Annotated in this window: 50 protein-coding genes, 3 tRNA genes and 2 pseudogenes (1 of these 55 running past the window's edge); 42 read left to right on the top strand and 13 right to left on the bottom strand. The window is 61.9% G+C overall.

Annotation, left to right across the window (positions count from 1 at the left end; all coding sequences use genetic code 11):
• From nosZ to ACTV8E_RS02495, 10 genes and pseudogenes are all read left to right on the top strand, one after another.
• Positions 1-1,036 carry the 3' portion of a TAT-dependent nitrous-oxide reductase gene (gene nosZ, locus ACTV8E_RS02540; protein ID WP_443198366.1) on the top strand. Its footprint begins 863 nt before the window's first position, so the window shows 1,036 of its 1,899 coding nt (coding positions 864-1,899); its start codon lies off the left edge, out of view; it ends in the stop codon at positions 1,034-1,036.
• Between the two features lie 125 nt (positions 1,037-1,161).
• Positions 1,162-2,466 carry a nitrous oxide reductase family maturation protein NosD gene (locus tag ACTV8E_RS02535; protein ID WP_443198365.1) on the top strand — a complete coding sequence of 435 codons (1,305 nt, stop codon included), beginning with the start codon at positions 1,162-1,164 and terminating at the stop codon, positions 2,464-2,466.
• Complete coding sequence (locus tag ACTV8E_RS02530; RefSeq protein ID WP_443198364.1) at positions 2,463-3,386, top strand: ABC transporter ATP-binding protein; 924 nt, start codon at positions 2,463-2,465, stop codon at positions 3,384-3,386. The genes ACTV8E_RS02535 and ACTV8E_RS02530 overlap by 4 nt, the downstream gene beginning before the upstream one ends.
• Complete coding sequence (locus ACTV8E_RS02525; protein ID WP_273535505.1) at positions 3,383-4,213, top strand: ABC transporter permease; 831 nt, start codon at positions 3,383-3,385, stop codon at positions 4,211-4,213. The genes ACTV8E_RS02530 and ACTV8E_RS02525 overlap by 4 nt, the downstream gene beginning before the upstream one ends.
• Before the next feature lie 22 nt (positions 4,214-4,235).
• Positions 4,236-4,799: a nitrous oxide reductase accessory protein NosL gene (locus tag ACTV8E_RS02520; RefSeq protein WP_273535503.1), complete on the top strand. Its 564-nt coding sequence runs from the start codon at positions 4,236-4,238 to the stop codon at positions 4,797-4,799.
• 46 nt (positions 4,800-4,845) lie between these two features.
• Positions 4,846-5,037, top strand: coding sequence for a twin-arginine translocase TatA/TatE family subunit (gene tatA / locus ACTV8E_RS02515; protein ID WP_443198363.1), 192 nt, complete (start codon positions 4,846-4,848; stop codon positions 5,035-5,037).
• Between the two features lie 584 nt (positions 5,038-5,621).
• On the top strand, positions 5,622-6,812 hold the full coding sequence (locus tag ACTV8E_RS02510) for an NnrS family protein (protein WP_443198362.1): 1,191 nt from the start codon (positions 5,622-5,624) through the stop codon (positions 6,810-6,812).
• 118 nt (positions 6,813-6,930) lie between these two features.
• On the top strand, positions 6,931-7,674 hold the full coding sequence (locus tag ACTV8E_RS02505) for an SDR family NAD(P)-dependent oxidoreductase (RefSeq protein ID WP_443198361.1): 744 nt from the start codon (positions 6,931-6,933) through the stop codon (positions 7,672-7,674).
• Positions 7,675-7,691: 17 nt separating this feature from the next.
• Positions 7,692-8,324: pseudogene (locus ACTV8E_RS02500) on the top strand (methyl-accepting chemotaxis protein); the annotation flags it as partial.
• Between the two features lie 51 nt (positions 8,325-8,375).
• Positions 8,376-8,813, top strand: coding sequence for a CZB domain-containing protein (locus tag ACTV8E_RS02495; RefSeq protein WP_443198656.1), 438 nt, complete (start codon positions 8,376-8,378; stop codon positions 8,811-8,813).
• Positions 8,814-8,927: 114 nt separating this feature from the next.
• Here ACTV8E_RS02495 and sodC read toward each other — a convergent pair whose 3' ends face one another.
• The 5 genes from sodC to ACTV8E_RS02470 form a co-directional block, all read right to left on the bottom strand.
• A complete protein-coding gene (gene sodC / locus ACTV8E_RS02490; protein ID WP_443198360.1) occupies positions 8,928-9,446 on the bottom strand; it encodes a superoxide dismutase [Cu-Zn] SodC in 519 nt (172 codons plus the stop codon).
• A gap of 221 nt (positions 9,447-9,667) precedes the next feature.
• The gene (locus tag ACTV8E_RS02485; protein WP_443198359.1) at positions 9,668-11,194 is read right to left on the bottom strand and encodes a cytochrome D1 domain-containing protein; all 1,527 of its coding nucleotides are present in this window, start codon (positions 11,192-11,194) and stop codon (positions 9,668-9,670) included.
• Complete coding sequence (gene cobA / locus ACTV8E_RS02480) at positions 11,185-12,018, bottom strand: uroporphyrinogen-III C-methyltransferase (protein ID WP_443198358.1); 834 nt, start codon at positions 12,016-12,018, stop codon at positions 11,185-11,187. The genes ACTV8E_RS02485 and cobA overlap by 10 nt, the downstream gene beginning before the upstream one ends.
• 119 nt (positions 12,019-12,137) lie before the next feature.
• Positions 12,138-13,325, bottom strand: a complete 1,188-nt coding sequence (gene nirJ, locus ACTV8E_RS02475; RefSeq protein ID WP_443198357.1) for a heme d1 biosynthesis radical SAM protein NirJ — start codon at positions 13,323-13,325, stop codon at positions 12,138-12,140.
• A 222-nt stretch (positions 13,326-13,547) separates the two neighbouring features.
• On the bottom strand, positions 13,548-14,225 hold the full coding sequence (locus tag ACTV8E_RS02470; RefSeq protein ID WP_443198356.1) for a lysoplasmalogenase: 678 nt from the start codon (positions 14,223-14,225) through the stop codon (positions 13,548-13,550).
• A 117-nt stretch (positions 14,226-14,342) separates the two neighbouring features.
• Between ACTV8E_RS02470 and ACTV8E_RS02465 the strand changes: the two genes are divergently transcribed.
• Positions 14,343-14,531 carry an OprD family outer membrane porin gene (locus ACTV8E_RS02465; protein ID WP_443198355.1) on the top strand — a complete coding sequence of 63 codons (189 nt, stop codon included), beginning with the start codon at positions 14,343-14,345 and terminating at the stop codon, positions 14,529-14,531.
• Between the two features lie 100 nt (positions 14,532-14,631).
• Positions 14,632-14,778: pseudogene (locus ACTV8E_RS02460) on the top strand (OprD family outer membrane porin); the annotation flags it as partial.
• Between the two features lie 141 nt (positions 14,779-14,919).
• On the opposite strand, the gene ACTV8E_RS02455 reads toward ACTV8E_RS02460, so the two are convergent.
• From ACTV8E_RS02455 to ACTV8E_RS02445, 3 genes are all read right to left on the bottom strand, one after another.
• Positions 14,920-17,517, bottom strand: coding sequence for a TRAP transporter permease (locus ACTV8E_RS02455; protein ID WP_443198354.1), 2,598 nt, complete (start codon positions 17,515-17,517; stop codon positions 14,920-14,922).
• A 108-nt stretch (positions 17,518-17,625) separates the two neighbouring features.
• A complete protein-coding gene (locus ACTV8E_RS02450; RefSeq protein WP_443198353.1) occupies positions 17,626-18,591 on the bottom strand; it encodes a TAXI family TRAP transporter solute-binding subunit in 966 nt (321 codons plus the stop codon).
• A gap of 200 nt (positions 18,592-18,791) precedes the next feature.
• A complete protein-coding gene (locus ACTV8E_RS02445; protein WP_251837276.1) occupies positions 18,792-19,703 on the bottom strand; it encodes a LysR family transcriptional regulator in 912 nt (303 codons plus the stop codon).
• A 273-nt stretch (positions 19,704-19,976) separates the two neighbouring features.
• Between ACTV8E_RS02445 and ACTV8E_RS02440 the strand changes: the two genes are divergently transcribed.
• The 7 genes from ACTV8E_RS02440 to ACTV8E_RS02410 all read left to right on the top strand — a co-directional run bounded on the left by ACTV8E_RS02440 (position 19,977) and on the right by ACTV8E_RS02410 (position 27,349).
• A complete protein-coding gene (locus ACTV8E_RS02440; protein ID WP_443198352.1) occupies positions 19,977-20,804 on the top strand; it encodes an FAS1-like dehydratase domain-containing protein in 828 nt (275 codons plus the stop codon).
• Positions 20,805-20,934: 130 nt separating this feature from the next.
• Complete coding sequence (locus ACTV8E_RS02435; RefSeq protein ID WP_443198351.1) at positions 20,935-22,098, top strand: acyl-CoA dehydrogenase family protein; 1,164 nt, start codon at positions 20,935-20,937, stop codon at positions 22,096-22,098.
• Positions 22,099-22,235: 137 nt separating this feature from the next.
• The gene (locus ACTV8E_RS02430) at positions 22,236-22,628 is read left to right on the top strand and encodes a VOC family protein (protein ID WP_251837279.1); all 393 of its coding nucleotides are present in this window, start codon (positions 22,236-22,238) and stop codon (positions 22,626-22,628) included.
• A complete protein-coding gene (locus tag ACTV8E_RS02425) occupies positions 22,625-23,977 on the top strand; it encodes an MmgE/PrpD family protein (RefSeq protein ID WP_443198350.1) in 1,353 nt (450 codons plus the stop codon). Before ACTV8E_RS02430 ends, ACTV8E_RS02425 begins: the two co-directional genes overlap by 4 nt.
• Before the next feature lie 77 nt (positions 23,978-24,054).
• Positions 24,055-25,260 carry a CaiB/BaiF CoA transferase family protein gene (locus ACTV8E_RS02420; RefSeq protein WP_443198349.1) on the top strand — a complete coding sequence of 402 codons (1,206 nt, stop codon included), beginning with the start codon at positions 24,055-24,057 and terminating at the stop codon, positions 25,258-25,260.
• Between the two features lie 98 nt (positions 25,261-25,358).
• A complete protein-coding gene (locus ACTV8E_RS02415) occupies positions 25,359-26,180 on the top strand; it encodes an HpcH/HpaI aldolase/citrate lyase family protein (protein ID WP_251837282.1) in 822 nt (273 codons plus the stop codon).
• A 152-nt stretch (positions 26,181-26,332) separates the two neighbouring features.
• Positions 26,333-27,349 carry a TRAP transporter substrate-binding protein gene (locus tag ACTV8E_RS02410; protein ID WP_443198348.1) on the top strand — a complete coding sequence of 339 codons (1,017 nt, stop codon included), beginning with the start codon at positions 26,333-26,335 and terminating at the stop codon, positions 27,347-27,349.
• 172 nt (positions 27,350-27,521) lie between these two features.
• Here the strand turns inward: ACTV8E_RS02410 and ada are convergent, their stop codons facing one another.
• On the bottom strand, positions 27,522-28,604 hold the full coding sequence (gene ada / locus ACTV8E_RS02405; protein WP_443198347.1) for a bifunctional DNA-binding transcriptional regulator/O6-methylguanine-DNA methyltransferase Ada: 1,083 nt from the start codon (positions 28,602-28,604) through the stop codon (positions 27,522-27,524).
• A 281-nt stretch (positions 28,605-28,885) separates the two neighbouring features.
• Between ada and ACTV8E_RS02400 the strand changes: the two genes are divergently transcribed.
• The 8 genes from ACTV8E_RS02400 to ACTV8E_RS02365 all read left to right on the top strand — a co-directional run bounded on the left by ACTV8E_RS02400 (position 28,886) and on the right by ACTV8E_RS02365 (position 36,946).
• Positions 28,886-30,208 (top strand): ABC transporter substrate-binding protein, encoded by a 1,323-nt coding sequence (locus ACTV8E_RS02400; RefSeq protein ID WP_443198346.1) that lies wholly within the window; start codon positions 28,886-28,888, stop codon positions 30,206-30,208.
• A complete protein-coding gene (locus tag ACTV8E_RS02395; protein WP_443198345.1) occupies positions 30,208-31,104 on the top strand; it encodes a branched-chain amino acid ABC transporter permease in 897 nt (298 codons plus the stop codon). Before ACTV8E_RS02400 ends, ACTV8E_RS02395 begins: the two co-directional genes overlap by 1 nt.
• On the top strand, positions 31,104-32,048 hold the full coding sequence (locus tag ACTV8E_RS02390) for a branched-chain amino acid ABC transporter permease (protein WP_251837287.1): 945 nt from the start codon (positions 31,104-31,106) through the stop codon (positions 32,046-32,048). Before ACTV8E_RS02395 ends, ACTV8E_RS02390 begins: the two co-directional genes overlap by 1 nt.
• Positions 32,045-32,785: an ABC transporter ATP-binding protein gene (locus ACTV8E_RS02385; protein ID WP_251837288.1), complete on the top strand. Its 741-nt coding sequence runs from the start codon at positions 32,045-32,047 to the stop codon at positions 32,783-32,785. The genes ACTV8E_RS02390 and ACTV8E_RS02385 overlap by 4 nt, the downstream gene beginning before the upstream one ends.
• Before the next feature lie 14 nt (positions 32,786-32,799).
• A complete protein-coding gene (locus tag ACTV8E_RS02380) occupies positions 32,800-33,504 on the top strand; it encodes an ABC transporter ATP-binding protein (RefSeq protein WP_443198344.1) in 705 nt (234 codons plus the stop codon).
• The gene (locus tag ACTV8E_RS02375) at positions 33,501-34,934 is read left to right on the top strand and encodes an aldehyde dehydrogenase family protein (protein WP_443198343.1); all 1,434 of its coding nucleotides are present in this window, start codon (positions 33,501-33,503) and stop codon (positions 34,932-34,934) included. The genes ACTV8E_RS02380 and ACTV8E_RS02375 overlap by 4 nt, the downstream gene beginning before the upstream one ends.
• 87 nt (positions 34,935-35,021) lie before the next feature.
• Positions 35,022-36,146 carry a zinc-dependent alcohol dehydrogenase family protein gene (locus tag ACTV8E_RS02370; protein WP_273535465.1) on the top strand — a complete coding sequence of 375 codons (1,125 nt, stop codon included), beginning with the start codon at positions 35,022-35,024 and terminating at the stop codon, positions 36,144-36,146.
• 47 nt (positions 36,147-36,193) lie between these two features.
• The gene (locus ACTV8E_RS02365; protein WP_443198342.1) at positions 36,194-36,946 is read left to right on the top strand and encodes an SDR family oxidoreductase; all 753 of its coding nucleotides are present in this window, start codon (positions 36,194-36,196) and stop codon (positions 36,944-36,946) included.
• Between the two features lie 131 nt (positions 36,947-37,077).
• Here the strand turns inward: ACTV8E_RS02365 and ACTV8E_RS02360 are convergent, their stop codons facing one another.
• From ACTV8E_RS02360 to ACTV8E_RS02345, 4 genes are all read right to left on the bottom strand, one after another.
• Positions 37,078-37,209 (bottom strand): putative transporter small subunit, encoded by a 132-nt coding sequence (locus tag ACTV8E_RS02360; RefSeq protein ID WP_443198341.1) that lies wholly within the window; start codon positions 37,207-37,209, stop codon positions 37,078-37,080.
• Complete coding sequence (locus ACTV8E_RS02355; RefSeq protein ID WP_443198340.1) at positions 37,191-38,864, bottom strand: sodium:solute symporter family transporter; 1,674 nt, start codon at positions 38,862-38,864, stop codon at positions 37,191-37,193. The genes ACTV8E_RS02360 and ACTV8E_RS02355 overlap by 19 nt, the downstream gene beginning before the upstream one ends.
• A gap of 545 nt (positions 38,865-39,409) precedes the next feature.
• Entirely contained in the window at positions 39,410-40,342 is a 933-nt protein-coding gene (locus ACTV8E_RS02350; RefSeq protein ID WP_443198339.1) for a hydroxymethylglutaryl-CoA lyase, read from the bottom strand.
• Entirely contained in the window at positions 40,342-41,544 is a 1,203-nt protein-coding gene (locus tag ACTV8E_RS02345) for a CaiB/BaiF CoA transferase family protein (protein ID WP_443198338.1), read from the bottom strand. Before ACTV8E_RS02345 ends, ACTV8E_RS02350 begins: the two co-directional genes overlap by 1 nt.
• A 177-nt stretch (positions 41,545-41,721) precedes the next feature.
• Here ACTV8E_RS02345 and ACTV8E_RS02340 point away from each other — a divergent pair, with 177 nt between their 5' ends.
• The 15 genes from ACTV8E_RS02340 (at position 41,722) to ACTV8E_RS02270 (ending at position 57,430) form a co-directional block, all read left to right on the top strand.
• On the top strand, positions 41,722-42,621 hold the full coding sequence (locus ACTV8E_RS02340) for a LysR family transcriptional regulator (RefSeq protein ID WP_443198337.1): 900 nt from the start codon (positions 41,722-41,724) through the stop codon (positions 42,619-42,621).
• 145 nt (positions 42,622-42,766) lie between these two features.
• A complete protein-coding gene (locus tag ACTV8E_RS02335) occupies positions 42,767-43,765 on the top strand; it encodes a DctP family TRAP transporter solute-binding subunit (protein WP_251837799.1) in 999 nt (332 codons plus the stop codon).
• 252 nt (positions 43,766-44,017) lie between these two features.
• Positions 44,018-45,973, top strand: a complete 1,956-nt coding sequence (acs, locus tag ACTV8E_RS02330) for an acetate--CoA ligase (protein ID WP_443198336.1) — start codon at positions 44,018-44,020, stop codon at positions 45,971-45,973.
• Positions 45,974-46,277: 304 nt separating this feature from the next.
• A complete protein-coding gene (locus ACTV8E_RS02325) occupies positions 46,278-47,270 on the top strand; it encodes a GlxA family transcriptional regulator (RefSeq protein WP_251837801.1) in 993 nt (330 codons plus the stop codon).
• 174 nt (positions 47,271-47,444) lie between these two features.
• Positions 47,445-48,668, top strand: coding sequence for an aspartate aminotransferase family protein (locus ACTV8E_RS02320; protein ID WP_443198335.1), 1,224 nt, complete (start codon positions 47,445-47,447; stop codon positions 48,666-48,668).
• A gap of 37 nt (positions 48,669-48,705) precedes the next feature.
• On the top strand, positions 48,706-49,725 hold the full coding sequence (aruF, locus tag ACTV8E_RS02315) for an arginine/ornithine succinyltransferase subunit alpha (RefSeq protein ID WP_443198334.1): 1,020 nt from the start codon (positions 48,706-48,708) through the stop codon (positions 49,723-49,725).
• Between the two features lie 94 nt (positions 49,726-49,819).
• Positions 49,820-50,842 (top strand): arginine N-succinyltransferase, encoded by a 1,023-nt coding sequence (gene astA / locus ACTV8E_RS02310; protein ID WP_443198333.1) that lies wholly within the window; start codon positions 49,820-49,822, stop codon positions 50,840-50,842.
• A gap of 211 nt (positions 50,843-51,053) precedes the next feature.
• Positions 51,054-51,347 (top strand): topoisomerase II, encoded by a 294-nt coding sequence (locus tag ACTV8E_RS02305; protein WP_251837805.1) that lies wholly within the window; start codon positions 51,054-51,056, stop codon positions 51,345-51,347.
• Between the two features lie 174 nt (positions 51,348-51,521).
• Positions 51,522-52,532, top strand: a complete 1,011-nt coding sequence (gene ltaE, locus ACTV8E_RS02300; RefSeq protein WP_443198332.1) for a low-specificity L-threonine aldolase — start codon at positions 51,522-51,524, stop codon at positions 52,530-52,532.
• Positions 52,533-52,654: 122 nt separating this feature from the next.
• Entirely contained in the window at positions 52,655-55,279 is a 2,625-nt protein-coding gene (alaS, locus tag ACTV8E_RS02295; protein WP_443198331.1) for an alanine--tRNA ligase, read from the top strand.
• Positions 55,280-55,378: 99 nt separating this feature from the next.
• Positions 55,379-56,620 (top strand): aspartate kinase, encoded by a 1,242-nt coding sequence (locus ACTV8E_RS02290; protein ID WP_251837808.1) that lies wholly within the window; start codon positions 55,379-55,381, stop codon positions 56,618-56,620.
• Positions 56,621-56,802: 182 nt separating this feature from the next.
• On the top strand, positions 56,803-56,988 hold the full coding sequence (gene csrA, locus ACTV8E_RS02285) for a carbon storage regulator CsrA (protein WP_084339110.1): 186 nt from the start codon (positions 56,803-56,805) through the stop codon (positions 56,986-56,988).
• 72 nt (positions 56,989-57,060) lie between these two features.
• Positions 57,061-57,151, top strand: a tRNA-Ser gene (locus ACTV8E_RS02280).
• A 54-nt stretch (positions 57,152-57,205) separates the two neighbouring features.
• Positions 57,206-57,282: transfer RNA gene (locus tag ACTV8E_RS02275), tRNA-Arg, on the top strand.
• A 74-nt stretch (positions 57,283-57,356) separates the two neighbouring features.
• Positions 57,357-57,430 (top strand) — tRNA-Arg (locus ACTV8E_RS02270).
• Position 57,431 lies beyond the last annotated feature (1 nt).

Genomic DNA, 57,431 nt, shown 5'->3' with positions numbered 1-57,431 from the left:
CGTCATGATGGACGGCGTGCCGGTGGTCGACGGCCGTAAGAAAGACGGCAAGAACAGCCCCTTTACCCGCTACATCCCGGTGCCGAAGAACCCGCACGGTTGCAACACCTCGCCGGACGGCAAGTACTTCATCGCCAACGGCAAGCTGTCGCCAACCTGTACCGTAATCGCCATCGCCAAGCTGCCCGACCTGTTCGCCGGCAAGCTGAAGGACGAACGTGACACCGTGGTCGCCGAGCCGGAACTGGGCCTCGGTCCGCTGCACACCACCTTCGACGGCCGTGGCAACGCTTACACCACGCTGTTCATCGACAGCCAACTGGTCAAGTGGAACATTGACGAGGCGATCCGCGCCTACAAGGGCGAGAAGGTCAATTACATCAAGCAGAAGCTGGACGTGCACTACCAGCCAGGCCATAACCATGCGTCGCTGACCGAAACCAGCGAAGCCGATGGCAAGTGGGTGGTGGTGTTGTCCAAGTTCTCCAAGGACCGTTTCCTGCCCACCGGTCCGCTGCACCCGGAGAACGACCAGTTGATCGACATCTCCGGCGACGTGATGAAGCTGGTGCACGACGGCCCCACCTTCGCCGAACCGCACGACTGCATCATGGCCCGTCGCGACCAGATCAAGACCAAGAAGATCTGGGACCGCAACGACCCCTTCTTCGCAGGCACTGTGGCAATGGCCAAGAAGGACGGGATCAACCTGGAGACCGACAACAAGGTCATCCGCGACGGCAAGAAGGTCCGGGTGTACATGACCTCCATGGCCCCGGCCTTCGGCATCACCGATTTCACCGTCAAACAAGGCGATGAAGTCACCGTGACCATCACTAACATCGACCAGATCGAAGACGTGTCCCACGGCTTCGTGATGGTCAACCACGGTGTGAGCATGGAAATCAGCCCGCAGCAGACCTCGTCCATCACCTTCACGGCCGATAAGCCCGGGGTGTTCTGGTACTACTGCAGCTGGTTCTGCCATGCCCTGCACATGGAGATGATGGGCCGCATGATGGTTGAAAAGGCCTAACGGCTGAGTAGCGAGTGCGTGCGGAACGGATCTCTCCGAACCGCTCGGCTCGCACCGTGTACGCAACTGGCGATCCCCGATGATCGCCGGTTGTATCAACCGCCTGGCCCTGAAGAGGTAGTGTTTTGCTCAGATCTCAGGCTGTTAACGGGGTGTTGTCTGCACTCCTGTTTTGCGCGGGTACCGCCCTTGCGGACCTGCGACCCATTACCGACCTGCCCTTGATAGCGGCGGGCGATTCTCACTGGACCTTGCCGGCGGGTGAATACATCGGCAACTTCCGCATTGACCAGAGCCTACGGTTGCAGTGCGCACCGGGCGCCGTGCTGAGCTCGGCGGGAAGGGGCAATGTGCTGTCCATCAGCGCCAACGATGTGGTGGTCGAAAACTGCGACCTGCGTGACTGGGGCCAGGACCTCACCGAGATGAACTCGGCGATCTTCATCGGGCGCGGCGCCGATGGCGTGATCGTACGCAACAACCGGCTGCGTGGCGCGGGCTTCGGCGTCTGGGCCGACCGCACCGAGAACGTGCAGATTATCGGCAACCAGGTTCAGGGCGACCCGACGGTGCGCTCCCAGGACCGTGGCAACGGTATTCACCTGTTCAACGCCCGTGGCGCCTTGGTCGCCGGCAACCATATCCGTGAAACCCGCGACGGCGTCTACATCGACACTTCCAACGGCAACCGCATTGAGCACAACCTCATCGAGGATCTGCGCTACGGCATCCACTACATGTTCGCCAACGACAACCAGGTGATTGGCAACATCACGCGCCGCACCCGCACGGGTTACGCGCTGATGCAGAGTCGCAAGCTGACCGTAATCGGCAACCGCTCCGAGCATGATCGCAACTACGGCATCTTGATGAACTACATCACCTATTCGACGCTCAAGGACAACTTCGTCACCGACGTGCAGGCCGGCGACACTGGCGGCGATAGCATGATCCAGGGCGGCGAAGGCAAGGCGGTGTTCATTTACAACTCGCTGTTCAACGACATCGCCCACAACCATTTCGAGCACAGCAATCTAGGCATCCATCTCACTGCCGGCTCGGAAAACAACCGCATCGTCGACAACGCCTTCGTTGCCAACGAGCAGCAAGTCAAATACGTGGCGGTGCGCACCCAGGAATGGTCCGAGAACGGCCGGGGCAACTACTGGAGCGATTACCTGGGGTGGGACCGCAATGACGACGGTCTGGGCGACGTGCCTTACGAGCCCAACGATAATGTCGACCGCCTTCTATGGATGTACCCGCAGGTGCGCCTACTGATGAACAGCCCGAGCATCGAACTGCTGCGCTGGGTACAGCGCGCGTTCCCAGTAATGAAGTCTCCGGGCGTGCAGGACAGCTATCCGCTGATGCAACTGCCCACCGAAACCATGTTGAAGAAAGAGCCCGCACAGGAGCCGCTGTCATGAAGGCCGTTGATATCCAGGGCGTCAGCCAGCGCTACGGCAACATGACCGTTCTGCACGAACTGTCCCTGCAGCTCGCCGAGGGTGAGGTGCTGGGCTTGTTCGGCCATAACGGCGCCGGCAAGACCACCACTATGAAGCTTATTCTGGGTCTGCTGCAGGCCAGCGAAGGTCGCGTGAGCGTGCTCGGCCGCAACCCCAACGATCCGGAAGTCCGCCGCCAGCTGGGTTACCTGCCGGAGAACGTGACCTTCTACCCGCAGCTCAGCGGCCGCGAAACCTTGCGGCACTTCGCGCGCCTCAAGGGCACGCCGCAGCATCAGGTGGACGAACTGTTGGAGCAGGTCGGCCTTGGGCACGCCGCCGACCGACGGGTGAAAACCTATTCCAAGGGCATGCGCCAGCGCCTCGGTCTAGCCCAGGCTGTGCTCGGCGAGCCGCGCTTGTTGCTGCTCGACGAGCCCACCGTGGGTCTGGACCCGATTGCCACCCAGGATCTCTACCTGCTGATCGACCGCCTGCGCCAGAGCGGCACCAGCGTGATTCTTTGCTCCCACGTGCTGCCCGGCGTCGAGGCGCACATCAACCGTGCAGCGATTCTTGCCAAGGGCCGTTTGCAGGCCGTCGGCAGCCTGGCCAGCTTGCGCGAGGAAGCCGGCCTGCCGGCGCGCATCCGTGCCAGTGGCCTGACCCACAGCACGCAATTACTGCAGCACTGGGGCGACGCCGGTCACCAGGCACGCGCCCTGGGGCATGACAGCATCGAGGTGGTGGCGGTCAACGGCCACAAGCTCAGCCTATTGCGCGACGTGCTCGGCCAGCACCAGGTAGGGGATGTGGAGATTCAGCAACCTTCCCTGGAAGACCTGTACCGCTACTACATGAACCGCGCCGAAGCCGGTAACCAAGGGGTGCACCCATGAACCAGATCTGGAATATCGCCCGCAAGGAGCTCAGCGATGGCTTGCGCAACCGCTGGTTGCTGGCCATCAGCCTGCTGTTCGCCGCCTTGGCCGTGGGCATTGCCTGGCTCGGCGCAGCGGCGTCTGGGCAGGTGGGCTTCACCTCGATCCCGGCGACCATCGCCAGCCTGGCCAGCCTGGCCACGTTTCTGATGCCGCTGATTGCCTTGTTGTTGGCCTATGACGCCATCGTCGGCGAGGACGAAGGCGGCACCTTGATGCTGCTGATGACCTACCCGTTGGGCCGTGGGCAGATTCTGCTGGGCAAGTTCGTCGGCCACGGGCTGATCCTTGCCCTGGCGGTGCTGATCGGTTTCGGCTGTGCGGCCCTGGCCATCGCCGTGCTGGTGGAGGACATCGAACTGGGCACGCTGCTCTGGGCGTTCGGCCGTTTCATGGTCTCCTCGACGCTGCTGGGCTGGGTGTTCTTGGCCATGGCCTATGTGCTGAGCAGCAAGGTCAGCGAGAAGTCCAGCGCCGCCGGCCTGGCCTTGGGCGTGTGGTTCCTGTTCGTGCTGGTCTTCGATCTGGTGTTGCTGGCGCTGCTGGTGATGAGTCAGGGCAAGTTCAGCCCGGACCTGCTGCCCTGGCTGCTGCTGCTCAACCCAACTGACATCTACCGGCTGATCAACCTCTCCGGCTTCGAAGGTGGCGGCAATGCCATGGGCGTGTTGTCGCTGGGCACTGACCTGCCTGTTGCAGGCTCGTTGCTCTGGCTGTGCCTGCTGCTCTGGGCGGGCGCCATGCTGGCGCTGGCCTTTTGGGTTTTCCGTCGCCGTCTGGCGTGATTTGACTAAGGAAGTAAACGAGATGATTACCTTCTCCACCCGCGCAGTACGCGCGCTCTCCATCACGCTGCTGTGCCTGGGCCTGGCGGCCTGCGGCGAAACCGAAAAAGAAGTCGTGACGCTGGACCCGGTGGCCTTTCACGACGGGGACGAATGCCACGTCTGCGGCATGATCATCACTGAATTTCCCGGTCCGAAGGGACAGGCAGTGGAAAAGAACGGCGTGCGCAAGTTCTGCTCCACGGCGGAAATGTTCGGCTGGTGGCTGCAACCGGAAAACCTGCACCTAGATGCCACGCTGTACGTTCACGATATGTCCGATACCGATTGGAATCACCCCGACGACGCCAAACTGATCGATGCACGCACGGCCTGGTACGTTTCTGGCATCGACGTGCCGGTCGCCATGGGCGGCGTGCTTGCCACCTTCGCTGACGAACAGGCGGCACATGCACTGGCCCGCGAAAAACAGGGTCGCGTGCTGCGCTTTGAAGACATCAGCCAGGCACTGCTACAGGACATCGCCAGCAGCGGCATGCGGCACGACATGCCTGACATGCACAGCCATGGGCACAGCCATCACTGATGGCCGCGGCCTGCCCCTAACGATTCACACCTGAGAGGACATACGCATGATGGGTATCAGTATCTGGCAGCTGCTGATCATATTGCTGATCGTGGTCATGCTGTTCGGCACCAAACGCCTGAAAACCCTGGGGTCCGACCTCGGCGGGGCGATTGGCGGCTTCCGTAAAGCCGTAAGCGATGAGAGCACCACCGCGCAGCCCGAAACCGTCAAGGCAGAGGCCCGCGAGAGCCGCTGAATACGTGGGTTGCGATACGCGCGGTGACGGGAACGCTACTTGGCGTCGGGCAACCTCCCGAGCCTACGACAAGCAGCCCGCCGCATTTGTAATGGCGTTTGCACAACGCTCCGTACATGCCCCGTGGCGGGCTGCCCAGGATGCACCGTGCTTCCCTTCCAACACCGTGCAACGGGCGAGGCCACCCTACGGGTTTGCACGGTGACGGGGACGCTACTCGAGTAGGGCGGCCTCGCGAGCCTACGGCGAGCATCCCGCCGCTTTTGTGATGGCGTTTGCCACGACGCTCCGTGCATGCGCCGTGGCGGGCTGCCCGGGATGCACCGTGCTTCCATCCCAACACCGTGCAACGGGCGAGGCCGCCCTACGGACGTGTGTGAGCACCGCGATGATGCCGTGTTCAAAAGGCGAAATTCCTCTGCGCTTTTTTGCCGCATCGGCAAAAGCTGATTGCAATCAAGTCGCCGACACCTCCAGACCCTGTAGAAAGAGCACTACGCCTCCCGTATGGTCGAGGGCGTTGGTTCCGCTGTCCCGTTTCATCGCAGTCGCGGGCGTAATGGCAAGTTTTTTGGAGGCCTGCTGTGAACATTATCGATAAACGCAAAGCCTTGAGCATTCCTCCGGTCTGGCGTCTGGCCTTCCGGCCGTTCTTCCTGGCCGGCAGCCTGTATGCGCTGGTGGCGGTGCCGTTGTGGCTGCTGGCGTTCTTCGGCGCGTTGCCGGACTGGCAGCCCACCGGTGGCTGGCTGGCCTGGCACCGTCATGAAATGCTCTTCGGCTTTGCTGTGGCCATCGTCGCCGGCTTCCTGCTTACCGCAGTGCAGACCTGGACCGGTCAACCAAGCCTGTCCGGTACGCCGCTGCTGGTCCTGGCGGTGATCTGGCTGGCTGCCCGCATCGGCTGGCTGGTCAACCTGCCGCTGCCGGTGCTGATTCCGCTGGAGCTGTTGTTTCTCATCGTCCTGGCTGCACAGATGGCGCGGCTGCTGTGGGCAGTGAAACAAACGCGCAACTACCCCATCGTGGCGGTGTTGGGCCTGCTGGTAATTGTCGATGCCGTGGTGCTGGCCGGTCTCACCCAGGGCAACGACGCGCTGCAACGCCAAGGCATTCTGGCTGGCCTGTGGTTGGTGGCGGCGCTGATGTCGCTTATCGGCGGTCGGGTGATCCCCTTCTTCACCCAGCGCGGCGTGGGCCGCGTGGAGCAGGTTAAAGCCTGGCCCTGGTTGGAATGGTCGTTGCTGGTGGGCAGTGCGCTGATTGCCATCCTGCATGCCATCGGTCTGGCCCAGGTTCCGAATATGTTGATTGGCGCGCTGTTCCTGGCCCTCGGCGCCGGGCATCTGCTACGTCTGGCGCGCTGGTACGACGCGGGTATCTGGGGCGTGCCGCTGCTGTGGTCGCTGCACCTGGCGATGCTGTGGTTGGTGGTGGCCTGTCTCGGTCTGGCGTTCTGGCACTTCGGCCTGCTGGCCGCATCCAGTCCCTGGCTGCATGCCCTGACGGTGGGGGCCATGAGCGGGTTGATCCTGGCGATGATCGCCCGCGTCACCCTTGGCCATACCGGTCGCGCCTTGCAGTTGCCGGCGGGCATGGCGTGGGGGCTGGCGCTGTTCAACCTCGGCAGCGTGGCCCGGGTGTTTCTCAGCGGGGTCTGGCCGCTGCACAGTCTGTGGCTGGCAGCGTTCTGCTGGGCGTTAGCCCTGGCTATTTACGTCTGGCGTTACGCGCCGATGTTGGTGCAAGCCCGCGTGGATGGGCATCCGGGTTAAGCCATTCATACGGCTCACTGGTCCGGGTGAGCCGCGTTCCGCGCCATTGATTTCAGACGCTGCCCGATTCGTAAGCGAGGCAGCAGGTGCCCGGCCGATGCCGAGCCTGGAGGTTGTGATGAAAAACGAATTCGCAAACCGTCTGGCGGTGATCACCGGGGCCAGTTCCGGGATCGGTCTGGCCCTGTGTGCCGCATTGCTGCAGCGGGGCTGCAGGGTCGTGGCGCTGTCGCGCACTCAGGGCGAGCTGGCGGGCTTGCAGAAAACCTACCCCACCCTCCTGCACTGGCATGCCGGTGATGTGACCTCAAGGGACGACCTGCAGCGACTGGCGGAGCGGGTCGTGGAGCTGGGGCCGATCAACTACCTGGTACCCAATGCGGGGATCGCCGAGCTGTCCGACAGCCTGGATCTGGCGGCGTTCGACCGGCAATGGGGGGTTAACGGCGCCGGTGCGCTGAACACCTTGGCGGCGCTGCGCGGCCAATTGGCGACGCCGGCCTCCGTGGTGTTCATCGGCAGCTTCCTAATTCGTTCAAGCTTCCCGGGACTGGCCGGTTACATCGCCAGCAAGGCGGCCCTGGCCGCCCAGGTGCGTACCCTGGCACAGGAATTTGCCCCCCTGGAGGTGCGCATCAACATGGTGTCACCCGGGCCGACCGCGACACCGATTTGGGACAAGCTGGGCTTGAGCGACGACCAGTTCGAGCAGGTGGCTGACCTGGTCACCCGGCGTTTGCTGCCGGGGCGTTTTCTTGATGCCGCCGCAGTGGCCGAGGTCATTGTTTTCCAGCTCTCCCAAGGTGCTCGCGGCGTGTATGGCCAAGACTGGGTTGCTGATAACGGCTACACACTGAACTGAAAGGCGGAAGAACGCAGATGGGCTTCGAGTGGGGAAACAGCGCACGGTTGTTGCGTGAAGAATGTGCAGCCTTGCGACTGGCCAATGAGCAGCAGGCCGCGCGGATCGTCGCCCTGGAGCGCGAGCTCGCCGAAGCGCGTTGTGACACGCAGGCCAGTCAGCGTCAACTCGATTATTACCGGGGCGTGGCGGGTAATCTGGTTCGCTTCAGCGCATCGGTCAATCATCTGGGCGACTCCTTCGAGCACTTGACCGGTCAGCTGGGCCAGAATCGCGGCCATGCCGAACAGGTGGCCAGCGCGGCGCTGGGTAATCAGAAGAAATTCGGCGAACTGCGCGATAAGGCCAGTCACATGGAAAACGGCCTGGCCGAGGCGTCCCACAAGGTGGAAATCCTCGCGAGTCACTCTAAGGAAATCAATGGCATTGTCGATCTCATCAGTGGCATCGCCAGCCAGACCAACCTGCTAGCGCTGAATGCGGCCATCGAGGCCGCCCGTGCTGGCGATGCCGGGCGCGGTTTTGCGGTGGTGGCGGGTGAGATTCGCCAACTGGCGGAAAAAACCGCGCTAGCCACTGCCGATATCGTCAGCAAGATCAACGAAGTGCAGAGCGAAACCCATGACGTGCATGACTACATCCAGACGCAAAGCACCCAGGCCCATGATTTCAGCCGCACCACCGAAGAGGCGGTGAAGGCGATGGGCAACTTGCATCTGCTGGCCGGCACGATGCGCGAAGGCACCGAACAGTCGGCGTTTCGCGCCGGTCTTGAACTGGCCAACCTGGACGAGTTGTCGCTTAAATTCGTGGTCTATAACCATCTGCTCGGCAGTCCCAAAAGCTCCAAGCCGCAATTGCCCAGCGAGCAGGAATGCCGCTTCGGCCGCTGGTATTACGGTGAGGGTCGGCGGGACTTGCAGAACCAGGACCTCTTCCGGCGCATCGAGCGCCCGCACACTGCGGTGCATGCTCAGGGCCAGGCGGCCATCGAGGCGTTCCGCCGCGATGGACTGGAGGTCGCCCTGCAGCATCTCGAGCAGATGGAAGAGGCCAACCTGGATGTGATGCGAATCGTCACCGAGCTGGTTACTGTGCGGGAATCGGTGAAGGGGCGAGGGGTAGGCAGCGTCGCCTGACTGGTTAGCCTGGATCAGGCCGATTAAGCCGTCAGCGGACATGAAGTCGGCCCCACAACGTTTACTTGGGGCTTCCACACGTCCTGTGTGGAGCCCTGGACGGTTGCTCGGCGATTACTCGAGCACCCCGCAGGCAATGCGGGCACCGCCACCTCCCAGCGGTGCGGGGCTGTCGGCGTGGTTGTCGCCGCCGGCATGCACCATCAGGGCACGGCCCTTGAGGTCGGATTCCTTCAGGCGTGGCGCCAGCACTGGCTGGGTGGCCGTGCCTTTTTCTTCGACGTACAAACCGGGCAGATCACCCAGATGACCATCGCCCCACGGCGTACCGTGCTTGCCGGTGCTGTGCGGATCGTAATGCCCTCCGGCCGCCTGGGCGGGGGTCATCTTGCCGTCGCTCTCGGCGGGGTCGCAGCTGGGGTTCTGATGCAGGTGAAAACCATGCAGGCCCGGTGGCAGGCCCTTGAGATCGGGGGTGAACACCAGGCCGTACTCAGTGCTGCTGATGGTGACGTCCCCGAGTGCCTTGCCAACGCCCTCGGCGCTGACGGCATGCAGGGTGACCGAGGTGTCGGCAAAGGCGCTGCCGCTAGCCAGCAACAGGGCCAGTAGAGAGGCGGTTTTCAGTGTCATGGGGCTCGCTCCGGAGTCATCTGCAAACAAGATGAAAAGTCTAGGCGAGCCCGCTGCGCCAAGGCCCTTGCGCGACATACGGCGCCGGCTGGCTTTGTAGGATGGCGTTGAGCGCAGCGAAACCCATAGAGCGATGCTGGGCCCAGCTTGATGGGAATCGGCGCGCCACTAAGTGTTCAATCACGACCTTTGCGTAGCGCCTCGTCCCATCCTACTAAGACTTAATGCGAAGTCCCCTCCACAAAACCGATCTTGTTGCCCACGTTGTACTTGCCCGAAGGCTTGTTCATGGGGATGCGCTTGATCTCCTTCAGGGTGTCGGACTCGATCACCAGCAGGGCGCCGTCGGTGTCCCAGACGCTGAGCAGCAGGTGCTTGCCGTCGCGGGTGAACTCCACATGAGCGGCGTTCTTGCCGGGCACTGGGCGCAGGGTGTGGGCAACCTCCAATGACTGCTTGTCGATCAGGTGGATGGCGTCGTTGTTGGGGCCGAAGAACACGTCGGTCCAGGCGTATTTCGAGTTCTCATGGCTGCGCATGAAGAAGCCCGGCCCCTCGGTGGGAATTTCTTTAATCAACTCCCAGGTCTGCATGTCGAGCACCGAAATCAGACCCTGGCTGACGTTGGGCGTGGCAAATACCCATTTGCCGTCGCGCTGCCAGTAGATGCCCGAGCCCAGGTGCGGCATGCCGGGGAGGGGAATGTCGGTCAGCGCCCTGCCGCTGTCCAGGTCGATCACCTGGCCGCCTTGGGCCTTGCGTGAGGTCGCCAGCAATTGGCGGTAATCGGGAGTGAAGGAGAAGTCATCGAGGAAGTCCTTCGCCTGAATACGGCGCGGCACGAAGTCCGGCGTGCCGGCGTAGGACAATTCCCAGACTTCCTGCACATCCTTGAGCGCCACCACGAAGCTGTCGCGTGGCGGCGCGGTGTACACGGCGCTGACGCGTGAGGTCACGCCGTCCAGCCCCGTGGCCGGGATGCGCTTCACCAGCGACAGGTCGCGGGCATCCAGCACCACCAGTTCACCCGGCAGGTAGTTGCCCACCAGTGCCCAGCGGCCGTCGTTGCTGATCGCCAGGTTGCGGGTGTTCAGGCCGGCGCGCACCTCGGCGACCATGGTCAGGTTGTGCAGGTCGTAGACACTGACCCAGCCGTCGCGGGAGGCGAAATACACGAAGCGCCCATCCGGTGAAAATTTCGGCCCGCCATGCAGCGCGAAGTGGGACTTGAACTTGGCCAGCTCCTCGAAGTGGTCGCCGTCGAGGATGCGCACCTGATGGTTACCGGCCTCCACCACCACGAATAGATTGAGCGGATCGGCGCCGTGCTGCGGCGTGGCGGGCTGCGTGGCCACGTCGGCGAAGATGCGTTGGCTGGCGCGCAGATCGGCGTCGCTCCAGGTCGGCGGCACGGCGGATGGGGTGTACAGGTAGTCGACCAGTGCGTCGATCTGCGCAGCATCCAGCACGGCGCCGTACGCAGCCATCTGACTGGCCGGACGGCCTTGCTCAATCACCTGGCGGACTTCGGCGCGCTTGATGCGCCCGAGGCTTTCCGGCAGCAGGGCAGGACCGGCGCCGCCCAGACGATTGGCGCCATGGCAGCTTTGACACTGCTGTTCATACAGCGCGTGGGCGGTCGATGTGGACGTGGCGGCCTCGGCATGGGGAATGGCCTGGTCAAGGGCCATATGAGTGGCGGCTGGTAGCGCTGCGGCGGCCAGCAGGAAGGTCGCAATCAGCCGCATACGGCCTCCTCACGGCTTTCTCGCTGGCCCTGCAGGCGGGCCGGATAACCGACGGTGTGTTCTGCAAACAGCCCGACCACGCGGCCGATCACCGTCAGCGTCGGCGCGTTGAGCTGGTTGTCGCGGGCCAGTGCGGCAAGCTGTTGCAAGGTGCCGCGCACCACCTGTTGATCTTCACGGGTGCCATTGCCGATCAGTGCGGCGGGTGTGTCGGCGGGAAGCCCGGCGGCAATCAGGTTGCGGGAGATCTCATCAAGGCTGGCCAGGCCCATGTAGAACACCAGGGTCTTGCCGTTATCGGCCAGGCTGGCCCAAGGCAGGGCCAGCTCGCCATCTTTCTGCAGGTGGCCGGTGATGAACTGGCACGACTGCGCCAGGTCACGATGGGTCAGCGGGATGCCGGCATAGGTGCTGCAGCCGGCGGCAGCGGTGATGCCCGGTGCTACCTGGCAGTCGATGCCGCGTTCCAGCAAGTATTCCAGCTCCTCGGCGCCGCGACCAAAAACGAATGGGTCGCCGCCCTTGAGACGAACGACACGGCGTTTACCCAGGGCCAGCGCGGCCAGCAGCTCGTTGATCTGTTCCTGGGGCAGGCTGTGATAGCCGCTGGCCTTGCCGACGTAGTGCAAGCTGCAACGTGCCGGTAACAGATCAATCAGCTGCTGACCGACCAGGCGGTCGTACACCACTGCATCGGCCTGCTGCAGCAAACTCCAGGCGCGCAGGGTGAGCAGGCCGGGATCACCGGGGCCGGCGCCAACCAGGGCGACTTCGCCGGGGGCTAAGGTGGCACACAGCGAAGCGGGAAAGGTGGGCTGATCCATGCGGACTCCTGAAATTCTCATCGAGGTTGGGCGGCTGACGCTTGGTCAAATACGGCTCTGTGACCGCTGGGTGGCGTTTGCTTGCAGGAGCACTGGAGCCGCTCCCGCACCGGGGTGTTCTAGGCAATCTCCACGCGTGGAATGCAGGACGGCTGGGCCAGGCCGATTTCTTCATCGCTCAAGTAGCAGCCGGGGTCCTCGCCCCACAGGTTGCCGGCGGCCCAGGCGCGGGTACGGGTGTTGCCGTTGCAGATCGACAGCCAGCGGCACTGGGCGCAACGGCCTTCGACGGCGCGCGGGTGCTCGCGCAGCTGCACCAGCAGCGGCTCGGGTTGCTCCAGCCAGATCTCGCGGAACGAGGTTCGGCGCACGTTGCCGACGGTGTGCTGCCACCAGTAAGTATCCGGGTGTACGTCGCCGATGTTGTCGATATTGGCGATGCCGCTGCCCGAGGCATTGCCGCCCCAGGCGCGCAGCATCAGCTCCAGGCGCTCGGCGTGTTGCGGCAGGTTTTCCGTGACCCACTGCAACAGCAGGATGGCGTCGGCGTCGTTGTTGCCGCTGACGAAGTCGGTTTCGCGGCCGTTGCACACATCGTCCCAGGCCTGCTCGAACAGCTGGCGCATGGCGTCGCGGGTCATCTGGTGATGGGCATCGGCCTTGCGGCTGCGTTTGCCGCGCCCGCTGTAATTCAAGTGTGAGAGGTAGAACTTCTGCACGTCGTGCTCGCGCATCAGCTCCAGCAGCGCCGGCAGTTGCGGGTAGTTGTGCTGGGTCAGCGTGGTACGCAGGCCGACACGGATATCATGCTGACGGCACAGGTCGATGGCGTGCATCGAAGCGGCAAAGCTGCCCTTGAGCTGGCGCCAGTCATCGTGCACCGCTTCCAGGCCGTCGATGCTGATGCCGACATAGTCGTAGCGAGCTGCAACGATGCGCTCGATGTTGTGTGCGTCGATCAGCGTGCCGTTGGTGGACAGGGCGACGAAGAAGCCTTTCTCGCGGGCGTAGTCGGAGAGCAGGAAAATGTCGTCGCGCAGCAGCGGTTCGCCACCGGAGAGAATCAATACCTTGACCCCGGCTGCGTGCAAGTCGTCGATCACCCGCAGCGCCTCGGCGGTGTCCAGCTCGTCGCGGAATTCACTGTCGGCGGAGGTGGCGTAGCAGTGCTTGCAGGTCAGGTTGCAACGGCGCAGCAGGTTCCAGATCACCACCGGCGGGCGCCGCCCCGGCGTGCCCCGGGCGCCGAGCACGGGCCCGGCACCGGGATGGGCGAGGGCTCGCAGGTAATGGCTGATTCTCAACATGAAGGCGACTCCCACCGCATACGTCTATGGCGGCAGGATTACCGAGGCGCGAATGCCAATCCTTGATCGGAAACAATAAAAGGCTGACTAGCGGTAGGGAATTGGTGCGAAGGGGAGGTGGCGTGCCGATCGACAGTGCCCGCACTTGAGACGGGCACCGCTACGTCGGTGCGGCGATGCCTGCATGTAGGCGCTGCCTCGCATTGAATGTCAGCTGATGCCCTATGTCGTCTGAGCGCTGAAATTATTCAAGCCCTTTGTTTGAGGCTGCAAACGCAGAAGCCCCAGCGCAATCAGCGTCTGTCCGGTGAAGTAACAGGTGACGATCACCGGAATGGCATACGGAAACGGCTGCGCAAACTTGTTCACGCCAATCAGCGAATCGGCGATGACGAACAGCATGGCGCCCAGCCAAAGCAGGCCCACTTGCTGCTCGACCCGGCAGGCCATGATTGCCATGACGAACAGGCACAGCAGATAGATTGCCACCGGCGACTGATAGGCCCCGGCCGCCGGCACCAGCCACAGCGCCAGGACGAGGCAATACAGCGTGACCGGCAACATGCGCCATAGCAGCCAGGGCTTGGCAGACGACAGCCGCGTAAACGCAGCTGCAAAGGCCAGCTGGTTCACCAGAAATGCGAGCAGTGCCTGAATGAACAGTCCGTCCCGCTCCCCATAATCTAGAAAAAAATCCCCCGCTGCCGCCGCCACGAAGCCGATCCCCAGACAGACTCCCGTCGCGCCGGGATAGGCACGCCAGGCCAACAGGGCAAACAGCAACATAGGAATGGGCTTGAGTAGCCAGCTCAGGGGATAGGGCTTGAAGGGCAGCAGGGCGAGGTAGATCAGCCCCATTACAACGGCAACGGCAAAACAGCGGCGCTGGAAGGCGGACATGGGTGGCTCCCGGTTTCGTTCTTGTTGTGTTCTCGAGGCTGTAGCGCGGGGGAGCCCCTGTCAATCAGTCATGTAATTTGTTTATTTTTTGGGATCTATACCTGAATAAAATTCTTAGTGGGCTTGTCAGCTACTCGCTGCAGGGGTCATACGCTGTCGGCGGGCTATCAGAAATCCAGCGGCGATAGCGATTTCGCTCAGTTGGGTCAATCCAGTCTGGCCGGCAAAGGCGCCAGCGGTGCCAGCGTGTATCTGATCACCCAGCGCTTCATCAACACCTTCGGCCGTGCCGGCGAAAAGAGCTAGCTGGCCCAGTACGGTTATGACTTCGCCAAGCTCCGGGTGCCGGGACTACCAAAAGGGAAAAATGGGATAACGCGGCCAACCGCGGGCAGACCGAGAGGAACACGACATCTTCGTTAGCTACGCTATGCCGACCGGCGCCTTGAAAGGCGTCGGCGTGCAATGGCGCAACGGCGTGCTGCGCTCCGATGGCGGTACGACCCAGGATCACAACCGCCTGACGCTGAGCTACAGCCTGCCGCTGCTGTAACGCTGGATTCTCACGCCGAGCCTCAGTCTGCTGGGTACGGTGCATACATGGCGTAGGATGGGTTGCACGCTGGGCTACCCATCACTCGCTGGCTTTTCTCCAGCCGCCCTGCACAGAACGCGGTGCAGGGCGGCTGTCAAATCAATTGCCTGGGTGCGGATGGTGTGCAGTGCTACCGGAACCGGGCACCTGCTGCCTTGCCCGCCTGCGCTGCAGCCACACCACCAGGCCAAGCACCAGAAGGCCGGGTAGCCACATCCACTCCTTGGTCCAGCGATCGGTTGGTGCCCGGACGATCAGGATTTCCTGATCGAACTCAAGACCGGCTTCAGCGGCCAGGCTGCCAAAGCCGACACTGTCAACCAGTACCTTGCCGTCCTCTTCATACAGCGCCAGGCCGAGCTTCTCGAGCCGCTCCTCACCGCTCGCGCCTTCCGGCACGGGCAACAGCAGTGCAAACTCGCGGGGATCGCCTACCGCATCCTCACCGCGAATACGTAGGCGCAGCTGGCTGTTTGCATCCACGGAGCCCAACGCCTGCGCCAACTCGGACGGCGGAATATCGCGATAGGGATCGTGCACCATGTCCGTCCAATAACCCGGGCGGAACAGCGTAAACGCCACCAGCAGCAGCAACACGCTTTCATACCAGCGGCTGCGGACCAGAAAAAAGCCCTGGGTACCGGCGGCAAAAATCAGCATCGCGCCGGTGGCCACGATGAAGATCAGCACCCCATGCCAGAAGTCCACATCTATCAGGAGCAGATCGGTGTTGAAAATGAACAGGAACGGCAGTGCCGCCGTCCGCAGGCTGTAATAGAACGCGGTAATGCCCGTCTTGATCGGATCGCCCTTGGACACGGCCGCTGCGGCGAAGGAGGCCAGCCCCACCGGTGGCGTCACGTCAGCCATGATGCCGAAGTAGAAGACGAACAGGTGCACCGCGATCAGCGGCACGATCAAGCCGTTTTGCTGTCCCAAGGCCACTACCACCGGCGCCATCAGACTCGACACGACAATGTAGTTGGCGGTGGTCGGTAGTCCCATGCCCAAGATCAGGCTGAACACTGCGGTGAACAGCAGCATCAGCAGCAAGTTGCCCATCGACAACACTTCCACTACGTCGGCCAGCACCAGACCAACGCCGGTCTGTGAAACCGCGCCAACGATGATCCCGGCCGCTGCGGTGGCGATGCCAATGCCGATCATGTTGCGCGCTCCGGCGATCAACCCTTCCCGCAAGTCCACCACGCCATCGACGAAGCCGCCATGGGTGGCGCCGTGATCGGCCCGCATCCATGACAGCAGCGGGCGTTGGGTGAGCAGAATGATGACCAGCATCACCGCGCCCCAGAAGGCCGACAGGCCAGGAGACAGGCGTTCGATCATCAGGCACCAGACCAGTACCACCACCGGCAACAGGAAGTGCAGACCGGACAGCAGCACGGCGCGGGTCTGTGGCAGTTCATTCAACGGCTTGTTCGGGTCTTCCTCTGGCAGCGGCGGGTTACTCGCGGCAACTTTGAGCAGTCCCAAGTAGGCGACGGCCAGCAGCACGGCAATGCCCGGCAACGCATACTCGCCCAGCGCCGGCTTGAGCCAGCCCAGCCCGTAATACACGGCCAGCGAAAGGCCGGAAATCAGGGCAGCACCGAACGCGAAACCCGTCAGGCGGCGCAACCAGGGTTTGTGCTGGGGAATCCCGATGGGCTGCATGCCCTGCTTGAGCGCTTCCAGATGCACGATATAGACCAGCGCAATATAGGAAATGGTTGCTGGCAGGAAGGCATGCTTGATGATCTCCACATAGGGAATGCCGACATATTCGACCATCAGGAAGGCCGCCGCGCCCATCACGGGAGGCATGATCTGGCCGTTGACTGAGGAAGCCACTTCCACCGCACCGGCCTTCTCCTTGGAGAAGCCGACCTTCTTCATCATCGGGATGGTGAAGGTGCCGGTAGTTACCACGTTTGCGATCGACGAACCGGAGATCATCCCCGTCAGCGCTGAAGACACCACCGCCGCCTTGGCCGGGCCTCCACGCATATGGCCGAGCAGACTGAAGGCCAGCTGGATGAAGTAATGCCCGGCACCGGCGCGCTCGAGAAGCGCACCGAACAGCACGAAGAGAAAGACGAAGCTGGTGGACACCCCCAGAGCGATACCGAACACGCCTTCGGTGGTGATCCACTGGTGATTGGCCAATGCGGTGAAGCTCACCCCGCGATGCGCCAGAAAGCCCGGCATGTAGGGCCCGGCCAGGCTATAGATCAGGAACGCCAGCGCAATGATCGCCAGTGGCGGACCAAGCGCGCGTCGCGTTGCCTCCAGTAACAGCGGGATGCCAATGCAGGCGGTGACCAGATCCGCGGTGGTCAGGCTGCCCGGACGCAGCGCCAACTGCTGATAAAAGATGAATAGATAGGCGGCACTCGCGGCCGCTACCAGGCCCAGGGCGATATCCACCAGCGGCACGCGATTACGCGGCGAGCGCTTGAAGGCGGGATAGGCGAGAAACGCCAGCAACAGAGCAAAGGCCAGGTGAATAGCTCGCGTCTCGGTATCGTTGAGTACGCCAATGCGGAAGATGAACGGCAGCGGCGAGGCAATCCACAGTTGGAACAGCGACCAGAGCAGCGCCAAGCCGGCGATCACGTGGGCCATTAGCCCCTCGGGCAATCGTGCGCCGACGTCTTGGGCGATCAGCTCTTCAGTGGAAAGTGCTTTGTCATGCATGGGGTGAGGCCTGTCGAAGAACGAATACGGCAAAACCCGCGACCGAGCGGCACACGGGTTTTGGGGGGAAATCAGGCCCGGCGGCGAACACCGTCAGGCCCCTGGCCGTTACAGCCAGCCACGTTCTTTGTAGTAACGCTCGGCGCCTTCATGCAGTGGCGCAGTGAGGCCGACCTTGATCATGTCCTCAGGCTTGAGGTCCTTGAACGCAGGGTGCAGACGCTGAAAGCGCTCGATGTTATCGAATACCGACTTGACCATTTGATAGACCACCTCGGCATCGACCTTGGTGGTCGTCGACAGAACGGCCTTGCCGCCGATGGACTGGGTCGCGTTGTCGTTGCCCTTGTACAGCCCGCCGGGAATCTCGGCCTTGGTGTAGTAGGTCTTCTCTTGCAGCAGCTTATCGATCGCCTCACCGGTGATCGGTACCAGCACTGCGTCCACGGTGGTGGTCGCTTCCTGGATCGCGCCGTTCGGATGACCAACGAAGTAGGTCATGGCGTCGATATTGTTGTCGCCCAGTGCGCTGGCCTGCTCGGCGGGCTTGAGCTCCGACGCCAAGGAAAAGACCGACTTGTCCCAACCCTTGACCTGCATGATCTCTTCCAGGGTGTCGCGCTGGCCTGAACCAGGGTTGCCAATGTTGACGCGCTTACCCTTCAGATCGTCCAGGCTCTTGATGTTGGCATCGCGACGGGCGAGGACGGTGAACACCTCACTCTGCAGGGAGAAGACTGCACGCAGATCGCCCATCGCGCCTTCTTTCTCGAAAGGTGTCAGGCCTTTCATCGCTTTGTACTGATGGTCGGACTGCATGATGCCGAAGTTGAATTCACCGCTGCGCAGGCCGTTTACGTTGGCTACACCGCCGCCACTGGCCGGGGCGTTGCACTTGATGTTCTCAGCGTTACGGTTGACGAAGCGACAGATCGACTGGCCAGCCACATAGTAAACCCCGGTTTGGCCGCCGGTACCGATAGTCACGAATTGTTCTTGCGCCTGCGCTGCGCCGCTCATACCGCTACCCGCTAATGCAGCGGAAAAGATCCATGCCAAGGATTTGCCTTTCATGGATGCACTCCTTTAGTTGTTGTTGAATGCCCCGAGAACGTTTCGAGTGCTCTAGGGATTTCTGAGTCTATCAGGCCATTCTCCTGAAAGAGCACCGTTGACGCGTCTAAAGTCGGGGGTGGGCAAGACGGCGTTGTCGTCGTGTGAAGCGGTCTTGCGTATAACCAGCAGGATCATCTGGGAAACGGTAGATAACGCCCTCATTCTTGTCGACTATCCTCCTCACGTCCTACGTCTTGCAGCCGTGCAATCAGGGCGCGAACGCTGCCGGGCAGGGCGTCAAGGTCGCGGACCAGTACCCTGCGCTCGCGTACCGCCCAAGTCTCGTCGAGCTCCACGGTAGCCAGACGCATGGTGCGGCTGTGCCGCCGGGCGGCGGATTCGGGAATGATGCCGATGCCGACGCCCGCCTCGATCATCCGGCAGATCGCCTCGAAGCCTGACATCTGAATGCGCAGCGACAATTTGCCGCCCAGGCGTTCCACCTGGTCATGCAGGAACGTCAGCAGCGTGCTGCCGGCGTGCAGACCGATGTGCTGGTAAGCGAGGGTTTGCTGCAAGGTAACTTTCTGTTCGCCGGCCAGAGCGTGGCCCACTGGCAGCGCCAGCAGCAGACGGTCGGTGCTGAAGTGAATGGCCTGCAGGCCGGTGGCCTTCACCGGGCCGGCGATGATGCCCATGTCGGTTGAGCCATCCAGTACGCCGCGCACAATGTCGCGGGTGAGTTTTTCCTGCAGGTCGACGGTGACGCCGGGGCGTTGGGCGAGAAAATCGGCGAGGATTTCCGGCAGGAACTCGGTAACAGCCGTAGTGTTGGCAAAAATACGGATATGCCCGGCGTTATCGGCGCCGTATTCGGTGAACTCGCTTTTCAGGTACTCCACCTGGCGCATCACCAGACGGGCATGCTGCAGCAGTTTCTGGCCTGCCGGGGTCAGCTCCACGCCACGGCTGTCGCGGTATAGCAGGCGGCTGTCGAACTGGCTTTCCAGGGCCTTGATGCGCGCACTGGCAGCGGCCGGGGAGAGGTGTGCGCGCCGGGCGCCCTGGGTCAGGCTGGGGGATTCGGCGATATGGATAAACAGTCGCAGGTCGGCCAGATCGAAATGCATGTGTTCTCTCAGTGAGCATTGTCGCGTTGGTGGGGTGAGCTCGTTCGCCAAGACGTTATTGCAGCTAACCGGCTGGTGATCAGGTGGGTCTGCGGCGAAGTAAACACAGGGCCTAAGGCCCGCAAGCCAGCCCATGATCCTCTCCTGCAATGCAATCCGCCTAGGGATAAGCGTTCAGCATATCCGAACGCCATCCTCTGTAAATAGAGATTCCCGGAACACGACCTTCATAGCATTCTGCAAAAAAACAAACACAAGCGCGGGAACCCAGCGATGACTGACTCTGCTTTTACTGCCTGGATCGGGCGTAGCGAAGAGGCTCACGACCAGTTGAGCCGCAACCTGATCAAGCGTATCGCCGCAACTTTTGGCGAGCCCAATCCGGCGCACGGCTCGCCTCTGCCGCCGCTGTGGCAATGGTGCTTCTTCCAGGAGCCAGTGGCCGAAACTGGCCTGGGCAGTGACGGCCATCCGGCCCGTGGTGGCTTCCTGCCACCGGCGGACAACCGCAACCGCATGTGGGCCGGTGGCCGCGTCGAATTCTTCGAGCCGCTCAAGGTCGGCGGAGAAGCGACCCGCGTTTCCACCATCAAGCACATCGAAGAAAAGCACGGCCGTACTGGCGCGCTGCTGTTCGTCACCGTGCAACATGATTACCTGCAGGATGGCGTCCTGGCTATCCGCGAAGAGCAGGACATCGTCTACCGCGAACCCACGCCGCCCAAGCTGACCAGCGGCGAAGCACTGCCGACCGGTGACTGGAGCGAGCCGGTGGAGCCGACCCCGACCCTGCTGTTCCGTTATTCCGCCGTGACCTTCAACGGCCACCGCATCCACTATGACTGGCCGTATGTCACCGAAGCCGAAGGCTACCCGGGGCTGGTGGTGCACGGTCCGCTGATCGCCACCCTGAACCTGCGCGCCTTCTGCCGCGCCAATCCCGAGGCCCGGGTCAAGCGCTTCGCCTACCGGGGTGTGCGTCCGCTGATCGCGCCGCAGACCTTCGAGACGGGCGGGCGCATCGTTGCCCCCGGCAGGGCCGAGCTGTGGGCCGGCAATGCCGACGGTATCGCCCAGAAGGCTGAAGTGGAATTCGACTGACACATCACTTTTAGAGGGCGGCGTAGGGTGGATCACGTTTTATCGATCCACCGTGTGGAGTTTCGGTGGATGTAGAAAACGACATCCACCCTACGTCATCCAGCACAACGACAAGAATCGAGGAGCTGTAATGAATCCGAATCTGAACGAAGAGTACAACGCCATCCGTGAAGGCGTGCGCGCCCTCTGCGCCGAGTTCCCTGCCGAATACTGGCGCAAGATCGATGAAGACAAGGGCTTCCCCGAAGAGTTCGTGGCGGCGTTGACCGAAGCCGGTTGGCTGTCGGCAATGATTCCGGAAGAGTACGGCGGATCGGGCCTGGGCCTGGCCGAAGCTTCGATCATCCTCGAGGAAGTGAACGCCTGTGGCGGCAACTCCGGCACCGTGCATGGCCAGATGTACAACATGTTTACCTTGCTGCGTAACGGCAGCGAGGAACAGAAGAGCTACTACCTGCCCAAATTGGCCAGCGGCGAGCTGCGCCTGCAGTCCATGGCGGTGACCGAGCCGACCACCGGCACTGACACCACCAAGATCAAGACCACGGCGGTGAAGAGGGGCGACAAGTACGTCATCAACGGCCAGAAGGTGTGGATCTCGCGCGTCCAGCACTCGGACCTGATGATTCTGCTGGCGCGCACCACGCCGCTGGCCGAGGTGAAGAAGAAAGTCGACGGCATGTCGATCTTCCTGGTCGATCTGCGCGAAGCCATCGGCAACGGCCTGACCGTGCAGCCGATCGCCAACATGGTCAACCACGAGACCAATGAGCTGTTCTTCGACAACCTGGAAATCCCCGCCAGCAGCCTGATCGGCGAAGAAGGCAAGGGCTTCCGCTACATCCTCGACGGTCTGAATGCCGAGCGCACCCTGATCGCCGCCGAGTGCATCGGTGATGGCCGCTGGTTCATCGAGAAGTCCGCCCAGTATGCCCGTGACCGCGAAGTGTTCGGCCGGCCGATCGGCCAGAACCAGGGCGTGCAGTTCCCGATTGCCGAAGCGCACATCGAGATCGAAGCCGCCGACCTGATGCGCTGGCGCGCCTGTGAAGAATACGACGCCGGTCGCAACGCTGGTGCCGCGGCCAACATGGCCAAGTACCTGGCGGCCAAGGCGTCCTGGGAAGCGGCCAATGCCTGCCTGCAGACCCACGGCGGTTTCGGCTTTGCCTGCGAATACGATGTCGAGCGCAAGTTCCGCGAGACCCGTCTGTACCAAGTGGCGCCCATCTCCACCAACCTGATCCTGTCGTATGTGGCGGAGCATTTGCTGGATCTGCCGCGCTCCTTCTAACCACCGAGCGGAGTCGAGGTGGATGTAGAAAACGACATCCACCCTACGAACTGTTTGCGGCACGTGACAACGGTAGAGCTGTAACCCGGACAGTGGATAACGGTGTCGTTATCCACCCTGAACATTCGGAGACAAGCATGCAGATCAGCCATCTCGATCATCTGGTACTCACGGTGCGTGATATCCCCAAGAGCCTCGATTTCTACAGTCGGGTGCTGGGCATGCAACCGGTCGTGTTTGGCCAGGGCCGTAATGCCCTGGCGTTTGGCAACCAGAAAATCAATCTGCATCAACTGGGCGCTGAATTTGAGCCCAAGGCGTCCTTTCCGCTGCCGGGTTCGGCTGACCTGTGTTTTATCGTCAAAGACCGGCTGGAAACAGTTATCGAGCATATTCACGCCCAGGGCGTGAGCATCCTGGAAGGTCCCGTCAAGCGCACCGGCGCCATGGGACCGATCCGCTCAATCTACCTGTTTGACCCAGACCTCAACCTCATCGAACTTTCGAATCCTGTGGAGAACGCTGTATGAGTCAGCACACTCAAGCGCTCACTGAGTTTTTGGCAGGCCTGCGTTACGAGCAGTTGCCCGAAGCCGTTATCAGCCGTACCGAAGACCTGTTTCTCGACTGGCTGGGCTCGGCTCTGGCCAGCCAGGGCGCGCACCCGATCCCGCTGTTCGAGCGCTACGCGGCGATGATGGGGCCGGCCACTGGCCCGGCGCACATCCTGGTCAACGGTCAGTCCAGCTCCGCGTATTTCGCGGCGCTGGTCAACGGCGCCAGTTCGCATCTGGTGGAGCAGGACGACCTGCACAACAGCTCCGTGCTGCACCCGGCCACCGTGGTGTTTCCGGCCGTCCTGGCGGCAGCCCAGGATCTGGGCAAATCCGGCCGCGAGTTGATTGTCGCCGCCGTGGCCGGCTATGAAGCCGGCATTCGCATCGGCGAATTCCTCGGTCGTTCGCACTACCGCATCTTCCACACCACCGCCACGGTGGGCACCCTGGCGGCGGCGGTGAGCGTCGGCAAGCTGATGAATTTCAACCAGGAGCAGTTCACCAACCTGCTCGGCAGTGCCGGCACCCAGGCCGCGGGTTTGTGGGAATTCCTGCGCGACGCGGCGGATTCCAAGCAGCTGCACACTGCCAAGGCAGCGGCCGATGGCTTGCTGGCCGCGTACATGACTGCCGAAGGGCTGAGCGGCGCGAAGAACATTCTCGAAGGCGAGCAGGGCATGGCCGCCGGGATGTCCAGCGATGCCAACCCGGCCTGGCTGTCGGATCGCCTGGGCAGCCGCTGGGCGCTGATCGAAACCTCGTTCAAGTTCCACGCCTCGTGCCGCCACACCCATCCGGCCGCCGATGCGCTGCTGGCCTTGATGCAGCGTGAAAACCTCAGCGCTGACGACATCGCCAGTGTCACCACCCGTGTGCACCAGGGCGCCATCGACGTGCTCGGCCGTGTGGTGGTCCCGCAGACCGTGCACCAGGCCAAGTTCTCCATGGGTACCGTGCTCGGGCTGATCGCCGTGTACGGCAAGGCTGGGCTGCCGGAGTTCCACCAGCATTCGCTGACCGACCCGCGTATCGGGGCGTTTCGCGAGAAAGTGCGCATGGCGCTCGACGAAGAAGTCGATGGCGCCTACCCGCAACGCTGGCTGGGCCGCGTCAAGGTCACCACGGTGGACGGTCGCACGCTGAGCGGTTCCATCGATGAACCCAAGGGCGATCCGGGCAACACCCTCAGCCGCGCCGAGCTGGAAGACAAATTTCGCCGCCTGCTGGCGTTCTCCGGCGCACGCAGCGATGACGAGGCGGGCGTGCTGATCGATAAGTGCTGGCGCTTGCGCCAGTTGATGGATTTGAGCGAATTGGCCTAAGGCGAGAAGCCCGCCAGGGCACAGGGTGAATGTGCTGAACACATTTGCCCTGCGCCGGTAATCAACAGGAAACGGACATGAACGTACAAAACAACAACATCCGTCCTCTCGACGGCATCACCGTGGTCAGCCTGGAACACGCCATCGCCGCGCCGTTTTGCACCCGGCAACTGGCCGATCTGGGCGCGCGGGTGATCAAGGTCGAGCGTCCCGGTTCCGGCGACTTTGCCCGTGGCTACGACGAGCGTGTCGATGGCCTGGCCTCGCACTTCGTGTGGACCAACCGCTCCAAGGAAAGCCTGACCCTGGATCTCAAGCAGGCCGAGGCAATGGGTGTGCTCGAACAGGTATTGGCCAAGGCCGATGTGCTGGTGCAGAACCTGGCGCCGGGCGCCGCGGCGCGCATGGGGCTGTCTTTCGAAGCCCTGCACGAGCGTTTCCCGCGTTTGATCGTGTGTGACATCTCCGGCTATGGCGAAGGCGGCCCTTATGAGCAAAAGAAAGCCTACGACTTGCTGATCCAGAGTGAGGGCGGTTTCCTCTCGGTCACCGGCGGTCCGGGCGAGGACGAGATGGCCAAGGCTGGTTGCTCGATCGCCGATATCGCGGCGGGCATGTACGCCTACACCGGCGTGCTCTCGGCACTCATGCTGCGTGACAAGACCGGCGAAGGCAGTCGCGTGGACGTGTCGATGCTGGAAAGCCTGGTGGAGTGGATGGGCTACCCGCTGTATTACGCCTACCAAGGCGCCACGCCGCCGCCACGCGCCGGCGCTGCTCACGCCACGATTTACCCGTACGGGCCGTTCCCCACCGGCGACGGCGGCACCGTAATGCTCGGCTTGCAGAACGAGCGCGAGTGGCTGGCCTTCTGTGACAAGGTTCTGCTGCAACCGGAGTTGGCCCGTGACGAGCGTTTCTCGGCCAACTTCAAGCGCTCGGAAAACCGCGCCGAATTGCGCGCCATCATTGTCGAGTCGTTCTCCACACTGAGCGCCGACGAAGTGATTGCCCGCCTGGACGCAGCGCCGATCGCCAACGCCCATGTCAACGACATGGCTGGGGTCTGGGCTCATCCGCAGCTTAAGGCGCGCCAGCGCTGGACGGACGTCGGTAGCCCGAGTGGCATGATTCCGGCGTTGCTGCCGCCGGGCAAGAACACCGCCTTTACGCCGCGCATGGACCCGGTGCCAGGCCTCGGTGAGCACACCGACAGCCTGCTCGCCGAGCTGGGTTACACCGGCACTGATGTCCAGCGTATGCGCGAGCAAGGTGCGGTTTGACCCATTAACATGTCGGGGTGGGCTCCAACCTGCTGCCCCTGTAGCGTGACCGACTATCGGGTGGGCTTAGGCCCACCCCGCGAGTGAAGGGATTTTTCATGAACCCAAGCATTATCCGCTCCGCCCTGTTCGTTCCGGCGACGCGTCCGGAGCGCATTCCCAAGGCTATTGCCACGGGGGCCGACGTGGTGATCGTCGACCTGGAAGATGCAGTGGCCGAGGCGCTCAAGGTCGAGGCTCGTGCCAATCTCGATCAGTTTTTGCGTGACAACCCCACGTCGAAGGTCTTCGTGCGCATCAACGCCGCCGAGCATGCCCAGCATGCCGCGGATCTTGAACTCTGCGAGCTTTACCCGAATGTGATCGGCGTGCTGCTGCCCAAGGTGGAAAGCGCGGCCCAGGTCGCGCGCGCGGTGGGCACCGGCAAACCGGTATGGCCCATCGTCGAAAGTGCGCTGGGCTTGCACCGCCTGGAAAGCATCGCTCAGGTGCCTGGAATCGAGCGTTTGTCATTTGGCGCGCTGGACCTGGGCCTTGACCTGGGGTTGGCCAACGGCTCGGCAGCGGCCGAACGAATGCTCGATCAGGCGCGTTACCAGGTGCTGCTGCACAGCCGTCTGGCCGACTTGGCCGCGCCGCTGGACAGCGTGTTCCCCGACTTCAAGAACCTCGACGGTTTGGCGCAGGCCACGGCCGATGCCCGCGATATGGGTTTTGGCGGGCTGCTGTGCATCCATCCGAGCCAGGTTGCGGTGGTCCATGAAACCCTGATGCCCGGCGCCGACGAACTGGAGTGGGCCGAGCGGGTGATGGCTGGTTTCGCCGAGGGCAACGCGGTGTTTGTGATCGACGGGCAGATGATCGATGCGCCGGTGATTGGCCGGGCGCGGCTTCTGTTGCAACGCGCCGGTCGAGCGTGACATTACGGCATCGGCAGGAACGGCTTCAGGAGTGAAACCGGTGCCCAAGCCGCTGTTTCCCATTCAGTCACAGAGGAGAAGCACGACTATCCAAGGACGGCAATGCTGTTCCCAACGCTTCCACAATCTTTATAAAAATAATGAGGTAGAAAATGTTGAAACTCACTGTTAAGGCCCTGGCCTGCGCTGTTTCCCTGTCCGTCGCCGGCCTGGCCCAGGCTGCCGATCCGATCATCATCAAGTTCGCCCACGTGGTGGCCGACAGCACGCCCAAGGGGCAGGGCGCGCTGCTGTTCAAGCAGCTCGCCGAAGAGCGTCTGCCTGGGCAGGTACGGGTCGAGGTCTATCCGAACTCGTCGCTGTACGGCGACGGCAAGGAAATGGAAGCGCTGTTGCTGGGTGATGTACACATGCTGGCCCCGTCGCTTGCCAAGTTCGAGCCCTACGCCAAGTCGATCCAGATTTTCGACCTGCCGTTCATCTTCGACGACATCGATGCCGTTGACCGCTTCCAGGCCAGCCCGGAAGGTCAGAAGTTACTGCGCAGCATGGAAAGCAAGGGCATCACCGGCCTGGCATACTGGCACAATGGTATGAAGCAGCTGTCGGCCAACAAGCCGATGCACCTGCCCAAGGATGCCCGTGGTCTGAAGTTCCGCGTGCAAGCCTCCAACGTCCTGGACGAGCAGTTCAAGGCGATTCGCGCCAATCCGCGCAAGATGAGCTTCGCCGAGGTTTATCAGGGCCTGCAGACCGGCGTGGTCAACGGTACCGAAAACACCTGGTCGAACTACTACAGCCAGAAGGTCCACGAAGTGCAGCCGTACTTCACGGCTTCTGACCACGGCGCTATCGACTATATGGTGATCACCAATACCAAGTTCTGGAACGGTTTGCCGGAAAACATCCGCACCGAGCTGAGCGACGTCATGGCTGATGTTTCGGTGGAAGTGAACAAGCAAGCCGATGAGCTGAACCGTGCCGCCCGTGCGGACATCCTCAAGGCCGGCACCAGCCAGATCATCGAACTGACCGCCGAGCAGCGTAATGAATGGCGTGAAGCGATGAAGCCGGTGTGGAAGAAGTTTGAAAACGAAATTGGCAAGGAACTGATCGAGGCCGCTGTGGCGTCCAACCAGCCAAAAGCGCCGCTGGCAGCCAACCAGTAAGCACCGAGTCCGCACGCTAATAACGGCCCACAGGTAACTCTGCGGGCCGTTTTCATGTCCGGCACAGGATGAAGGTGGGGGGTAGGCAAGCACTCCGCCAGTTCCCCTGGGTTCGGGTGAAAAAAACAGCGGCTGCCTTTGTTCCAGCTCCTCGTTGTGCGGCGAGACTGCCCTACGTGCTTTGTTCGCTGCCGGCTTCGCGCTTGAGCAGTTCGCGCTTGCGCTCCACGCCCCAGCGATAGCCGGAGATATCGCCGTTGCGGCGCACTACGCGGTGGCAGGGGATGGCCACCGCGAGGCGATTGGCACCACAGGCCTGGGCTACGGCCCGTACGGCCCCGGGCGCGCCAATGCGCTCGGCGATTTCCGCATAGCTCACCGTGGTGCCTGGCGGAATCGCGCGTAGCGCCTGCCAGACGCGTTCCTGGAAGGCCGTGCCGCGTACATCCAGCGGCAAGTTCAGGCCAAGTGAGGGCGCCTCGATAAAGCCCACCACCTGCGCGACCAGCTGTTCGAACGCTGTATCGCCACCCAATAGCCGGGCTTTCGGAAACTGATCCTGCACCTGGCGCACCAGTACTTCAGGGTCGTCTCCCAACAGAATGGCGCAGATGCCGCGCTGGCTTTGCGCAACCAGAATGGCGCCCAGCGAACACTGACCCACCGCGAAACGGATCGCTGAACCTGCACCGCCGGTCCGGTAATCGCGGGCCTGCATGCCCAGCAGCTGGTCGGATATTTCATAAAAGCGACTGTTGGAACTGAAGCCTGCTCCATAAATTGCGTCTGTCACCGAGGCATTCGGGGCGTGGAGTTCCTCGCGCAGTTTTCGGGCCCGGTAGGCTGAGGCGTAGGCCTTGGGAGTCAGGCCGATTTCCGCCTTGAACAGGCGCTGGAAGTGAAATGGACTCAAACCGATCTGTGCTGCCAATTGGTCGAGATTGGGCGGTGTTTCCGAGGCTTCGATCAAGCGGCAGGCCTGCGCCACCAAGTCGGCGCGACCGGCGGCGGCACTGGTCTGATCGCCTTTGGCGCGGCGGCTGGGGCGATAGCCCGCTGCCTCGGCGGCCTGGGCCGACGCAAAGAACTCGACGTTCTCGCGTTTGGGCCGGCGAGCCGAGGAGCTGGGGCGGCAATACACCCCCGTGGTGCGCACGGCATAGACAAAGTGCCCGTCAGCATTAAGGTCGCGGGCCTGGACGGCTTGCCAGCGCAGGTCGTCGGTGGCGTAGGCCGAGAGAGCGTTGGACGTCATGAGCAGCTCCTGGAAAGACAAATGACAGCCTCAGAATAAGGTCCACCGCAAGCGCAAAAACTCCGGATCTTGCGGTTGAATTTTCGTGGCCGGTGGCAAAAGGCAGTCGAGCGTGGCGATTTTCATGGGTCGGAGCGCCGTTCGGAGCGTGGGTTCACCACGTTTGGCGTTCACCCAAGCCGAACGCTGGCTTTGTTAAATGCAGCTTCTCGGAATACTTTTCTGGGTTGTAAGTTGCTGATGCGTCAGTACAAAAACAATAGCCGCAAGAGGCAACAATCATGTCAAAAGCTCCCGTCTTGCGGGCGACCCTGCTCGCCTTCGCACTGTCCTCCCTCTCCGCTCTGCCGGCGTTTGCCCAGGCAGAAAAACCCACCGAACTGAAAATCGGCATCAGCACCTATATGTCCGGCTCCGCCTCGGTGTTCGGCATGCCGGCCAAGGCGGCCGCGGAACTTTACATCGAAGAACTCAACGCCAAGGGCGGCCTGCATGGCGTGCCGGTCAAGCCGATCTTCATTGATGAGGGCGTCGGCAGCGACCGTCTGCTTTCCGAGTTCCGCCGTGTGGTACAGGAGCAGGGCGCCGGGTTGATGCTCGCGTCCATCTCCAGCGGCAACTGCAACACCCTTGCGCCAGTGGCCGAAGACCTCAAGGTGGTCAACATCCTCTGGGACTGCGGCACCGAAAGGGCGCTGGATGGCAATTACCAGTACGTGTTCCGTACCCAGGCCAACGCCGTGACCGAGATGGTCGCCAGCGTGCTCTACCTGCTCAAGGTCAACCCGGATTTCAAGACCATCGCGGTGGTGAACCAGGACTACGCCTGGGGACGTGAATCCTGGGAAATCTTCAGCCACACGCTGAAAGTGCTCAAGCCGGATGTGAAGGTGGTTGCCGAGCTGTTCCCGAAATTCGGCGCCCCGGACTTCTCCGCGGAAGTCAGCCGTCTGCAGGTGCTGCGCCCGGACGTGGTGCTGTCCACTTCCTGGGGTGGCGACCTGGATACCTTTGTCCGCCAGGCCAGCCAGCGTGGCCTGCTGCGCACCTCGCAGTTCTACCTGGCCCTAGGCGAAACCTCGCTGCAGAGCCTGGGCAACACCCTGCCCGAAGGTGTGCTGATTGGCGCCCGTGGCGACCACTACTTCCTGCACCCGCAGTACGCGCAGGATCCCAAGCACCAGGACTTCGTAAAGAAATTCCACGCGCGTACCGGCACCTACCCGATCTACTCCGTGTACCACATGGTCCAGGCTCTGGAGGGCATGAGCGCCGCCTATGACAAGGCCATCGAGGCCAACGACGGCCAGTGGCCGAGCAAGGAGCAACTGGCCGATGCATTTCGTGGCCTGGAGTTCCGCGGCCTGACCAGCCCGGTCACGATCCGTCCGGAAGATGGCCAGGGTCTGGAGTCGCAGCTGTTCGGCGTGACCACCTCAAGTCCCGATCACAAGTTCCGCGTGCTCAAGGACATCGTGATCATCCCCGCCGACATGGTCACTACGCCGCCTGGCGAAAAGACCCTGGAGTGGGTGAAGACGCTGACGCCAGCCCTGCTTGAACAGGTGCAATTCGTTGATCAGAAAACCGCAGGACTGCAGTGATGAGCACGGATATTTTCATCCTCGCGCTGCTCGATGGAGTGTCCTATGCCGGGCTGCTCTTTCTGGTGGCGCTGGGGCTGACGTTCATCTTCGGCGTGGTGCGCATCCTCAACGTGGCGCACGGCAGTCTGTATGCGTGCGGCGGCTATGCCGCCGCCACGCTCGGGCTCTGGCTGGGCGGTGATTCCGCCCTGACCTCGTTGGCGGTGTTGATCGGTGGCGCAATCGCTGTCGGCATCGTGCTCGGCACAGTGCTGATGGTGCTGCTGCGGCGGTTTCAGGATCGTGATCCGATCCTGCAACTGCTGGTGACCTTCGGCGCCTTCATGATCTTCGAGGATCTGCAGCGGATGATCTGGGGGACCCAGCCGTACTTCGTGTCGGACGTGGTCAACCAGATGGGCACCTCCGAGCTGCTTGGCGTGGTGTACATGAACTACCAGCTGCTGTTCGTGCCGGGCGCTGCCCTGGGCGTGTACCTGCTGCTGCGTTGGTTCCTCAACCACACGCTGAGCGGTCGGCAGATCATTGCCGTCACCCATGACCGGGAAGTGGCCACCGCGCTGGGTATCAATGCCAAGCGCATCGCCTACCTGACCTTCGTGGTTGGCGCCATGCTCGGTTCGCTGGGCGGCGCGCTCGCCTCGCCGACCACCTCGCTGGTGCCGGGCATCGGTGCGGACATGATTGTGCTGTCCTTTGCCGTGGTCGCCAGTGCGGGTCTGGGGCAGATCTCGGGTGCGCTGATCACCGCGTTGATGATCGGCCTGTCGCGCTCCTTCTGTGTCTACTTGATGCCGGAACTGGAAGTGGTCATGCCGTACGTGATCATGGTCGCGGTATTGCTGGTGCGCCCGCAGGGGCTATTCACCGTGGCTCAGGCTAGGAGAATCTGATGCGTTATTCACTCATTGCGGCGGCGATTGCGTCCGTCGTCATCCTGGGGCTGGCGAGTGCCTTCCCCTGGTTGAAAATCCCGCTGATCCTGGGCCTGTGCTACGGCTTGGCAGCGTTGGGAATCGGTGTGCTGCTGCGCGCCGGGCAGATCTCCTTCGGCCATGCCATGTATGCGTGCATCTCCGGTTACACGGTGGCCTTCCTCGGCCAGCGGTATCCGGGGCTCGACGGCATGCTGCTGATCGTGCTCGGCACGCTGGTCAGCGTGGTCGCCGGCATGTTGATCGGCGCTTTCGTGGTGCGTTACCGGGAAATCTTCTTCGGCATGCTCAACCTGGCGATCTCCATGGTGCTGTTCACCGTGCTCGGCAAGTTCTACAGCTTGACCGGTGGTACCGATGGCATGCGTGTGGAGCGGCCCAGCCTGATGGGCTTCGACCTGGGGCGCAGTGCGTTCGAAACCAGCTTGCTGGTGTTTGTGGTCATCGCGGCACTGCTGGTGATCTGGGGTGTTCAGCGCTACTTCCGCTCCAGTGCCGGCGAGGCCCTGGCGGCGATCAAGAGCAACGAGACGCGCCTGGAATACCTCGGTGTTTCGGCCAAGAAAATCCTCTGGCAGGGCTATGTGCTGTCGGCCGCACTGTGCGGGCTGTCCGGTGCACTGTTCGGCTTGTCGCAGGGCCTGGTCACGCCGGAAATGGGTTACTGGCTGCGCTCGGGCGAGTTCGTGTTCATCGCCATTCTTGGCGGCTCCGGGCATGCGGTCGGGGCGTTCGTCGGCGCGCTGCTGTATGAATTCCTCAAGCTGTACGCCGCGGCTCTGGTCAGCGGTGCCTGGCAACTGGTGCTGGGGGCCACGCTGATCGTGATCATCTACTTCCTGCCCGATGGCTTGATCGGCCTGCTCAAGAAGCGTCGTCCCGCGCTGGGAGGTGAAGCATGAGTGCGCTCCTTGAAACCCAAGGGCTGACCCTGGCCTTCGGTGGACTGGTGGTGGCCGACAAGATCGACTTCCGCCTGGATGAAGGCGAACGTCTGGCGGTAATCGGCCAGAACGGCGCCGGCAAGACCACCTTTATCAACATCTGCACCGGGCTGCTGAAACCCAATGCCGGCACGGTGAAGTTCGACGGCCAGGACATCACCGGCCAGCCGCCGCGACATATCGTCCGGCGGGGCATGGCGCGCTCGTTCCAGTTGCCGCAGTTGTTTCTCGACCACAGTGTGCGTCAGTCGCTGGAACTGGCCGGCATGGCCCGCGAGACGCGTCTGCCGCTGCTGCAGGCGCTGAGCGGCAGTGCCAACCGGCGCGAGGTGGACCGCGTGTTGGAGTTGGTCAGCCTGACCGAGCGCCAGCACGAGCCTGCTTCGAACCTGCCGGAAGGGCAGCGCAAGCTGCTCGACGTGGCGATGTCGCTGATGCTGCAACCGCGTCTGCTGATCATGGACGAGCCCACCAGTGGCGTGTCCACCGAAGAAAAGCACGACGTGATGGCGATCCTCATGCGCGCCTTGGACGAGCAGAAGGTCACCGCCATCTTCGTCGAACACGACGTGGACATCGTGCGGCGTTACGCCACCCGCGTGGCCGCCTGGATTTCCGGTGCCATCGCGGCCGACGGCGACCCCGAGACGGTGCTTGCCGACCCCACCGTGCAGCGCGAAGTGCTGGGTATCTGAACGAGGAGGCGAACATGCTGCAATTCGAAAATCTCAGCGCCGACATCGTGCGTGCCCCGGTCCTGCGGAACATCTGCGCCGACTTGCCGCAAGGGTCGATCAACGCGGTGGTGGGGCGCAACGGCGCCGGCAAGACCACCTTGCTGCGCGCCATCATGGGCCTGATCAAGCTGCGCGAAGGCCGCATCCTGTTCGACGGTTGTGACTTGGCCGGGGTGCCCGACTATGGCCGGGCCAAGTTGGGTATTGGTTATGCGCCCCAGGAGCGGGTGATGTTCCCGACGCTGAGCGTCGAGGAAAACCTGCGCCTGCCCTGTCAGGTGGCGGGTTTCAGCAAGGCCCAGGTGGATGAACGCCTGGCGCTGACCCTGGACGTGGTGCCGCAGTTGCGCGACATGCTGCCGCGCTCCGGCGCAGCGCTCTCCGGTGGGCAGGGCAAGATGGCGGCCCTGGGCCGGGCCTTGATGATCGGCTCGCGACTGGTGCTGCTCGACGAGCCCTTCCAGGGGTTGGCGCCTGCCTTGGCCACGCAATACAGCGAGGCGCTCAAGCGTTTGCAGAGCAGGGTGCCCGAGCTGTGCATTGTGATCACCGAGTCAAACGGCAGCCTGCTCAAGGATGTTCAAGACCGCACCCTGCATATCGAGCGTGGGGCGTTGTTGCCCGACGCTGCACCTATCAGCACATCTTCTTTTCCTTTTATAGAGGCTTACCCATGAGCAAGCTGTTTATTGGCGGTGGCTGGCAGTCGGCGTCCAGCCCAGAATCGATTCCGGTCTATGCGCCCGCTACCGGCGAGGCCTACGCGGAAATTGCCCGTGGTCAGGCGGCGGATATCGACCTGGCAGTGCGTGCCGCGCGTGCTGCGGTGCAGGGCGAATGGGGCGCACTGAGCGCCACGGAGCGAGGGCGCATTCTGGTGCGCATCGGCTTGAGCGTGCTGGACAACATTGACGAGCTGGCCGCCATCGAGGCGAAGGACACCGGCAAGCCGCTGGCCCTGGCGCGCAAGGACATGGAGGCGCTGGCGCGCTACTTCGAGTTTTACGGCGGCGCCGCCGACAAGCTGCACGGCCAGGTGATTCCCTACCTGTCCGGCTACACAGTGAACGTGGTCCGCGAGGCGTATGGCGTGGTCGGCCACATTATTCCTTGGAACTACCCGGCGCAGATGCTCGGGCGCACCATCGCGCCTGCCCTGGCCATGGGCAATGCCTCGGTGGTCAAGCCGGCCGAAGATGCCTGCATGACCTCGCTGCGTTTTGCTGAACTGGCCAGCGCCGCCGGCCTGCCGGCCGGGGCCTTGAATATCGTCACCGGCTACGGCCGTGAAGCGGGCGCTGCGCTGGCGGCGCATCCCGATATCAACCTGATTACCTTCACCGGTTCGCCGCAAGTCGGCGTGGAAATTCAGACGGCAGCGGCGCGCAATCACGTCAAATGCGTGCTGGAACTGGGCGGCAAGTCACCGCAAATCGTCTTCGCCGATGCCGACCTGGACAAAGCGGTGCCGATCATTGTCGGGGCCATCATCCAGAACGCCGGGCAGACCTGCTCGGCCGGCAGCCGGCTGCTGGTGCAGCGCGAGATTTATGACCAGGTGATCGAGCGGGTGGCCGCACGCTTCCGTGAGATTCGCGTCGGCGCCCCGGAAACCTCGCCGGACTGCGGGCCGATCATCACCCGCGCGCAGTTCGAGCGGGTGCAACGCTTCATTGCCGAGGTCAAAGAGTCTGGCCTGCCGGTGCTGGCTGAAGGCAGGCTGGACGCCAACCTGCCTGCCGAGGGCTATTACGTGGCGCCGACGCTGTTCGGTCCGGTGCCGCGCGATCACAAACTGGCGCTGGAAGAAGTGTTTGGTCCGGTGCTGGCCGCCATGCCGTTTGATGACGAAGACGATGCCGTCGCCCTGGCCAATGGCACCGAGTACGGCCTGGTAGCGGCGATCTGGAGCGAGAACGGTGCCCGTCAGCAGCGTCTGGCCAAGCGTTTGGAAGCCGGACAAGTGTTCATCAACTGCTATGGCGCGGGTGGCGGCGTCGAGTTGCCGTTCGGCGGTGTACGCAAGAGTGGCCATGGTCGCGAGAAGGGCTTTCTGGCGTTGGAAGAGTTCAGCGTCACCAAGACCGTAGTCAGCCACCACGGCTAATGTCTGTTAGCGAGTGCGCACCGGCTTCTGGCAACTCAGGCCGGTGCGCAAGAAGAACCCAGGGCTAACCCGCAGAGAATTCCAAGAATGAAAATCCGTGCTGCAGTATTGCGAGAGTCAGGGCTGACGGCGCCCTATGCCGAAAGCCGCCCGCTTCAGATTGAAGAACTGGATCTGGCACCGCCCGGACCGGGCGAAGTGCTGGTGAAGATGATCGCCGCCGGCCTGTGCCATTCCGACCTGTCGGTGATTACCGGCGTGCGTCCACGCCCGGTGCCGATGGCGCTGGGTCACGAGGCCAGTGCCCAGGTGCTGGAAGTGGGCCCAGGGGTCAAAAACGTACGCCCCGGGCAGAACGTGGTGCTGGTCTTCGTGCCCAGTTGCGGGCACTGCGTGCCGTGCATGGAAGGCCGTCCGGCCTTGTGCGAGCCGGGTGCGGAGGCCAATGGCAAGGGAGAAATGCTCGAAGGCGGCCGCCGCCTGAGCCAGGGCTCGGTGGCCGTGAACCACCATTGCGGCGTGTCGGCGTTTGCTGACCATGCGGTGGTGTCGGCGCGCTCCTGTGTGCCGATCAGTGACGATATCGATCCGGTGGAAGCCGCCGTGTTTGGCTGCGCCGTGCTCACCGGCATGGGCGCGGTGGTCAACACCGGCAAGGTCTCGCCCGGCGCTTCGGCGTTGGTGGTCGGCCTGGGCGGCGTGGGCTTGAGCGCACTGCTCGGGGCCCGGGCTTCGGGTGCCAACCCCTTGATCGCGGTGGATGTCCACCAGAGCAAGCTGGACCTGGCGCTGTCCTTGGGGGCGACGCATGCGGTGAATGCCCGTGATCCCGACGCCGTGGCAAAAATTCGCGAGCTGACCCAGGGCGGGGTGGATTTCGCCTTCGAGTTTGCCGGTTCGGTGCCGGCCATGGAGCTGGCCTATGGGGCGACTCGCCGGGGCGGCACCACGATCACCGCCGGTTTGCCGCATCCCCAGGACCGCTGGCCGCTGCAACAGGTGAGTCTGACCACCGAAGAACGCACGGTGAAGGGCAGCTACATCGGTTCGTGCATCCCGGCCCGCGACGTGCCGCGTTACCTCGGCCTGTATGCCAGCGGTCGCCTGCCGGTAGACCGCCTGATTGGTCGCCGTCTGGCGCTGGAAGACATCAACAGCGGCTTCGACAGCCTGGCCACCGGCAGCAGCCTGCGTGACCTGATCGTGTTCTAACCGAATTCACAGCAGATTTTTTTCACCCATATAAAAAGAGAAAACCCATGGCACAGCTCAAGAATAAGATTGCCATTGTCACCGGCGCCGCCAGCGGTTTCGGTGCCTGTATCGCCCGTCGCTACATCGAGGAAGGCGCCAAGGTCGTACTCGCCGATATCAATTACGAAGGCGCCGCGCGCCTGGCCGACGAACTGGGCGACAACGCCCTCGCCGTGGCCTGCAACGTGACCTCCGGCGAGCAGGTGCAGGCCGCCGTGCAAGCCTGCGTGGCCGCCTTCGGTGTGCCCGACATCGTGGTCAACAATGCCGGCACCACGCACCGCAACCAGCCGCTGATGAACGTCGACGAAGCCACCTTCGATCGCGTCTATGCGGTCAACGTGAAATCCATCTTCCACATGGTCAAGGCCGTGGTGCCGCTGATGCGCGAGCGCGGTACCGGTTCGATCATCAACGTCGGTTCGGTGGCCGGCATCCGCCCGCGTCCGGGGCTGACCTGGTACAACGGCTCCAAGGGCGCGGTAAACCTGCTGTCCAAGTCCCTGGCGGTCGAACTTGGCCCGGACGGCATTCGCGTCAACAATATCTGCCCGGTGATGGGCGAGACCGCGTTGCTGGAAGACTTCATGGGCATGCCCGATACGCCGGAAAACCGCGCCAAGTTTGTCGCCACGATTCCGCTGGGTCGCATGGCCAAGCCCACGGATATCGCCGCCGTGGCGGTGTTTCTGGCCACCGACGATGCCGCGTTCTTGAACGGTGTGGAGCTGCCGGTGGATGGCGGTCGAGTGGTGTAGCAATCACCGACGCTATCGCGCCCACGAAAAAGCCCGTCGTTTATGACGGGCTTTTTTTTAGCGCTATTGGCCGTTGCAACGCTCCATCGCGTAACAGCCCCTGCCGGGGCCGTTACGGAATGGCTACGGCATCAGACCAGATCAGTGCCGTCGCGCTTGGCGGTGCGCATATCGCGGAACACGCCAACGCAGAGTACAGCCATAACGATGCTGGCCATTGCCGGCCAGATCAAAACATAAGCGGTCAGAGCGAGACTGGACATGGGATGTTTTCCTCTTCTTTGGTTGTGGAAACGGGTTGCGTGGTCTGGAAGGCGATGACGCGTTCACCAATATGATCGAAGTCGAAGCGTTCTTGGCTGCGCAGGCTGATGGCGACGCACACCACCATGCTGGTGCCATAGGCGGTCAGTGAGCTGAGCAGTACGGGATAGTCGCGTAGGAAGCCCACGGCGAACGGGGCGAGGCCCAGAGTGGTAAGCGTGCCCAGCACGATGCCGATCGTGCGGCCAAAAAAGCCGAACGCCATCAGGCCGATCACCACACCGCCGCCGATCGAAGCGCAGAGTTCAAAGAACACGGCGAGTACGCCTTGCAGCGGCAACAGCTCGAAGCGGCTGATCAGGAACAGGGTGAAGGCGGCAATCACAGCCCAGGTAAAGGCCTTGTTGGTGACCCGGTCCCAGAACATGCTGGCGATCACCGGGAAGACGATGGCGCCCCACAGTGCACCGACAAAAATCAGCATGGTCAGGATGTCGAGTTTCAGGCTGGCGAAGATGACCCCAACCATGGTCGCGACAATCATGGTCAGCCGGCCGACCCAGAGCATGACGGTCGGGTTGGGTTTGCCCTTGGCCAGGTTTTTGCCATAGACGTCGGTCATGACGATGGCGGAAAGGGCGGACAGGTCGGAGTCGGCGGTTGAGGACAGCGAACCGATCACCATGATGAAGAACAGCCCGATCACGAACGGCGGCAGATAGGACGAGGCCATCTGTGGAATCAGGTTGTTGAGGTTGCCATCGATGGGCTGCACACCGGCGAGCAGCGCCAGCAGGCCGAGCATGCCCAGACCGATGACAATGGCGCCGTAGCCGACGGTCGCGGTGATGAAGGTCGGCTTGATCAAGTCTTCACGCACCGCGAACAAGCGCTGGGCAATGGTCTGGTTGCCAATAGCGTAGGCCAGCACGGCGACGAAATACGGCGCGCCTTGTTCAAGGATGGCGGTGGGGGAATAGAAACTGGCCTGCTCGGGCGTCAGGCGGGACATGCCGGTGGTGAACAGTTCCGGTCCGCCTAGCTGGAAGAAGATCATCGGGATGATGATGATCGCGGCCAGAATCATCGCAATCAGTTGGCCAAAGTCAGTAAGTATCGACGAGCGAAAGCCCGACCAGAGGGTGTAGGACAGCACCCCAATACCGGCAATCAGCACACCATGGATAAAGCTCAATGGCGACAGCACTTCGACCAGCGCGCCGGCGGCGGTGAAGTTGACCATCAGGCTGATCCCGCTACCAAGGATATTCGAGCCGGCGAGGATCATCTGGCTGGAGCGCCCGTGGCGGGCATGCATGATCTCTCCCAGCGTGTGAGCCTTGGGTGCCAGTTGTCTGAATCGCCTGCCGAAGGGGTAGATGAACAGAATCATCAGTGCACCCCAGAAGCCGTAGTGCAGGGCGCCGGACAAACCGTACTTGTAGCCCGCGCTGGCCGCGGCATAGAACGAGGCGGCCCAGATCCAGGTAGCGGTCATGCTGGACGCCGACATGCCGAAGCCCACCGAGTTGTTGGAGACCATGTAGCTGTCGACGTTCTCCTGCTTGCGGCCGATGCGCAGGGAGACCAGGAAGGTAAGACCGTAAAAACCCACTAAGAGAAGTAGAACGGTGGTGAGTGATAACTGAAACACAGCATCTCCTTTTTTATAGCCTTCAAGCGTCGCTGGCACGACGCAGGACCGCATACGCGGCATGGCGTTTATAGCAACCCGAATCACTGCACACGGCAGGCAGATCGAACTTGAGCTCGAGGGGTTGCGAGCTAGAAAGCTGACAGGATGCAGATCGGCACATGCGATCTAAAAATGTTCACAGGCGATACCCAAAAAGGAAGGTAATTGCTGTGATCCTGCAGCTGCGGTACCGGGTGATTCCGGCAAATGAAAGTCGCGTCACATTGCTGTAGCTGACGCATCAGGGAGCGGAGTCTAGCATCATTGCCACGCAAAGGCGGCTTTTGGTTTCGCGTTTTCTTAAAAAGCAATAGGTTGCGTGAAATATATTTCCACGTTTCGAGCCGGTTCTAGAGCGCTCGGGAGGCTGTATTCACGGGGTTGCACCGAATCGAATTCGAAGCGCTTCAAGGCTTGAAAACCTGCAAAAAAAAGTGATTGCCGGGTTGGCTGCTGGTGCAACCCGGCCTGCAAAATCACTTTTTTTTTGGGGCAGAAGCAGGTCAGTCCTGCGCGTGCATCCACTGCGGCTTCGGGTGACGTCGATCAGCCTTGCCGGCCTTGAGGATGGAGCCGGGGACATCGTGGCCGATCAAAGCGGGAAGGGAGGTTGCGGCCGCCAGCAGACGGTCCAGATCGACGCCGGTTTCCAGCCCCATGCGCTGAAACATATGCACCAGGTCCTCGGTGCAGATATTGCCGCTGGCGCCCGGTGCGTAGGGACAGCCCCCCAGCCCCCCCAAGGACGCATCGAAGCGGTCGATGCCGGCGTTCAGTGCCGCCAAGGCATTGGCCAGGCCCATGCCACGGGTGTTGTGAAAATGTGCGGTGAACACCGCCTCCGGCCAGCGGCGTCTTGCTTCGGCACAGAGGCGCCCGACCTGCGCCGGATCAGCCATGCCGGTGGTGTCGCACAATGTGATGCCTTGTACACCGATGTCCAGCAGGCGCTGGATCAGGGTGTAAACGCGGTCTTCCGCGACGGCACCCTCGAATGGGCACCCGAAGGCGGTGGACAGCGAGGCGTTGATGAACACGCCGGTGCCGCGCGTGACTTCGATGATCGACTTGAACTGCTCCAGCGACTGCTCGGGCGTCATGCGCAGGTTGGCCAGGCCGTGGGTGTCGCTGGCCGACATCACCAGGTTGATCTCGTCCACCTCGCAGGCCAGCGCGCGTTCGCACCCTTTTACGTTGGGCACCAGTACGGTGTACTCGACGCCTGCTACGCGGCGGATGCCGCGCATGACGTCTTCGGCATCGCGCAAGTTGGGGATGGCCTTGGGCGAGGTGAAGGAGGTGACTTCAATTTTCGCCAGCCCGGTTTCCGAGAGCCGGTCGATGAGTGCGATCTTGTCTTCGGTGGGGATGAAGCTGGATTCGATCTGGAAACCGTCGCGGGTGGCAACTTCCTGGATATACAGACGCGTGCTCATCAGATAATTCCTCGGGCGCGCAGGCCTTCGCGCTGTTCGTCGGTGAGGCCGAGCCCGGCCAATACGTCATCAGTGTGCTCGCCCAATTGCGGGCCGCCCGTGCCAATGCGGCCCGGCGTGCGGCTGAGCTTGGGCAGCACGCCCGGCACTTTCAGCGGCCCGGCGAAGGTCTGTACCTGCTCGATCATCTGCCGCGCCAAATAATGCGGATCCTGCACGATGTCGGCGGCGGTATACGGATAGCCGGCCGGTACCCGTGCGCCCTTGAGCGCTTCGATGATCTCGGTGCGGCTGTGGCGCGCGGTCCATTCGCCAATGGCGGCGTCGATCAGTTCGGCGTGCTGGCTGCGGCCGTCGTTGTGGGCGAAGCGCGGGTCGTCACCCAGCTCCGGGCGGCCAATCAAGTTCATCAAGCGCTTGTAAATGCTGTCGCCGTTGCCAGCGATCAGCACATAGCTGCCGTCGTTGCAGCGGTAGGAATTCGACGGGGTAATGCCGGGCAGGGCGCTGCCGGCCGGTTCACGCACATGGCCGAAGGCGTCATATTCGGGGATCAGGCTTTCCATCATCCCGAACACCGATTCATAGAGCGCGACATCGATGGACTGGCCCTTGCCGCTGCGCTGGCGCTCTTGCAAGGCAAGCAGCACGCCGATGACGCCGTACAGCGAGGACAGCGAATCACCGATGCTCACGCCCACGCGCACCGGCGGCTGGCCAGGATAGCCGGTGAGATGGCGCAGGCCGCCCATGGCTTCGCCGATTACGCCAAAACCGGGCAGGTCGCGGTAAGGGCCGGTCTGGCCGTAACCGGAGATGCGCAGCATGATCAGACGAGGATTGATCTGTTCCAATTCGTCCCAGCCCAGACCCCAGCCTTCCAGGGTGCCGGGGCGAAAGTTTTCCACCAGTATGTCGGCCTCGGCCACCAGGCGGCGCACGATGTCCTGACCTTCGGCGGCCTTGAGGTCGAGGGTGATCGACTGCTTGTTGCGTGACTGCACATGCCACCACAGTGAGGTGCCGTCCTTGAGCTTGCGCCATTTGCGCAGCGGGTCGCCAACACCCGGCGGCTCGATCTTGATCACCTCGGCGCCGAATTCGCCGAGCAGCTTGCTGGCGAAAGGGCCGGCAATCAATTGGCCCATTTCCAGGACCTTGACGCCTTGCAGCGGCAGGCCCGCATCTGTTCGTTCCGTCATTGCTCATCACCTGTGCAAGGGAGTTTCATGGAGCCCAGCATGGCGCAGGGCAGGCAGAGGGACAATTGCTCAATCGGCAAGCCAGGCTTCGTGGTTCACGAAGCGAATGGCCTGAATCCTTTGTGAAATCGGGAGTTCCTGATGCATGCTTCGCTTCCCACGAAAGCGGAGTGTGTTATGCGCCGGTTTGATTTGACTACGTTGCGGGTGTTCGTCGCGGTTGCCGATGAGCGCAGCCTGACCCGCGCTGCTGAACGCGAGCACCTGGCGCTGGCGGCGGTGAGCAAGCGCGTCAGCGATCTGGAAAGTCAGCTGGGCATCAGCCTGCTCTACCGCCAGCCCAAGGGCGTCGAGCTGACGCCGGCCGGGCATGCCTTGTTGCACCATGCGCGCAATGTGCTGGACAACCTGCAGCGGATGAATGCCGATCTCAGCGAATTCAGCGAGGGCGTCAAAGGCCATGTGCGCATTCATGCCAACACCTCGGCGGTGATCCAGTTTCTGCCTGAAGACCTCAGCGTGTTCAGCCGTCTGCACCCGCAGGTGAAAATCGATCTGGAAGAGCGGGTCAGCACCGATACCTTGCGCGCGTTGCGCGAGGGCCTGACCGACATCGGCATTTTTGCCGGCCACCTGCCGGTGGAAGAATTGCAGGTGTTCCCCTACCGCCAGGATCAACTGGTGCTGGTCACGCCGCGCGAACATCCGCTGGCGACGCGCGAATGCCTGGCGTTGCGTGACGCGGCCGCCTACGACTTCATCGGTCTGCAGCAGGATGCCTCGCTGCACACGCTGCTGCAGCAGTCGGCCCAGCAGCAAGGCATTCCCTTGCGCTTGCGCATCCAGGTGCGCAGTTTCGAGGCGATCTGCCGGATGATCCACACCGGTATGGGCATCGGCGTGTTGCCGGCGCAGGTCGTCAGCAATTATCTGCCCACGCTCGAAGTCGCCACTGTTCCGTTGAGTGATGCCTGGGCACGGCGCGAGCTGAAGATCGGCGTGCGCAATCTGCAAGGGTTATCGGTGACTGCGCGGCAGATGCTCGAGCACCTCACCAACGGCGAAGGAGAGGCATGAGAACAGCGTGTTTTCACGCATGATTGACGAGTGGTTTCGTGAACCACGAAGTCGAGCTTCCTCAAATGTGAATGTCAGCGGATGAAAGTGCCGGGGTAGAGTCCAGAGGCTTGCATGGCTCAACAATTACAAAACGGAGCTTCCCATGTCACGACTCACCTTTAATCGCGTCACCCGCTTGTTCGCCGCCTCGGCCCTGTTCTGTGCGCTCAGCGCCCAGGCCGACCCGATCCTCATCAAGTTCTCCCACATCACCGCCGACACCACGCCCAAGGGTCAAGGCGCATTGATGTTCCAAAAACTCGTCGCCGAACGCCTGCCGGGCCAGGTCGAAGTACAGGTATTCTCCAACTCTTCGCTGTACGGCGATGGCAAGGAGATGGAAGCGCTGCTGATGAACGAGGTGCAGATGCTCGCACCGGCGCCTTCCAAGCTGGAGCAGTACACCAAGCAACTGCAGCTGTTCGATCTGATGTTCCTGTTTGATGACGTCGCCGCTGCTCAGCGTTTCCAGCAGTCGGATAAGGGCCGGGCCATGTTGCGCTCGATGGAAGCCAAGGGCATCACCGGCCTGGCCTACTGGCTCAACGGCATGCGCCATTTCACCGCCAACACGCCGCTGCGCGAGCCGGCCAATGCGCGCGGGTTGAAGTTCCGCGTGCAGCCCTCGGATCTGCAGGCCGCGCAATACACTGCGCTGCGCGCCGTACCGCGCAAGATGTCCTTTGCGGAAATCTATCAGGGTCTGCAGACCGGGGTGGTCAATGCTCAGGACAACCCCTGGTCGAACATCTACAGCCAGAAGTATCACGAAGTTCAGAAGTACATGACCGAGTCCAGTCATGCGATTGGCAACTACCTGCTGATCACCAACACGCAATTCTGGAACGGCTTGCCGGCTCCGGTACGCAGCGAGCTGGAGAACATCATCGAAGAGGTGACCACCGAGGTGAATCGCCAGGCCGAGGCGCTGAATGAAACGGCCAGGCAGAACATCGTAGCCTCTGGCAAAAGCGAGATCCTGCAGCTGACCGCCGAGCAACGTGCTGCCTGGCGTGACGCTGTGCGTCCGGCCTGGGCGAAGTTCGAGGCTGAAATCGGCGCTGAACTGATTCAGGCCGCTCAGGCGTCGAATCAGCGCTGACCCGCTTACTTGGGCGTTATCCGCGGCCGGCAGCCATTCTGCCGGCCGTTTTTCTTACGGGGCGTTGTAAGGTTCCCGAGCCGAAAACCTACCATGGTCGCACGCGGCCTTTTCGAATCAGGGGTCTATGCTTTTCGAAAGCGTGCTTCCTGGCGTTGCCGGTAGTGACCCGGGCCCCGCCTTTGGCCGGGTAAGGGCTCGCCGACTCGCAGGCCGCACTCATATCAAGGAAGGCAAGACGAGGACAGCCCAATGAGTGCCGAATCCCTGTATCCCGTGCAGCCTGAGGTCGCCGCACACACGTTGACCGATGAAGCGACCTACAAGGCGCTGTATCAGCAGTCGGTGGTTAATCCGGACGGTTTCTGGCGCGAGCAGGCCGAACGGATCGACTGGATCAAACCCTTTAGCCGGGTGAAGCAAACCTCGTTCGACGATCACCATGTGGATATCAAATGGTTCGCCGACGGCACCCTCAACGTTTCCGCCAACTGCCTGGACCGCCACTTGGAAGAGCGCGGCGACCAAGCGGCGATCATTTGGGAAGGTGATGATCCTTCCGAACACAAGGTGATCACCTACCGCGAATTGCACGAGCAAGTGTCAAAGTTCGCCAATGCGTTGCGCGGCCAGGATGTACACCGTGGCGACGTCGTGACCATTTATATGCCGATGATTCCCGAGGCCGCGGTGGCGATGCTCGCCTGCGCACGGATCGGGGCGATCCATTCGGTGGTGTTTGGCGGTTTTTCGCCCGAGGCCCTGGCCGGGCGCATCATCGATTGCAATTCCAAATTGGTGATCACCGCGGACGAAGCCCTGCGGGGCGGCAAGCGTATCCCGCTCAAGGCCAACGTCGACCAGGCCCTGACTCACCCGGAGACGCGCAGCATCCAGAACGTCATCGTGGTCAAGCGCACCGGCGGCGAGATCAACTGGTACCCGCACCGTGACCTTGCCTATGACGATCTGATGCGAGTCGCAGGCAGCGTCTGCGCCCCCAAGGAGATGGGTGCTGAGGAGCCCCTGTTCATCCTCTATACCTCAGGCTCCACCGGCAAACCCAAGGGTGTGCTGCATACCACGGCGGGCTATCTGGTGTTTGTCGCGTTGACCCACGAGAAAGTCTTCGATTATCGGCCCGGCGAGGTGTTCTGGTGCACCGCTGACGTCGGCTGGGTGACCGGGCACAGTTATATTCTCTACGGACCGTTGGCCAACGGGGCTACCACCCTGATGTACGAGGGTGTGCCCAACTACCCCGACGTGACGCGTGTGGCAAAAATCATCGACAAGCACAAGGTCAACATTCTCTACACCGCGCCTACGGCCATCCGGGCCATGATGGCCCAAGGCAAGGCGGCGGTTGAAGGCGCTGACGGCTCCAGCCTGCGCCTGCTGGGCTCGGTAGGCGAGCCGATCAATCCGCAAGCCTGGCATTGGTACTACGAGACCGTTGGCCAGTCACGCTGCCCGATCGTCGACACCTGGTGGCAGACCGAAACCGGCGGCATCCTGATCAGTCCGTTACCGGGCGCGACAGCGCTTAAACCGGGTTCGGCGACCCGGCCGTTCTTCGGTGTGGTTCCCGGTATCGTCGATAACCAGGGCAATCTGTTGGAGGGCGTCGCGGAAGGCAACCTGGTGATTCTCGACTCCTGGCCGGGGCAGATGCGCAGCATCTATCGCGACCACGACCGGTTTGTCGACACCTACTTCAAGACCTATCGGGGCATGTACTTCACCGGTGATGGCGCGCGCCGCGACGAGGACGGCTACTACTGGATCACCGGGCGGGTGGATGATGTGTTGAACATCTCCGGGCACCGCATGGGTACCGCCGAGATCGAAAGTGCCATGGTCGCCCATCCCAAGGTGGCCGAGGCGGCGGCGGTGGGTGTGCCCCATGACCTCAAGGGTCAGGGCATCTATGTGTACGTCAGCCTGAACACTGGGGAGCATTCGTCCGAGGAGTTGAGTCAGGAACTCAAGCAATGGGTGCGCCATGAAATTGGCCCGATTGCCGTGCCAGAGGTGATTCAGTTTGCCGCCAGCCTGCCCAAGACCCGTTCGGGCAAGATCATGCGCCGGATCCTGCGCAAGATTGCCACCGGCGACTATGAAAGCCTCGGCGACATCTCCACCTTGGCCGACCCCAGTGTGGTGCAAGACCTGATCGAAACCCACCGAGGCCTGCACAGCGCCTGAGCGCTGCGGCTTCCCGCAGGCGCAAGCGCTAGTAGGAAGCCGTCTTCCTCGACCGCAAAAAAGCCTTGCAGTCAGCTGCAGCTTCAACCCTTGGCGAGGTCGTAGTGCTGCCTAACACAGGCGAAGCGCCGCAGAAATATACCGTTCTTATGTGCTGCGTTGTTCGGCCTGGCGTTCTGCCGTTAGAATGACGTCTTTGTGTGTCAGCCGCCGCGTGCAAGCGCTTGATGCAGTGCGCATTTAACCGCTTGTACTGTCTTCTCTTAGCCTCAAACAGGCCTTTGTGAGGCTAAACTGCTCCGCCATGACTGCCTCTAGAATCGGTTTCCTTGTTTGGCCAGGCACCCGCGCGACGACACTGGCCCTGGCCGAAGAAGCGCTTCGTGTCGCCCAGCATGTTCACCCGGATGTTATGTACGATCTGCACTTCTTTCAGGTGGAAGAAATGCCGTCGAACGCTGCCTGGCGCTTGCCTGGCGGCAGTCTGGTGGAAGATTCGCTGGAAGGATTGTCGCGCCTGTTTCTAGTGGCTGACGAGCCGCCGCGTGCGGTGTCGCCGACTTTGACCGCCATGCTCAAGCAACTGGCGCGCAGCGGCTGTCAGTTGGGTGCACTGTCTGCCGGTGTATACCCCCTGGCATTATTGGGATTGCTCGATGGCTATCGCGCTGCCGTGCATTGGCGTTGGCTGGATGATTTCATCGAACGCTTCCCCAAAGTGGTCGCTACCAGCTACCTGTTCGAGTGGGACCGCGATCGCCTGAGCGCCTGTGGCGGTTTGGCCGTGCTCGATCTGTTTCTGGCGGTGCTCACGCGTGATCATGGCGCGGAACTGGCCGGCGCGGTGAGTGAGGAGCTGGTGGTCGAGCGGATCCGCGAGGGCAGTGAGCGCCAGCGCGTACCGCTGCAGAATCGCATTGGCTCCAGCCACCCCAAGCTGACCCAGGCGGTACTGCTGATGGAGGCCAATATCGAGGAGCCGCTGACCACCGACGAAATCGCCCAGCATGTGAGCGTATCGCGCCGGCAGCTGGAACGTATCTTCAAGCAGTACCTCAACCGTGTGCCCAGTCAGTATTACTTGGAGCTGCGCCTGAACAAGGCGCGCCAGATGCTCATCCAGACCAGCAAGTCGATTATCCAGATCGGCCTGTCGTGTGGATTCTCCTCGGGGCCGCATTTTTCCAGCGCTTACCGCAATTTCTTTGGCGCCACGCCGCGTGAAGATCGCAACCAGCGTCGCAGTGGCACGCCGTTCGACCTGACCACGCCGTCGGCGCCGGCAGATCGAGGCTGACAGTTTTTTTCGTGAATAGGCGCACACTGGAATCAACAGTGATTAAACTGCGCTGCCGGGCCAGCCGGATGGCCCCGGCGCGTTCTGCCGAGCAGCCTTCGCCTGGCGATGGTCATGCTTCGCAAGAATTTCCAACACTCTCATCTTGGCCAGACATGGCAGGAGAACGTCTCGATGTCCGCTCCACACGTGCCCGTTAAACGCGCTGATTTCGATCAGGTCATGGTTCCCAACTATGCGCCCGCCGCCTTTATTCCCGTGCGTGGCGAAGGCTCTCGGGTCTGGGACCAGAGTGGCCGAGAGCTGATCGACTTCTCCGGTGGCATTGCGGTGAACGTGCTGGGGCATTGTCACCCCCGACTGGTCGAGGCGCTCACCGAGCAGGCCGGCCAGCTCTGGCACGTCTCCAACGTATTCACCAACGAGCCGGCATTGCGCCTGGCCCAGAAGCTGGTGAACGCCACCTTTGCCGAGCGGGTGTTCTTCTGCAACTCCGGCGCCGAGGCCAACGAGGCCGCCTTCAAGCTTGCTCGCCGCGTTGCCCATGACCGCTTCGGTCCTGAGAAGCACGAAATTATCTCTGCGCTCAACAGCTTCCACGGTCGCACCTTCTTTACCGTGAGCGTGGCTGGCCAGCCGAAATACTCCGATGGCTTCGGGCCCAAGCCACAGGGCATCACCCACGTCCCGTTCAATGATCTGGCGGCGCTGGAAGCGACCATTTCCGACAAGACCTGTGCCGTAGTGCTGGAGCCGATCCAGGGCGAAAGCGGGATTCGTCCGGCCGAGCAAGCCTACCTGGAAGGCGTACGCAAGCTGTGCGACAAGCATAATGCGCTGTTGATCTTCGACGAAGTGCAGACCGGGGTTGGCCGTACCGGCGACCTGTTCGCCTACATGCACCACCACGTGGTGCCGGACATTCTGTCCAGCGCCAAGAGCCTGGGCGGCGGCTTCCCGATTGCCTCGATCCTGACCACCCAGGAGCTGGCCGGTTATTTCTCGGTGGGTGTGCACGGCACCACCTACGGAGGCAACCCGCTGGGTTGCGCGGTAGGCGGGGCGGTGCTGGATATCGTCAACACCCCCGAAGTGCTCAATGGCGTCAAAGCTCGCCACGAAATCTTCAAGACACGCCTGCAGCAGATCGGTGCGCAATACGGCCTGTTTGACGAGATTCGCGGACGCGGCCTGCTGATCGGTGCGCAGCTCACCGAAGGCTGGCTGGGCAAGGCGGGCCAGGTTCTGGCCGCCGCCGAGAAGGAGGCCCTGATGGTTCTGCAGGCCGGCCCCGACGTGGTGCGCTTCGCTCCCAGCCTGGTGATCGACGAGGCGGATATCGACGAAGGCTTGAACCGTTTCGAGCGTGCCGTGGCGCGCCTGGTCAACCAGGGCTGACAGGTCCGTACCGCCCCCCCACAACAGGAGTCACAGCATGCTGGTGATGCGCCCCGCGCAACTTTCCGACCTGGCTGAAGTCAAGCGCCTGGCTGCGGACAGTCCGCTGGGCGTCACGTCGTTGCCTGATGATGTGGAACGGCTGCGTGAAAAGATCCTGGCCTCGGAAGCCTCGTTTGCAGCCGAGGTGATCTTCAATGGCGAGGAAAGCTACTTCTTCGTGCTTGAGGACAGCTCCAGCGGGCGGTTGCTGGGATGCTCGGGATTGGTGGCTTCGGCCGGCTATTCCGAGCCCTTCTACACCTTTCGCAACGAAACCTTCGTGCATGCGTCCCGCGAGCTGAACATTCACAACAAGACCCATGCTCTGTCGCTGTGTCACGACCTGACCGGCAACACCTTGCTGACCAGCTTTTTCGTCGAGCGGTCTGAGTCGTTGCTGGCCAGCGAGCTGGTGTCGCGAGGACGACTGCTGTTCATCGCCAGCCACCCGGAGCGTTTCGCCGAGGCGGTGGTGGTGGAGATCATCGGCGACAGTGACGACAACGGCGACTCGCCATTCTGGGATGGAGTAGGGCGTAATTTCTTCGACATGAGTTATGCCGAGGCCGAGCATCTTTCCGGCGTGAAAAGCCGCAGCTACCTGGCCGAGCTGATGCCGCATTACCCTATCTATGTGCCGCTGCTGTCCGATGCCGCTCAAGAGGCCATGGGGCAGGTGCATCCGCAGGCGCAAGACTCTTTCGACATCCTCACGCGTGAAGGCTTCGAGACCGAGCATTACATCGATATCTTCGATGGCGGTCCGACCCTGCATGCACGTACGTCAGGCATTCGTTCGATCGCCCAGAGCCAGGTGCTGCCGGTGCAGCTGAACGATCAGCCGATGCGCACCGGCGGGCGGCCCTACCTGCTGGCCAATGGGTTGCTGCAGGATTTTCGCGCCATCGCAGTGAGTCTCGATTGGGAGGCCGGCGCCCCGGTGCGCCTCGACCGCGTAACGGCCGAAGCGCTGGGCGTAGGCGAAGGCGCTACTGTCAGGTTGATCGCAATTTGAATACAGATGTCATGTGGTGCGCCATTGTCGGCCTAACCGGGAGCGTTACAACCCGTGGCGTGCAGTGTGCGGCTGGCAGCCATACGGAGGAGTCATGATCGTTCGTCCCGTACGCAGTGCCGATTTGCCGGCGCTGGTCGACCTGGCGCGCAGCACGGGGGCTGGCCTCACCTCGCTGCCGGAGAGCGAGGAGCGCCTGGCGCAGCGCATTGCCTGGGCACAAGTCAGTTTCCGCGGCGAGGCGGCAGCGGCGGATGCTGATTACTTGTTCGTGCTGGAAGACGATGACGGCAAGGTGGTGGGGATTTCGGCCATAACCGGCGCGGTTGGCCTGCGTCAGCCCTGGTACAACTACCGGGTCGGGCTCACCGTGTGCGCCTCGCTGGAGCTGAACATTCATCGGCAGATTCCGACGTTGTTCCTGGCCAACGACCTGACCGGCAATACCGAGATGTGTTCGTTGTTCCTGCATGCCGATCACCGTACAGGCCTCAATGGTCGGCTGCTGTCCAAGGCGCGCCTGTTGTTTGTGGCCGAGTTTCGCTCACTGTTCGCCGACAAGGTGATCGCCGAAATGCGCGGAATTTCCGATGCCGAAGGCCGCGCCCCATTTTGGGAATGTCTGGGGCGGCATTTCTTCAAGATGGAATTCAGCCGCGCCGATTACCTTACCGGTGTCGGCAACAAGGCTTTCATCGCCCAACTGATGCCCAAGTTTCCGCTGTATACCTGCTTCCTGTCTGAGGAGGCGCGCGAGGCGCTGGGCAAGGTTCATGCGGAAAGCGAGCCGGCGCTGACCATGCTGCAGAGCGAGGGTTTTACCCATCAGGGCTACGTCGATATTTTTGACGGCGGCCCGGCACTGGAATGTGAGACCGCCAAGATCCGCGCGGTGCGCGACAGTCGCTTGCTGGTGCTGGCAGTAGGTACGCCCGGCGATGACGCCAGTGATTTCCTGATTCACAACCGCAAGCGCGAAGAATGCCGAGTGACGGTGGGACAAGCCCGCATGGCGGCCGGGACTCTGGTGGTTGATCCGCAGACAGCTCGGCGGCTGGGCTTGTCGCCGGGTGCTCAAGTGCGCGCCGTGCCGCTGCGAGCCGATAACCTCACCTGATCATGGGCCTGTCCGCTTTGCTCATGACCGTCCGGCGGAAAACGATGTGTCTGATCCGCATTTGCGCATTCGGTGCGATGCGGGATTGGATGAGCGGAAGCAGCGCTTTAAACTGCGGCCCCTACACCTTTCTAACGAATGAACGGCAAATGAATCGACAGTGCTGCTGTCGGCTACCTGCCGTTCATTGCTTTTCCCTTAGGAGATTGATATGAGCGATGCCCCTCTGCAACTGATTCTTGAAGACACCGATGGCACCCAGCTGGAAACCACCTGCACCCGTTTTGCCGTGATGTGGCAGGGCCGGGAGGTGTGGATTCAGCAGGTGGGCAACGGTCAGTTGATGATTGGTGTGGATGTCGACGAAAACGACACCGAATACGCCAACCTCTTGCTGCGTCCGTTGGCGACCAACCTGGTAAGCCTGCAGCTGGAAATGGAGCCCGCCGACCTTGAGGGCGATGACGAGCACGTCCATGGTCCGGACTGCAATCACGACCATTGATCTGCTAGCGGCAGCAAACGCTGCTTGGCGTAGAGGTAGCGCTGGTATCCGGCGGCGCAGCTGTTGACCCCAATTCACCGCGCCCAGCGCTTTCAGTGGCGATTGTGAGTGGCGATTTATTGCTGCCGGTGCCCATCCAGAGCAGTCCTCATGTCTTATATAGGGAGGCGTGCAATGCCTGTCATCGATTTGCGCAGCGACACCGTCACTCAGCCCACCCCTGGCATGCGCGAAGCGATGCTCACGGCTCAGCTCGGCGACGACGTCTACGGTGAAGACCCCGCCGTTAATGCATTGCAGCAAACCCTGGCCGAACGGCTTGGCTTTGCCGCGGCGCTGTTCGTACCCACCGGTACGATGAGCAACCTGCTGGGCCTGATGGCGCATTGCGAGCGCGGCGACGAATACATCGTCGGCCAGCAAGCGCATACCTACAAATACGAAGGCGGCGGGGCGGCTGTACTGGGTTCCATCCAGCCGCAGCCGGTGGAAATGGACATCGACGGCTCGCTGGATCTGGATCGGGTCAAGGCGGCCATCAAGGCAAACGACTTCCACTTCGCACGCACACGCTTGCTGGCGCTGGAAAACACCATGCAGGGCAAAGTGCTGCCGCTCGAGTATCTGGCGGCGGCGCGTGCCTTCACTCATCAGCATGGCCTGGCTCTGCACCTCGACGGAGCGCGGCTGTTCAATGCCTCGGTGCGTCTGGGCGTATCGCCAACGGAGATCGCCAGGCATTTCGATTCGGTTTCTGTGTGCTTGTCCAAAGGCCTGGGTGCGCCGGTTGGCTCGGTGCTATGCGGTTCAGAGGCGCTTATTGACAAGGCGCGCCGCTGGCGCAAAGTGTTGGGGGGCGGCATGCGCCAGGCCGGCATTCTGGCTGCGGCTGGGATGTATGCATTGGACCACCAGGTCGAGCGTCTGGCCGAGGATCACGCCAACGCGCAACGCCTGGGCGAGGGTTTGAGTGAGCATGGGTGGGCGGTGGAGCCGGTGCAGACCAACATGGTTTATGTGCAGGTTGGCGAGCACGCACAGGCGCTGCAGCAGTACGCGGCCGCACGACAGATTCGCCTCACCGCGGCGCCACGTATGCGCCTGGTGACTCATATCGACGTCGGCGCTGCCGATATAGTCAAGGTGATTGACCTTTTCAAGGCGTTTCGCATTGAAAAAACCTGACTATCCAATTGACCCTGCCAATTGAACAAAGCGCTGCATCAACGGTCTCGGGTCGATATAATGCCGCCCTTTGCCGGCTATCCGCGTGGCGTTTGGGCCACCGCCGTTTTCTGGAAGAATTTATGAAAAGCGCAGAAATCCGTGAAGCCTTCCTTCGCTTCTTCGAAGAGAAGGGGCACACCCGTGTGGCCTCCAGTTCGCTGATTCCGGCGAATGATCCGACCTTGCTGTTTACCAATGCGGGCATGAATCAGTTCAAGGACTGTTTCCTCGGCTTGGAAAAGCGCGCCTATACCCGCGCAACCACCAGCCAGAAGTGCGTGCGCGCCGGCGGCAAGCATAACGATCTGGAAAACGTCGGTTATACCGCACGCCACCATACGTTCTTCGAGATGCTGGGTAACTTCAGCTTCGGCGATTACTTCAAGCGCGACGCGATTCATTACGCCTGGGAATTCCTCACTTCGCCGCAATGGCTGGGCCTGCCTGCCGAGAAACTGTGGGTCACCGTCTATGCCAGTGATGATGAGGCCTACGATATCTGGACCCAGCAAATCGGCGTGCCGGCCGAGCGCATGGTGCGCATTGGCGACAACAAGGGTGCGCCTTACGCCTCGGACAACTTTTGGGCGATGGGCGATACCGGCCCTTGCGGTCCGTGCACCGAAATCTTCTTCGACCATGGCGAGCACATTTGGGGTGGCCCGCCCGGCTCGCCGGAAGAGGACGGCGACCGCTACATCGAAATCTGGAACAACGTGTTCATGCAGTTCAACCGCACTGCAGACGGTGTGATGCACCCGCTGCCGGCGCCGAGCGTAGACACCGGCATGGGCCTGGAGCGCATTAGCGCGGTGTTGCAGCATGTCAACTCGAACTACGAGATCGACTTGTTCCAGAGCTTGTTGAATGCGTCGGCAGCCGCCATCGGCTGCGCCAATGAAGGTCAGGCCTCGCTGAAAGTGGTTGCCGATCACATTCGTTCCTGCGGCTTCCTGATTGCTGACGGCGTGACGCCGTCTAACGAAGGCCGTGGCTATGTGCTGCGCCGTATCGTTCGCCGCGCCTGCCGCCACGGTAACAAGCTGGGTGCCAAGGGCAGCTTTTTCCACAAGATTGTCGCCGCGCTGGTGGCCGAGATGGGCGAAGCCTTCCCCGAATTGAAACAGCAGCAGGCGCAGATCGAGCGCGTTCTGAAGACCGAGGAAGAGCAGTTCGCCAAGACCCTGGAGCAGGGCCTGAAGATTCTTGAGCAGGATCTGGCTGAGCTGTCTGGCACGGTCATCCCCGGCGATGTGGTGTTCAAGTTGTACGACACCTACGGCTTCCCGGTTGACCTGACCGCCGATATCGCCCGCGAGCGCGAGCTGACCATCGATGAGCAGGGCTTTGAGCGTGAGATGGATGCCCAGCGCGAGCGCGCACGCTCCGCCAGTGCGTTCGGCCTTGACTATAACAGCCTGGTGAAGGTAGAGGGCGAGACGCGCTTTATCGGTTACCAGGGCACGTCGGGCAGCGGCAAGGTGGTCGCGCTGTTCAAGGAAGGCATGAATGTAGAGCGCCTGAACGCGGGCGAAGAGGGCGTGGTGGTGCTTGACCAGACGCCGTTCTATGCCGAATCCGGCGGTCAGGTGGGTGACTGCGGTTATCTTGCTGCCGAAGGCCTGCGTTTCGATGTGCGTGATACCAGCAAGGCCGGCGGTGCCTATCTTCACCATGGAATCCTGGACAGTGGCAGCTTGCAGGTCGGGGCCGCGGTCGATGCGACCGTCGATTCCTCGGTGCGTCAGGCAACCGCTTTGAACCACTCGGCGACTCACCTGCTGCACGCTGCGCTGCGCGAGATCCTGGGCGAGCATGTGTCGCAAAAAGGTTCGCTTGTGGACAGCCAGCGCCTGCGTTTCGACTTCAGTCACTTCGAGGCGATCAAGCCCGAGCAAATCAAGGCGCTGGAAGATCGGGTCAACGCCGAGATTCGCAAGAACACGGCGGTGGATATCGAGGAGACTGATATCGAGACGGCCAAGTCTCGCGGCGCCATGGCGCTGTTCGGTGAAAAGTACGGCGACCAGGTGCGTGTGCTGAGCATGGGCGGCGGTTTCTCCGTCGAGCTGTGTGGCGGCACCCACGTCAAGCGCACCGGTGACATCGGCTTGTTCAAGATCACCAGCGAAGGCGGCGTAGCCGCCGGTGTGCGCCGCATCGAAGCGGTTACCGGCGAACTCGCGCTGGCCTACCTGAATGCCGCCGAAGAGCAGCTCAAGGAAGCCGCGCAGCTGGTCAAGGGCAGCCGCGACAACATGCTGGAAAAACTGGCTGGTGTGCTTGAGCGTAACCGTCAGTTGGAAAAGGAACTGGAGCAACTCAAGGCCAAGGCTGCCAGCGCGGCCGGTAGTGACCTGGCTGGCTCGGCAGTCGACGTCAAGGGCGCAAAAGTGCTGGCGGCGCGTCTCGACGGCCTGGATGGCAAGGCATTGCTGGCGCTGGTCGATCAGTTGAAGAACAAGCTTGGCAGTGCGGTGATCCTGCTCGGTGGTGTTCAGGACGACAAAGTCGTGCTGGTAGCCGGCGTGACTCAGGACCTGACGAGCAAACTCAAGGCCGGCGATTTGATGCGCCAGGCGGCAGCCGCCGTTGGTGGCAAGGGTGGTGGACGTCCGGACATGGCCCAGGGCGGCGGCAGCGATGCCGGCAAACTGGACGAGGCCCTGGCATTGGCCGAGGGATTTGTCGAACAAGGTCTGTAATTGCTGAAAGCCAGGGTTCGCAGCGCGCCCAGCGAACCCTGGTAGTTTGACCCCTGGTGGGTCTAATGGGCGCCTTCAAGGACTCAGGCGGTTTTTGACATGGCTTTGATCGTACAAAAGTTTGGAGGCACCTCCGTGGGTAGCGTTGAACGCATCCAGCAGGTAGCCGAGAAGATCAAGAAATTCCGGGAGAACGGCGACGATATCGTCGTGGTGGTTTCCGCCATGAGCGGTGAGACCAATCGCCTGATCGATCTGGCCAAACAAATTACCAATGGCAAGCCGGTACCGCGTGAGCTGGACATGATGGTGTCCACCGGCGAGCAGGTGACTATTGCTCTATTGGCCATGGCGTTGATCACTCGCGGCGTGCCGGCAGTGTCCTTTACTGGTAACCAGGTGCGTATCCTCACCGACAGCACCCACACCAAGGCGCGGATTCTGCAAATTGATGCGCAGAAGATCGGCGCTGAGCTCAAGATGGGCAAGGTCGTCGTCGTCGCCGGTTTTCAAGGGGTGGACGAGCACGGCAACATCACCACGCTGGGCCGCGGCGGTTCGGACACCACGGGTGTCGCCCTGGCGGCGGCGCTGAAAGCCGATGAATGCCAGATTTACACCGATGTGGACGGGGTCTACACCACTGACCCGCGCGTCGTACCTAAGGCGCGTCGCCTGGAGCGGATTACCTTTGAAGAGATGCTGGAAATGGCCAGCCTTGGTTCGAAGGTCTTGCAGATCCGTTCGGTGGAATTTGCCGGTAAATACAACGTCCCGCTGCGCGTGCTGCACAGCTTTCAAGAGGGGCCGGGCACCCTCATTACCCTTGATGAAGAGGAATCCATGGAACAGCCGATCATCTCTGGCATCGCTTTCAACCGCGACGAATCAAAGCTGACCATTCGTGGCGTGCCGGATACTCCCGGGGTCGCCTTCAAGATCCTGGGTCCGATCAGCGCTGCGAATATCGAAGTGGATATGATCGTGCAGAACGTTTCGCACGATAACACCACGGATTTCACCTTTACCGTCAACAACCCAGACTATGAAAATGCCCTGGGAATCCTGCAGGGGATCGCTGACGAGATTGGCGCTCGCGAGGTCAAAGGCAACGTCAGCATCGCCAAGGTATCCATTGTTGGTGTCGGTATGCGCTCCCACGCTGGAGTGGCCAGTCGCATGTTCGAAGCCCTTGCCAAAGAAGGAATCAATATTCAGATGATCTCGACGTCGGAAATCAAGGTTTCCGTGGTCGTTGAAGAAAAATACCTGGAACTGGCTGTGCGTGCCCTGCACACCGCATTCGAACTGGATGCTCCAGATCACCGCCAGGACGCTTGAATCCTGATGTTTGGAAGGCGCGCATTGCGCGCCTTCTGTCTTTTTGATGGGTCTGAAGGAAATTTTGCTTCCCGCAGGTCGGTCAATATTTGGAAGGTCAGCGCACCCTTCGCGTGGAACCTTCCCTTTTTTGCAGACTGTTGTTGTCCTGTACTACTGAAGAATCCATTAAGGAGAAAGGAATGCTGATTCTGACTCGCCGGGTAGGGGAAACCCTCATGGTAGGTGACGAAGTCACCGTGACTGTTTTGGGCGTGAAAGGTAACCAGGTGCGTATCGGCGTGAACGCTCCTAAAGAAGTTGCCGTACACCGTGAGGAAATCTACCAGCGCATCCAGAAGGAAAAGGATCAGGAACCAAGCCATTAATTTATCTGACTTTTTTTTATAAAAAAGGCTTTGCAAGCGGGGTAAAGCTGTATATCATGCGCCCCGTGTTGCGGAGAGGTGGCCGAGTGGCCGAAGGCGCTCCCCTGCTAAGGGAGTACATCTCAAAAGGGTGTCGGGGGTTCGAATCCCCCCCTCTCCGCCATTATTTTCAAGTTTCGCGGCTGGTTGTAAGAATCGCGAAACAAGTTGCAAATGTGGACTCATAGCTCAGCTGGATAGAGTACTCGGCTACGAACCGAGCGGTCGGAGGTTCGAATCCTCCTGAGTCCGCCACATCAGGGAAGGCTGTCAGTAATGATGGTTTTCTCGCATCAACCAGCGGTGATCTGGTTTATCAAGCGCCCTACGGACTCATAGCTCAGCTGGATAGAGTACTCGGCTACGAACCGAGCGGTCGGAGGTTCGAATCCTCCTGAGTCCGC

It is taken from the genome of Pseudomonas sp. B392_1p, from assembly GCF_052245235.1.
Lineage (GTDB): Bacteria > Pseudomonadota > Gammaproteobacteria > Pseudomonadales > Pseudomonadaceae > Serpens > Serpens gallinarum.
This window is presented reverse-complemented; position numbering and strand designations above follow the sequence as displayed.

Coding starts and splice junctions, on each gene's coding strand:
- ACTV8E_RS02530 (WP_443198364.1), top strand. CDS start 2,463: ATGAAGGCCGTTGATATCCAGGGCGTCAGCCAGCGCTACGGCAACATG.
- tatA (WP_443198363.1), top strand. CDS start 4,846: ATGATGGGTATCAGTATCTGGCAGCTGCTGATCATATTGCTGATCGTG.
- aruF (WP_443198334.1), top strand. CDS start 48,706: ATGCTGGTGATGCGCCCCGCGCAACTTTCCGACCTGGCTGAAGTCAAG.
- ACTV8E_RS02435 (WP_443198351.1), top strand. CDS start 20,935: ATGAATCCGAATCTGAACGAAGAGTACAACGCCATCCGTGAAGGCGTG.
- ACTV8E_RS02420 (WP_443198349.1), top strand. CDS start 24,055: ATGAACGTACAAAACAACAACATCCGTCCTCTCGACGGCATCACCGTG.
- ACTV8E_RS02360 (WP_443198341.1), bottom strand. CDS start 37,209: ATGTCCAGTCTCGCTCTGACCGCTTATGTTTTGATCTGGCCGGCAATG.
- ACTV8E_RS02440 (WP_443198352.1), top strand. CDS start 19,977: ATGACTGACTCTGCTTTTACTGCCTGGATCGGGCGTAGCGAAGAGGCT.
- ACTV8E_RS02520 (WP_273535503.1), top strand. CDS start 4,236: ATGATTACCTTCTCCACCCGCGCAGTACGCGCGCTCTCCATCACGCTG.
- ACTV8E_RS02470 (WP_443198356.1), bottom strand. CDS start 14,225: ATGTCCGCCTTCCAGCGCCGCTGTTTTGCCGTTGCCGTTGTAATGGGG.
- ltaE (WP_443198332.1), top strand. CDS start 51,522: ATGCCTGTCATCGATTTGCGCAGCGACACCGTCACTCAGCCCACCCCT.
- ACTV8E_RS02415 (WP_251837282.1), top strand. CDS start 25,359: ATGAACCCAAGCATTATCCGCTCCGCCCTGTTCGTTCCGGCGACGCGT.
- ACTV8E_RS02385 (WP_251837288.1), top strand. CDS start 32,045: ATGAGTGCGCTCCTTGAAACCCAAGGGCTGACCCTGGCCTTCGGTGGA.
- ACTV8E_RS02410 (WP_443198348.1), top strand. CDS start 26,333: ATGTTGAAACTCACTGTTAAGGCCCTGGCCTGCGCTGTTTCCCTGTCC.
- ACTV8E_RS02365 (WP_443198342.1), top strand. CDS start 36,194: ATGGCACAGCTCAAGAATAAGATTGCCATTGTCACCGGCGCCGCCAGC.
- ada (WP_443198347.1), bottom strand. CDS start 28,604: ATGACGTCCAACGCTCTCTCGGCCTACGCCACCGACGACCTGCGCTGG.
- ACTV8E_RS02335 (WP_251837799.1), top strand. CDS start 42,767: ATGTCACGACTCACCTTTAATCGCGTCACCCGCTTGTTCGCCGCCTCG.
- ACTV8E_RS02425 (WP_443198350.1), top strand. CDS start 22,625: ATGAGTCAGCACACTCAAGCGCTCACTGAGTTTTTGGCAGGCCTGCGT.
- cobA (WP_443198358.1), bottom strand. CDS start 12,018: ATGGATCAGCCCACCTTTCCCGCTTCGCTGTGTGCCACCTTAGCCCCC.
- ACTV8E_RS02395 (WP_443198345.1), top strand. CDS start 30,208: ATGAGCACGGATATTTTCATCCTCGCGCTGCTCGATGGAGTGTCCTAT.
- ACTV8E_RS02485 (WP_443198359.1), bottom strand. CDS start 11,194: ATGCGGCTGATTGCGACCTTCCTGCTGGCCGCCGCAGCGCTACCAGCC.
- astA (WP_443198333.1), top strand. CDS start 49,820: ATGATCGTTCGTCCCGTACGCAGTGCCGATTTGCCGGCGCTGGTCGAC.
- ACTV8E_RS02305 (WP_251837805.1), top strand. CDS start 51,054: ATGAGCGATGCCCCTCTGCAACTGATTCTTGAAGACACCGATGGCACC.
- ACTV8E_RS02495 (WP_443198656.1), top strand. CDS start 8,376: ATGGGCAACTTGCATCTGCTGGCCGGCACGATGCGCGAAGGCACCGAA.
- ACTV8E_RS02455 (WP_443198354.1), bottom strand. CDS start 17,517: ATGCATGACAAAGCACTTTCCACTGAAGAGCTGATCGCCCAAGACGTC.
- ACTV8E_RS02325 (WP_251837801.1), top strand. CDS start 46,278: ATGACTGCCTCTAGAATCGGTTTCCTTGTTTGGCCAGGCACCCGCGCG.
- ACTV8E_RS02375 (WP_443198343.1), top strand. CDS start 33,501: ATGAGCAAGCTGTTTATTGGCGGTGGCTGGCAGTCGGCGTCCAGCCCA.
- ACTV8E_RS02390 (WP_251837287.1), top strand. CDS start 31,104: ATGCGTTATTCACTCATTGCGGCGGCGATTGCGTCCGTCGTCATCCTG.
- ACTV8E_RS02450 (WP_443198353.1), bottom strand. CDS start 18,591: ATGAAAGGCAAATCCTTGGCATGGATCTTTTCCGCTGCATTAGCGGGT.
- csrA (WP_084339110.1), top strand. CDS start 56,803: ATGCTGATTCTGACTCGCCGGGTAGGGGAAACCCTCATGGTAGGTGAC.
- ACTV8E_RS02345 (WP_443198338.1), bottom strand. CDS start 41,544: ATGACGGAACGAACAGATGCGGGCCTGCCGCTGCAAGGCGTCAAGGTC.
- alaS (WP_443198331.1), top strand. CDS start 52,655: ATGAAAAGCGCAGAAATCCGTGAAGCCTTCCTTCGCTTCTTCGAAGAG.
- ACTV8E_RS02445 (WP_251837276.1), bottom strand. CDS start 19,703: ATGCATTTCGATCTGGCCGACCTGCGACTGTTTATCCATATCGCCGAA.
- ACTV8E_RS02430 (WP_251837279.1), top strand. CDS start 22,236: ATGCAGATCAGCCATCTCGATCATCTGGTACTCACGGTGCGTGATATC.
- ACTV8E_RS02370 (WP_273535465.1), top strand. CDS start 35,022: ATGAAAATCCGTGCTGCAGTATTGCGAGAGTCAGGGCTGACGGCGCCC.
- ACTV8E_RS02400 (WP_443198346.1), top strand. CDS start 28,886: ATGTCAAAAGCTCCCGTCTTGCGGGCGACCCTGCTCGCCTTCGCACTG.
- acs (WP_443198336.1), top strand. CDS start 44,018: ATGAGTGCCGAATCCCTGTATCCCGTGCAGCCTGAGGTCGCCGCACAC.
- nirJ (WP_443198357.1), bottom strand. CDS start 13,325: ATGTTGAGAATCAGCCATTACCTGCGAGCCCTCGCCCATCCCGGTGCC.
- ACTV8E_RS02290 (WP_251837808.1), top strand. CDS start 55,379: ATGGCTTTGATCGTACAAAAGTTTGGAGGCACCTCCGTGGGTAGCGTT.
- ACTV8E_RS02350 (WP_443198339.1), bottom strand. CDS start 40,342: ATGAGCACGCGTCTGTATATCCAGGAAGTTGCCACCCGCGACGGTTTC.
- sodC (WP_443198360.1), bottom strand. CDS start 9,446: ATGACACTGAAAACCGCCTCTCTACTGGCCCTGTTGCTGGCTAGCGGC.
- ACTV8E_RS02340 (WP_443198337.1), top strand. CDS start 41,722: ATGCGCCGGTTTGATTTGACTACGTTGCGGGTGTTCGTCGCGGTTGCC.
- ACTV8E_RS02505 (WP_443198361.1), top strand. CDS start 6,931: ATGAAAAACGAATTCGCAAACCGTCTGGCGGTGATCACCGGGGCCAGT.
- ACTV8E_RS02525 (WP_273535505.1), top strand. CDS start 3,383: ATGAACCAGATCTGGAATATCGCCCGCAAGGAGCTCAGCGATGGCTTG.
- ACTV8E_RS02320 (WP_443198335.1), top strand. CDS start 47,445: ATGTCCGCTCCACACGTGCCCGTTAAACGCGCTGATTTCGATCAGGTC.
- ACTV8E_RS02380 (WP_443198344.1), top strand. CDS start 32,800: ATGCTGCAATTCGAAAATCTCAGCGCCGACATCGTGCGTGCCCCGGTC.